This is a genomic window from Streptomyces sp. NBC_00207 (assembly GCF_045160965.1).
In the GTDB taxonomy this organism is placed as follows: Bacteria; Actinomycetota; Actinomycetes; order Streptomycetales; family Streptomycetaceae; genus Streptomyces.
Window position 1 is genome coordinate 2651247 of sequence record NZ_CP130715.1, and the last position, 56620, is coordinate 2707866.

Genomic DNA, 56620 nt, shown 5'->3' on the forward strand with positions numbered 1-56620 from the left:
CGTCATAGTTCGTGACGATCCGGGCGAACTGCCCGTGGTCTCCGCGAAGTGCCAGACACAGCCCGCACAGATGGGCCATCCACTCCGCCTTGAACCGCTCCCCCAGCCGGTGCGTGCAAGGTCTGACGATGCCGAACAAGCTGCTTCCCCCGTGTGTCGTACGCGTACCTGCCGGGCATCGTAGCGAGCCGCGTCCTTCACTCGAACGTCCCCATCGCTCACCCGCACGGCGGCAGTGGTCGTATTTTCACTCAGTCAGCAGTGGTAGCCACCAGGATCCTTGACCGTGCAACGGATGTTCTGCACCAGTACCGTCACGAAACCCCTGCGCGGCGGCTATCCACTTGGCGCGTTGTCAGCATCATGGACGAGCATAGGGGCAGCGGAGAGAAGACAGACTGACCGCGGTGAAAGGAGGCAGTCCATGGGTTCGGTGCGCAAGGCGAGTGCCTGGCTGGGTCTCGTGGAGGACAGCGACGACGAGCGCTACTACGACGACGACTACGCGGAGGCCGCCCAGGGTTCGGTGGCCGGCCCCGGTGAGCAGTGGGTCACCGACCCGCGGGTGAAGGTGGCCTCCGAGTCGGCCGTGGAGCACGGCCGCCGGATCGCGACGGTCACCCCGGACGGCTTCCGTGACGCGCGCGGCATCGGCGAGCTGTTCCGCGACGGGGTCCCGGTCATCGTGAACCTGTCCTCGATGGACCCGGGCGACGCGAAGCGCGTGGTCGACTTCGCGGCCGGCCTGACCTTCGGGCTGCGCGGATCGATCGAGCGGGTGGCGACCAGGGTCTTCCTGCTGACCCCGGCCGACACCCAGATCGTGAGCGGCGAGCCCGGCGGCCGCTCGCGCGACTTCTTCAACCAGAGCTGAGCAGGGCGATCACCGGAAGGCGTCGAGACCGGTGAGCGCCTTGCCCAGCACCAGCTGGTGCATCTCGACGGTGCCCTCGTAGGTGAGGACCGATTCGAGGTTCGTGGCGTGCCGCATGACGGGGTATTCGAGCGAGATCCCGTTGGCACCGAGGATGGTCCGCGCGGTACGGCAGATGTCGATGGCCTCGCGGACGTTGTTGAGCTTGCCGAAGCTGATCTGCTCCGGCCGCAGGGTGCCCGCGTCCATCCGCCGGCCCAGGTGGTGGGCGAGCAGGATGCCCTTGTGGAGTTCCAGGGCCATGTCCGCCAGCTTGGCCTGGGTGAGCTGGAAGCCGCCGATCGGCCGGCCGAACTGCTCCCGCGTCTTCGCGTAGTCGAGCGCCGCCTCGAAACTGGCGCGGGCCGCACCCATGGAGCCCCAGACGATCCCGTACCGCGCGTGGCTGAGACAGCCGAGCGGCCCCTTGAGCCCCTTCACCGACGGCAGCACGGCATCGGCGGGCAGCCTCACGTCGTCCATGACGAGTTCACTGGTCACGCTGGCCCGCAGGGACCACTTGTGCTTGATCTCCGGCGCGGAGAACCCGGCGGTGTCCGTCGGGACCGCGAATCCGCGGATCCCCTCGTCGGTCTGCGCCCACACCACGGCCACGGCGGCCACCGACCCGTTGGTGATCCACATCTTGCGCCCGTTGAGCACCCAGTCCGTGCCGTCGCGCTTGGCGTACGTGCGCATCGCGGCGGGGTCCGAGCCCACATCGGGCTCGGTCAGCCCGAAGCAGCCGATCAGCTCGCCGGCGGCCATCCCGGGCAGCCAGCGCTGCTTCTGCTCCTCGGAGCCGTACTTCCAGATCGCGTACATGGCCAGCGAGCCCTGCACGGAGACCAGCGAGCGGATGCCGGAGTCGGCGGCCTCCAGCTCCAGGCAGGCGAGGCCGTACTGCACGGCGGTGGCCCCGGCGCACCCGTAGCCTTCGAGGGACATCCCGAGCGCCCCGAGGGCCCCGAGCTCGCGGGCCAGCTCCCGGATCCCGGGCAGCTCGCCGTCCTCGTACCACTGGGCGATGTTCGGCAGCACCCGGTCGGCGGCCCAACTCCGGACGGTGTCCCGGACGGCGAGGTCCTCGGGCCCGAGGAGCTCGTCGAGCCCGAGCGGATCATGGGGCAGGAACGCGGACACGGGGCCTCCCGGCGGCCTGAGTACAGAACCTAGCAACGCAAGTTTTTGCGCCCGCCCGACGCTATTAGCCCTCGCCGCCCAAATCCAGCCCCGACCTTTGAGCCCGGCCGGTCAACTTCAGCCCCGCCGGCGTTTGAGGCGCGGGGGCTCGGGGGCAGCGCCCCCGCAACGGCGATCAGCCCGCGTGCTCGACCGACGCCGGAGCCGCGCACGGCTCGCCCTTGGCCTGCGCGGGCAACCGCACGGCATCCCCCGCCGCCCCGCCCTCCGCGGCCCCGCACTCCATGGCCCGCGGCAGCTTCAGCGCCATCACCGCCCCCGCGAACAACAGCGCCGCGCTCACCAGCAGCGTCACGTGCAGCCCGTGCACGAACGAGTGCCGCGCCGCCGCGTACAGCGAGGCCCCCGCCGGCCCCCCGAGGTGCGCGGCGATCTGATAGGCCTCGCCGAGGGAGTTCGCCGCGCCCGCCGCGTCCGCCTTCGAGACCCCCGGCACCCCCGCGAGCCCCGGCCGGTACGCCGCGTTCATCACGCTGCCCAGCAGCGCGATGCCGATGCCCGCGCCCAGCTGGTAGGAGGTCTCGCCGATCGAGGCCGCGCCGCCCGCGGTGGCCGCCGGGGCCTCGCTCAGCATCGACTCGTACGCGGCGAAGAGCGTGGTCTGCAGTCCGAAGCCGAGCAGGATGAAGCCGACGGTCAGCAGCAGCGGCCGGTCGTGCTGGCCCATCAGCGTCAGCAGCAGCACGGCGAAGGCCGTCAGCAGGAAGCCCAGCGAGACCATCGTGCGCGGCCCGACCCGGCCCAGCGTGTACGACCCGGTGGCGCCCGCGGCCATGGCGGCGAAGGTCAGCGGCAGCAGCCGCAGGCCCGTCTCCAGCGGGCTGAGTTCCAGCACCAGCTGGAGGTACTGGACGGCGATCAGCTCCAGGCCGACGAGGGCCAGCATGGCGAGCACGATGCAGGCCACGGAGGTGGAGAAGGCGGCGCGGGAGAACATCCGCATGTCGATCAGCGGGTGCGTCCGCCGCTTCTGCCGCCGTACGAACAGGACGAGCAGCACCGCGCCCAGCAGCAGCGGGACCACGGCATGTGCGTCCAGGAGGTGGCGTTCGGCGCCGAGCCGCTTGATGCCGAGCACCGAGCCGAGTACCCCGGCGGCGGCCATCAGCGCGCCGACCACGTCCCACGGCCCGTCCGCGGAGCCTCGCGATTCGGGCAGCAGCCAGCGTCCGAGCGGAAGGATCAGCGCCATCAGCGGGATGTTGATGAGGAAGACCGAGCCCCACCAGAAGTGCTGGACGAGGAAGCCGCCGAGCACCGGCCCGCTCGCGGCGCCGACCGCGGCGACGGCGGTCCAGATGCCGATGGCCAGGGCCCGCTCGCGCCGGTCGGGGAAGACCTGGCGCAGGATCGACAGGGTGGCGGGCATGATCATCGCGCCGCCGATGCCCAGCAGGGCGCGCGCGGCGATGAGGACCTGGGCGTTGTCGGCGAGGGCCGCTATCGCGGAGGCCACGCCGAAGAGCCCGTAGCCGAGGAGGAGGATGCGGCGGCGCCCGACCCGGTCGCCGAGGGTGCCGAAGAGGATGAGCAGCGAGGCGCAGACCAGCGGGTAGGCGTCGACGATCCAGAGGAGTTCGATCGAGCCGGGGCGCAGGTCCTCGGTGACGGAGGGGACGGCGACGTGCAGGATGGTCGCGTCGAGTGCGACGAGGACCAGGCTGACGCAGAGAACGGCCAGGACGACCCAGCGGTTGGCTCCGCCGGAGGCCGCGCTGAGCCGCTGCCAGGGCGAAGGGGTCCTGACCCCGGCCGCGTTCGTCCCCGACATGCATGTACCTCCCAGGTGATCCCTCGCGCTCGGCGGACCAGCGTCTTGTGGAGCCACGGGGGGTGGTGCGCTGTGCGGCGTCCAACGGGGTCCGGCATCGACACGCGAGTGAACGGTCAGCGTACGCGAGTTCGTCCGCCCGACACGTGGCCAAGCTCTCATCCCGGTGACGGCCCCGGTGTGGCGTGCGCCACTCGCCCCTCCCCCGATGCCTCCCCCCGCGTACACGCGCGCTCACGGCCCGTGGTTCTCGGAACCGGCAGGTCCCGGCGCCACCGATAATCATGCCCGTGAAAGATCTTGGATTTCGCCGGGCCGCGCCCGCGCTGGCCGTCTTCGCGGCGGTCCGGCTGCTGGGGCTGACCGTGCTCGCGGTGTGGGGCGCGGCGGCCGGCAGCAGCCCGCACACGCTGCTGTCGGCCCGCTGGGACTCGCTCTGGTACGCCCGCATCGCCGCGGAGGGGTACGGGTACGAGGTGGCCCTCCCGAACGGGGACGTCCACTCGAACCTGGCGTTCTTCCCGCTGCTGCCGTGGCTGGAGCGGCTGGTGTCGGCGGCGACCGGCCTGTCGTACGGCTCCGCGGGGCTGGTGGTGTCGGCGGTCGCGGGGCTCGCCGCGGCCTGGGGGATCTTCGCGGTGGCCGATCTGCTCCACGGCCGCCGGGCCGGGGTGTTCGCGGTCGGGGTCTGGGCGGCGCTGCCCGTCGGGATCGTGCAGTCGATGGCGTACAGCGAGTCGCTGTTCACCGCGCTGGCCGCCTGGGCCCTGTACGGGGCCCTGCGCGGCCGGTGGCTGACGGCGGGGCTGCTCGCGGCGGGTGCGGGGCTGACCCGCCCGGTCGGTGCGGCGGTGGTAGCGGCGGTATGGGTGGCGGCGGTCCTGGCCTGGCGTCGCGGTGAGCGGTCCTGGCGGATGGCGGCGGGCGCGCTGCTGGCTCCGCTGGGAGCGGCGGCGTACGTGCTGTGGGTCGGCGCGCACACCGGGGGCGGGCTGCTCGGGTACCTGGACGTGCAGGCCGGCTGGGGCAACGGCTTCGACGGGGGCTGGGCCTTCGCCCGGTTCGTCGGCGCGAAGCTGGCCTCGTCCGCTTTCCCCGCAGGGGTGGGGCTGATCGCGGGGGTGGTGCTGGTGCTGTGGCTGTACGCGACGGGCGTGCGGCAGCGGCAGCCGGCGCCGCTGCTCGTGTACTGCGGGATCGTCGTGGCCCTGGCGCTGTGCGCTTCCGGGTACTTCGGCTCCAAGCCCCGGCTGCTGCTCCCGGCCTTCCCGCTGATGCTGCCGCCGGCGCTGGCGCTGGCCGGGTGGCGGACCCGGCGGGCCGCCCTGGTGCTGGGCGCGGCGGCCCTGGTCTCGGCGCTCTACGGGGCGTTCTGGCTGAACGGGTCGGGGCCTCCCTAGAGCCCCCGCATAACGGAATGAATCGTTCCCATCCATCTTTCAGCAAAAGAAATGATCTGCGGCAATAAAGTTCGGGTAAGTGACCGAAACAATTTCCGGGACAGTGGATCACCCCGGTTCCAACCACTGCCGAAATACCGCGAATTAAGCACCGCGTGAGACCAACTCCACATCACATGGTCATCACAAAGCCCGCGATTCGCCCGGGCCGACCAGCGGCGCGCGGTAACGTCGATTGAGTGCGTACCGACCAAATCCTGACCCGTCTGGAGCGGGTGTTCGCCCGGCTGGACCGGGAACCAGAGCGACCGGCTCATCTGCAAACCCCGCAGATGAGCCGGCACCGCGTCGTACTCCTGGGATCGACCCTCGTCTTCTATCTCGCAATCGTGGTGGCCGTACTGACCACTTCGTGGCTGGTCCGCCTGGACTGGCAGATCATGTTCTTCCGGCCCTACGAACAGTGGCCGCAGGTACACGCCTTCCTCGACTACCTCGTCGTGCTCGGCCAGCGCGGACCCACCGCGGTCATGGTCGCCGCCTGGCTCGGCTGGCGCTGCTGGCGCCAGCACACCCTGCGCCCGCTGATCACCCTCGGCGTGGCGCTGCTCCTGCTCAACGTCACCGTCGGGTCCGTCAAGCTCGGCCTCGGTCGGCTCGGCCCGCACTACGCCACGGAGATCGGATCCGCCGAACTCTTCGCGGGCGGCGATATATTTCCTTCCGGCCACACCGCCAACGCCGTTGTGACCTGGGGGATCCTGGCCTACCTGGCCTCCACCGTGGTCACCCGGCGGGTGCTGTCCGTGGTGTCCGCGGTCGTCTCCCTGAGCGTCGGCGCCACCACCGTGTACCTCGGCACCCACTGGGTCAGCGACGTTCTGCTCGGCTGGTCCGCGGGGCTGCTGATCCTGCTGGCCCTGCCCTGGTTCGAGCCGCTCATCGCCCGGAGCGAGGCCTACGTCTTCGAACTGCGCGAGCTGCTGCGCCGCCGTGCCGAGACCGGACGGATGCCCGCACCGGTCGTCTCCGCACTCACTCCGCTGCTCTCCGCGGGCGGCAAGTGGCAGTTGCGGCGCGTCGACGGCCCCGTCGTCGAGGAGCCGGTTCCGGTTCCGGTTCCGGTCGCCGCCGCGGCCGGTGCCGGCGCGGCGCACTCCCCGGCCCCCCGGCCCGCCGCGCACCCTGCCGCGGCCCGGCCGCACCTGATCCGCTCCGAGCGGACCCCGGTCACCCCGGTCGGCAGCCGCCGCCCGGCCCACACCGAGCGGGCCGCCACCCGGGGGGCGGCCGCCCGCCCGATCGCCGGCGGCTGACGGATCCACCGCGGGGCGGTACGCACCACCTCACCCCGCGACACGAGGCGGGCCCGGTCTCACCGACCGGGCCCGCCTTCGTCGTTCGTCAGCGCCGCGCCCGGACGTTCGTCCGTCCCGGGTCACGCTTGTGTCACAGAATATCAACAGCCGCAAATTGTTTTCCGAACCGCGACACGCCCGACGTGCAAGGACTTTGGAATTTCCGCCGAGCGGCCCGGAATTCGCGGCGGACATTGCCACGGCCCTCATGGACCAGACCAGCTGAATCCCCCTCAGGTCCGCTACATTTCCTTCACTTCTCCTGGCTCCACGGCCCTCCCCAGGAGATCCCGCGCCGCCCTGATCCGGTCCGTCAGCTCCGGCGGCTCGACCACTTCGAACTCACAGCCGAGCAGCATGATGTGAATCACCAGAACGTCCAGGTTCACCCCTCCGGTCCGCAGCAGACAGCTCTGCCCGTCGACCGGTTCCAGGACTCCGTCGCTCGGCCCGACGATCCGTCCCGCCTCCTGTGCCGAAACCTTCAGCCGCACCACCGCGCGGGCGGCGTACACCCGCTGCGACACGCCCTCGGCAACGTACGCGGCAAGGTCCTCGGCGGGCGGCGGGCGCGGGGTGAACCGCGGTCCGTGCGGCGGTCTGGGCTCGATCCGGTCGGCGCGGAAGGTCCGCCACGCGTCCCGGTCCAGGTCCCAGGCGACCAGGTACCAGCGCCGCTCGGTGCAGACCAGCCGGTGCGGCTCGACGGTGCGGCGGCTGACGTTGCCGTCGTGGTCCCGGTAGCCGAAGCGCAGCCGCTCACCGTCACGGCACACGGAGGCCAGCTCGGTCAGCACCGAGGCGTCCACGGTGGACCGCTCGGCCCCGCGCAGCATCGGCACGGTGAACTCGTTGAGCGCGGACACCCGGCGCCGCAGCCGCGAAGGCAGCACCTGCTCCAGTTTCGCGAGGGCGCGTACGGAGGCCTCCCCGATCCCCTCGACCCCGTTCCCCGCGGCGGTCCGCAGCCCGACGGCGACGGCCACGGCCTCGTCGTCGTCCAGCAGCAGCGGTGGCAGCTCGGCTCCCGCCCCCAGCTGGTAGCCGCCGCCGGTCCCGGGGCTGGCGTTCACCGGGTACCCCAGCTCCCGCAAGCGGTCCACGTCCCGCCGGACGGTGCGCGCGGTGACCCCGAGGCGCTCCGCGAGACCGGCCCCGGTCCATTCGCGGTGGGCCTGCAACAGGGACAGGAGGCGCAGCAGTCGTGCGGAGGTGTCGGGCATTACCCGAGTCTGCCAGCGGAGTCCGGCGGCGCGGAGCCGCGGGACCCGGCCGGGCAGCGGGTGCTCAGCAGGGCGGCGCCGGCGCGTCGTGGCCGCTGAGCTCGATCAGCCCGCACAGGCTCTTCAGCGACACCTTCCAGACCCCGTCGTCGAGCACCGCGACCCCCTTGCTGTCCTCCAGCGCCGGGATGCCGCCGACCAGCAGGTCGTACGTCACCTTGGCCTCGGTGGGCGAGGTGAAGGTGATGTCCTTGATCTCCACGGAGGTCTCGGGGGTGTCGGCATCGGCGTCGGCCCCGAAGAGGCCCAGCAGTACGGCGAGCATCTCACCGTGCTGCAGCAGCTCGGCCTTCTCCTTGACGGGGGTGTCCGGGTCGAAGAAGGTGGCCCAGTTCTTCTCGATCTGTGCCTTGGCGGCCTCGGGGTCCGCCGGGCCGTCCACGGCCGGCACGGCCGGGGCCACGGCCGCCGGCGGGCCCGGAGCCGCCCGTTCTCCCGGCCCGGAGGCCGAGGACCATCCCACGACGGCCGGTACGGCCAGCAGGACTGCGGCCGCCGCGCAGGCCGCGGCCCGAGGGTGTCTGCTCTGGACCATCTGACTCACCACCGGAGTCCGGGCGAGCCGTTCGGCTCGGTCCTTCCAGGGTCAGCGCCTCCATGACATCCCGCAACGCGCGAGGCGTGCCGTACCGCGCCGCGGGGGTGTGGTGTGGTGCGGGGCTCAGCCGCGGGCCGGAGCCTTGGCGGGCGGCGGCGCAGGCACGGCGGGGGACGAGGCGGCCGGCCCGGCGGGAACCGGCCCGCCCACGGGCTCCGGCCTCGGCTTCGTCTGCGGCTCCTGCTCCGGCCCCGGCTTCAGCTCCGGCCTCGGTTTCGGCTCCGGCCGCGGTTTCGGCTCCGGCCTCGGCTGCGGTCCCGGCTCGGGGACCGCCAGCAGCATGCCCACCGCGATCGCCTCCGGCCGCGGCCCGATCAGCTCCCGGTTCGCCTCGTACAGCGTTTGCCACCCGCCCCGCACCCCGTGCTTGCGTGCGATCGACACCAGCGTGTCCCCGGCCCGCACCGCGTGCATCCGCCCCGCCAGCCCGTACCGCTTCGAGCACACCGGCCACGCGTTCCACCCCTGCGTGCCGAGGAGGTCCTCCGCGACCCTGATCTGCTGTCCGCGGGTCGCGAGGTCGGCCCGCAGGGCGAACGCCAGCCCCCCGTACTCCTCCCAGGTCGGCTGCCGGAACTGCAGCCCGCCGTAGAAGCCGTTGCCCGTGTTGACCGCCCACCGTCCGCCGCTCTCGCAGTCGGCCACGCAGTCCCAGGGCCACTCCCCGCCCGGTCCGCAGTCCCCCGGCCCGCTGCCGATCATCCCCGGCGAGCCGGGGTGCGCGGCTCCCGCCGGTCCGGGCGCGGGCGGTGGCGGAGCCGCGGCCGCCGGGCCGCAGGGAGGTACGAGCACCAGCACGGCGGCGGCAAGGGCGACGCAGAAGGCGGCGGCCCGGCGGATCCGGAGGTTGGGCATCGGGTCACGCTACGCAGCCCCCTGCGGCCCCCTCCGGCCCGCCACGCGGCGGTTCACCGCACCCCACCCGGTCGGCCGACCCGCCACCCCGGCGCCAAACGACCAGACCCGGCTGCCAACTGAGCACAACCAGAAAACAGTTGGCACGAAAACAACGCCCCGGTCGGACGGTTCACTCTTCCGGGGGCCCGGTTCGATTCCGTTCCCTCCAATGGCGTGACCCCGGCCGCCACTCGTCCGTTGAGCCCGGCGAGCCGGGAGTCCCCCGGCCCCGCACCTATGCCGAGGAGCCACCCCGTGCCGCGCATGCTCGACGTCAGTGATGAGGTACGTGCCGAGATCGGTGACGAAGAAGCCGACAGGCTGCTCGTCGGCGAGGACGCGCCGCGCAGTTACGACTGCACTTCCTGCCGCACCCCCGGCGACCCCGAGAACGACCGCACCAGCACGGTGCTGTTCGTCGGCGAGGAGACCGCCGTCCTCGCCTTCGCCCACGCCGCCTGCATCCCCTCGCAGGTCGTCTCCGTGTCGGAGGAGCAGCTCCAGGGCGCCGTCCGCAGCATCACCGGCGACAGCCCGGCGCCCGGCGCCGACGGCAACGCCCCGCAGAACGTGCCCGGCGGCCAGGCGGTCCTCGGCATCACCAGCGGCCTGATCCTGATCGGCGGCGAGCTGCACCCGGCCCTGGTCGTCGAGCCGACCGCCCCGATCGCCCGCCCCGGCAGCGACGGCCCCGGCGACGACTTCCTGCCGCTCCTCATCGAGCAGGGCTTCATCCCGGTCACCGACACCGCCGAGCTCCCCACCGTCCTGGGCGGCTGGTCGGTCCTGCTCGCCGCCGGCCAGCTGCACGCCGTGCTCCAGCCGGGCTCCGAGGGCGGCGGCCAGGTCGCGTGGTGGCAGGCGCACCAGGCGCTGTCGGTCACCGACGGCTGGCGCACCGCCGTCCAGAAGACCCAGCGCGTGCTCATCTACGCCGCCCCGGTCGGCTCCATCGGCCAGCAGCCCCGTGAGGACCTGCTCCGCGACGCGCTGGACAAGGCCGCCGCCGCGGGCAAGCTCGTGGCCGCCGCGATGCCCCTGGCGGGTACGCCCGGCGCCTGATCCAGCCGGGACCGGAACGGCCGCCAGCCCCCGCCGAGGGGGCCCGGCGGCGTGCGCCGGGGGTGTGCGGTCCGTCCCGCACACCCCCGGCGATCTGCGTTTCCTCCCCCGTCACCCCGCATCCGCAGGCCGTCGGTTTCGTTGGCTGATACGTGCATTCATACGACTCCTCCCGCGCCCCGTCCTATCCGAGCACCGTCCCCGCGATGCGCCCCGCACGCGACCGGGACAGCGCACCGGCCGTCTCGCACACCCCGATCTACGACACGCTGTACTCGGAGTACCTGCGTGCCTTCCGGGCACTGCCGGGCGACCGTTCGGGCGAGGAGGACCTCGGGTTCACGTCCTTCTCCTACGGGGGCTCCTACACCGTCGGCGCCGGCTCGTACGGCAGCGGCTGGAACGGTTCCGCGTGGCAGCGGGCCGACGACTGGCAGCCCTCGTACACCCCGCAGCCGCAGCCGCAGCCGGCGTACTCGTACGCGGGCAGCTCCGGATACACGAGCGGGCGGCAGCACCAGACCGGGATGACGCACATCCCGGCGGCCCTGCCGCCCGCTCCGCGCCGGGGCTACTGACCCCGGACAGCGCTTCCGCGCACCGCTGCCGGCGCTGCTACTTCTTCTTCTTGTACTGCGCGCCGCGCTTCTCGCGCACCCGCACCGAGATGTGGATCGGGGTGCCCTCGAAGCCGAACTCCTCGCGCAGACGGCGCTCGATGAAGCGCCGGTAGCCGTGCTCCAGGAAGCCGGAGGCGAAGAGGACGAACCGCGGCGGCTTGCTGCCCGCCTGGGTCCCGAACAGGATGCGGGGCTGCTTGCCGCCACGGATCGGGTGCGGGTGGGCGGCGACGACCTCACCGAGGAAGGCGTTCAGCCGGCCGGTGGGGACGCGCGTCTCCCAGCCCGCGAGGGCGGTCTCGATCGCCGGGACCAGCTTCTCCATGTGGCGGCCGGTGAGCGCCGAGACGTTCACCCGGGGCGCCCAGGCGACCTGCTGCATCTCGGTCTCGATCTCGCGCTCGAGGTAGTAGCGGCGCTCCTCGTCGAGCTCGTCCCACTTGTTGTACGCGACGACGATCGCGCGGCCGGCCTCGACGGCCATGGTGATGATGCGCTGGTCCTGGACGCTGATCGTCTCGGTGGTGTCGATCAGGATGACCGCCACCTCCGCCTTCTCGACGGCCGCGGCGGTGCGCAGGGAGGCGTAGTAGTCGGCGCCCTGCTGGAGGTGGACCTTCTTGCGGATGCCGGCGGTGTCGACGAACTTCCAGGTGATGCCACCGAGCTCGATCAGCTCGTCGACCGGGTCGCGGGTGGTGCCGGCCAGCTCGTTGACGACGACACGGTCCTCCTTCGCGACCTTGTTGAGCAGCGAGGACTTGCCGACGTTCGGACGGCCGATCAGCGCGATCCGGCGCGGGCCGCCGGGGGCGGCGCCGCCGAAGGTCTGCGCGGGCGCCTCGGGCAGGGCCTCGAGTACGGCGTCGAGCATGTCGCCGGTGCCGCGGCCGTGCAGCGAGGAGACCGGGTGCGGCATGCCGAGGCCCAGCGACCACAGGGAGGCCGCGTCGGACTCGCCGCTCTGGCCGTCGACCTTGTTGGCGCACAGGACGACGGGCTTGCCCGCCTTGCGCAGCAGGCGGACGACGGCCTCGTCGGTGTCGGTGGCGCCGACCTTGGCGTCGACGACGAAGACGACCGCGTCGGCGGCCTCGATGGCGTACTCGGCCTGGGCGGCGACGGAGGCGTCGATGCCGAGGACGTCCTGCTCCCAGCCGCCGGTGTCGACGACCTTGAAGCGCCGGCCGGCCCACTCGGCCTCGTACGTGACGCGGTCGCGGGTGACGCCGGGCTTGTCCTCGACGACCGCTTCGCGGCGGCCGATGATCCGGTTCACCAGGGTCGACTTGCCGACGTTCGGGCGGCCTACGACGGCGAGGACGGGCAGCGGGCCGTGGCCCGCCTCCTCGATGGCGCCTTCGACCTCCTCGATGTCGAAGCCCTCTTCCGCGGCGAGCTCCATGAACTCCGCGTACTCGGCATCGCCAAGTGCTCCGTGGTCGTGCTGGTCGTTCATGAAGTCCGTTCCTCGTCGTTCGTGGTGGTCGGTGGCACCCGCGCAGCGCGGTTCCACTACTAGGTCAAGTCTCGCTCAGCGCCCGGTGAGGCGCTTGGCATCGGCCAGGTGGGCGGTCAGCCGGTCCTGGATGCGTGTGGTGGCCTGGTCCAGCGCGGTACGGGTACGTCGGCCCGTGCCGTCGCCGGCGTCGAAGGCGGAGCCGAAGACGACGTCGACCCGGCTCTTGAAGGGCGGCAGCCCCGGGATCAGCTTTCCGCGGTTCTCGCTGCTGCCCAGGACGGCCACGGGCACGATGGGCGCTCCGCTGCGGACCGCGAAGTACGCGAGACCCGCGCGCAGCGAGGCGAAGTCCCCCTCGCCGCGGGTGCCCTCGGGGAAGATCCCCAGGGCCCCTCCGTTGTCGAGCACCTTCAGGGCGCGGCCTATCGCCGCCCGGTCGGCGCCGGTGCGGTCGACCTTGACCTGCCCGATCCCGTCGAGGAAGGGGCCGAGCGGGCCGACGTACGCTTCCTTCTTGATCAGGAAGTGCAGGGGCCGCGGCGCGGTGCCCATGACCATCGGGCCGTCTATGTTGTGCGAGTGGTTCACGGCGAGGATCACGGGACCGGAGGCGGGCACCTTCCAGGCGCCCAGTACGCGCGGCTTCCACAGCCCGTACATGAGCCCGATGCCGATGCGCCTGCCGACCGCCGCACCCGTGAGGGAGGGCGATTCGCTCACTTGCGGCCCACCCGCTTCTCTTCGACCAGGGTCACGACGCATTCGATCACCTGGTCGAGCGTGAGCTCGGTGGTGTCCACCTCGACGGCGTCGTCGGCCTTGGCCAGCGGGGAGGTCTTGCGGCCGGAGTCGGCCGCATCGCGCTTGATCAGCGCCTCCTTGGTGGCCGCCAGGTCGGTGGCCTCCTTGCCGCGGAGCTCTCCGCTGCGCCGGGCGGCGCGCGCCTCGGCGGAGGCGGTCAGGAAGACCTTGAGGTCGGCGTCGGGCAGGACGGTGGTGCCGATGTCCCGGCCCTCGACGACGATCCCGTCGGCCTCCAGGGCCGCCGTGGCGGCGATGGAGCGCTGCAGGTCGGTGATCAGGGTGCGCACCTCGGGGACCGCGCTGACGGCGCTGACCTTGGAGGTGACCTCCTGGGTCCGGATGGGCCCGGCGGCGTCCAGCCCGTCGACGGTGATCGTCGGGGCGGCCGGGTCGGTGCCGGACACGATGGTGGGCTTGCCGGCGGCGATCGCGACGGCCTGCGGGTCGTCGGTGTCGACACCGTTGGTGATCATCCACCAGGTGATGGCCCGGTACTGGGCACCGGTGTCCAGGTAGCGCAGCCCGAGCTTGGCGGCCACGGCCTTGGAGGTGCTGGACTTGCCCGTGCCGGAGGGACCGTCGATGGCGACGATCACGGCGGACGGAGCTGCGGTTTCCACGGTGCGGGCACCTTCCTGGTTGCGCGTACGTGTCCGGGCGCGGCAAAACGCCCCTCCCCAAGGTTACCGGCCCCCGACAGCTCCCGGCCCCGCCCGGTTTTCCGGCTTCGCCGGCACGATCCGGGCCGGCTGCGTTCGAGGCGCGGGGCGCGGGGCGGAGCCCGGTCTTCGAGCCCCGCCGGCGTGTGGAGCGCGGCTACTGCTGCCGCAGCGCCCAGCCCCGTTCCCGCAGCTCGGCCGTCAGGCCGGCCGCCGCCCGCGGCTCCACCATCAGCTGCACGAGCCCCGCCTGCTGCCCCGTCGCGTGCTCGATGCGCACGTCCTCGATGTTGACCCCCGCCCGCCCCGCATCGGCGAAGATCCGCGCCAGCTCGCCCGGCTGGTCGCTGATGAGCACAGCCACCGTCTCGTAGACCGTCGGCGCCGCGCCGTGCTTGCCCGGCACCCGCACACGGCCCGCGTTCCCGCGCCGCAGCACGTCCTCGATGCCCGCCGCGCCGCCGCGCCGCTTCTCCACGTCGGCCGACTGGAGGCCCCGCAGCGCCTCCACGGTCTCCTCCAGGTCCGCCGCGATCCCGGCGAGGACGTCGGCCACCGGTCCCGGGTTGGCCGAGAGGATCTCGACCCACATCCGGGGGTCGGAGGCCGCGATCCGGGTCACGTCCCTTATGCCCTGCCCGCAGAGGCGGACCGCCGTCTCGTCGGCCTCCTCCAGCCGGGCCGCGACCATGCTGGAGACCAGCTGCGGGGTGTGCGAGACGAGCGCCACCGCCCGGTCGTGCGCGTCCGCGTCCATCACCACGGGGACGGCCCGGCACAGGGCCACCAGCTCCAGCGCGAGGTTCAGCACCTCGTGTTCGGTGTCCCTGGTCGGGGTCAGCACCCACGGGCGGCCCTCGAAGAGGTCCGCGGTGGCGGCGAGCGGGCCCGACTGCTCCTTGCCCGCCATCGGGTGCGTCCCGATGTACGCGGTGAGGTCGACGCCGAGCGCCGCCAGCTCCCGCCGCGGTCCGCCCTTGACGCTGGCCACGTCCACGTACGCCCGCGCCGCCCTGCGTCCGATCAGGTCGGCCAGGGTCGCCGCCACGTGGGCCGGCGGCACGGCGACGATCGCGAGGTCGACCTGGCCCTGGGGCGCCTCGTCGGTGCCGGCCCCGAGGGCGGCCGCCGTGCGGGCCCGGTCCGGGTCGTGGTCGGCGAGGTGCACGGTGATCCCGCGCGCCGCCAGGGCGAGCGCCGCGGAGGTGCCGATCAGTCCGGTTCCGATGACGACGGCGGTTCTCACGGGCGCTCCAGGGTTGTGTACGGCACGGTGACGGGACTGCCTGGCCAGGGTAGCCAGAGCGGGCGCACGAGGGCCCGGCAGTCCGTCCGGTGGGACGGCGGCCGGGCCCTGACGGACCGTCGTCCGCGACGGTCAGATCGTCTGCGCCTTGATGATGTCCTCCAGCGAGCCGGACGGGACCTGCCCCTGCGGGGTCAGCTTGTCGACCGCCTGCGGCAGGACCTGCGCGATCTGGTCGGCGGCCTGATCCGGGGAGATGCCGGCCTGCTCCGCGGCCTTCTGCAGGGCCCCGTCCGGCAGCGCCTCCTTGATCTGGTCGGCGCTGACGGGCTTGTTCTCACCGGTGCCGATCCAGGACTGCGCCTGGTCGGCGAGGCCGGACCTGGTCAGCATGTCCAGCAGGCCGCCGAGCGGATCGTTCGCACCGTTGCCGCCGGCCGCCTGGCCGCCGGCGCCGCCGCTCATGAGCGCGCCGAGCAGTGAGCCGAGGATGCCGGCTCCGCCGCCGCTCCCGCCCGGGCCGCCACCGCTCCCGAGGAGGCCGCCGAGGAGAGAGCCGAGGTCGTTACCCGCCATGGTCCTGCCTTTCGACGAGGGACCGGGCCGCGCGGACAGCGCCGTACCCGGCTTCGGGACACGGACAATGTCACCCGGACCGCCTCAGGCCGCCACCTGGTGCGTGGGTCCCCCGGCCGCTGCGGTAGAACGATCGGCATGATCTTCCACATCGTCGCGCTCGCCGACTGGACAGCCGCGCCCGGACTCCCGTTCGCCCCGCCCTCGCTGGACTCGGAGGGTTTCGTGCACTGTTCGGCCGATCGCCCCACGGCGCTCGCGATCGCCGACGCGCACTACCGCGAGGTGCCGGGTACGTTGCTCGCGGTGGAGCTCGACGAGGACGCCCTGACCGCGGAGGTCCGCCGGGAGGGTGAATCGGGCGTCCGTTACCCACATGTTCACGGCCCGCTGAACCGGGAGGCCGTGATCCACGTGTGGGAGGTCGTACGCACTCCTGGCAGTCCTGCCTCACTGGCCCCATGGGAACCGGTCCGGTGAAACGGCGCGGCAAGCTTCACCTGAGGCTCGCCGCAGGCCAGGATGCTGCACGCCCTTCCCGGCCACAACGCGAGGAGAGACTCATGAGCGACCCCACGCACACCGCCCGGCGCACGGTACTGGCGGCGGGCGCGGCCGCCCTGGCCGGCGGTGCACTCACCGCCTGCGGCAGTGACGGTGAGAAGACCCCCCAGGGACAGTCGAACGGCTCGGCGCCCGCGCCCGCCGCCTCCACCGCCCCCACCGCCGCCACCCCGGAATCCGGTTCGGCGGGCACGGAGGTCCTCGTCAAGTCCGCGGACGTGCCCAAGGGGGGAGGCACGATCCTCAAGAAGGAGAAGCTCGTGGTCACCCAGCCCACGGCCGGATCCTTCCGCTGCTTCACGGCGGTCTGCCCGCACCAGGGCTGCCTGGTGAACAAGGTGGAGAACGGCACCATCGACTGCCCCTGCCACGGCAGCACGTTCGCGATCGCGGACGGCGCGGTGACCAAGGGCCCGGCCACCAAGGGACTGGCGGAGAAGAAGATCAAGGTCGCCCCGGACGGCAATATCTCGCTCGCATAGCGGCAGGTCAGGCGCCTACGCTCGCCGGATGGACGATCTGACCCTGGTACGGGACCACACGGTCTACCGATGCGTGATGGGCTCCCGGGCGTTCGGGCTGGCGACGGAGGCGAGCGACACCGACCGGCGCGGTGTCTACCTCGCCCCGACGCCGCTGTTCTGGCGGTTCGAGAAGCCCCCCACCCACGTGGAGGGCCCGCGGGACGAGGAGTTCTCCTGGGAGCTGGAGCGCTTCTGCGAACTCGCGCTGCGGGCCAACCCGAACATCCTGGAGTGCCTGCACTCCCCCCTGGTGGACGAGCTCACGCCGGTGGGCGAGGAGCTGCTCTCGCTGCGCGAGGCCTTCCTCTCCCGCCGGGCCCACACCAGCTTCAGCCGGTACGCGGCCTCCCAGCGCGGCAAACTCCTCGCCGACGTCCGCGTCCACGGCGCCCCGCGCTGGAAACACGCCATGCACCTGCTGCGCCTGCTGCTGTCCTGCCGCGACCTGCTGCGCACGGGCCGCCTGACCATCGACGCCGGCCCCTACCGCGACCGCCTCCTGGCCGTCCGCCGCGGGGAGCTCACCTGGGACGCGGTCGACGCCTGGATGGCCCGCCTCCAGGAGGAGACCGAGACCGCCCTCGCCGTCACTCCCCTGCCCGCGGAGCCGGACCGCGCCCGTGTCGAGGACTTCCTGGTCCGGGCCCGCCGCGCGTCAGCCGCCTAGCGCCCGGCGCCGTACGACGAACTCGTCGAGGGCGTCGTACGCCGACCCGTGCTCGGGCAGCGCGGAGGCGGACTGCGCCGCGTCCAGCACCGCGTGCAGCGCCTCGAAGTCCGCGCGCACCCCGCCGACGGCCGGGCCCTCGTAGCCCCCGTGTTCGGCGGCGACCTTCGCCTCGATCAGGGCGGCCAGGTACGGGGGCGCCTCGGGCACCTCTGCCAGCAGGGTCGGCAGGTGTGCCTGCACCGCGCCCGACCGCATCAGGTGGATGCCGGTCAGCAGCGCCCGGAACGCGTAGAGCAGCGGCTTGAGTTCGGCGGCCTTCCCGAAGAGCCGCCACTGCGTGTTGGCGAACCCCCGGTAGTGGTGGGCGTGATGGGAGGTCAGCACGCCCGGGGCCAGCGCGATCAGCTCCTCGTGCGCCGGTGTCGTGTGGACCACGAGCGGGGAGAGCAGCTGCTCCAGGACGTAGCCGTTGCGGTTCAGCATCAGGCGGACGAACTTGCGCAGGTCGTGCGTGACGAGGTCCATCTCCACGTCGTCCCGGTCCCACATGCGGGTGCGGGTCTCCTCCGGTTCGCGCAGGCCGAGGAGGGCCTGCGCCGGCAGGAGGTGGGCGCCCCGCAGGTCGATGTCGGAGTCCCGGGACGGGAAGCCGTACAGGTGGGCGCCCGACACCGTGGCGAAGAGCAGCGGATCGGGCTGCTCCGCCACGACGGGGGTCAGGTCGAGACTCAGTGCGTCCAGCATGGATCAAGCATCCCAGAGGGCGCCGAAGGCGAGGAGTTCGTCCCGGTACTCGATGCGGCCCTCCCAGTCCCGGGGCCAGACGTCGGCGCCGAGGTGCGCCCCGGCGAAGGCGCCGGCGAGGCAGGCGATGGAGTCCGAGTCGCCCCGCGTGCAGGCCGCCCGGCGCAGCGCCAGGAGGGGCTCGTCGGGGAAGAGGAGGAAGCACTGGAGGGCCGTGGCGAGGGCCTCCTCGGCGATCCAGCCGTCGCCGGTGGTCAGGCAGGGGTCGGTCTCCGGGGAGGGGGACCGCAGGGCGGCCGCCAGCCGGTCCAGGACCGCCAGGCACTCGTCCCAGCCCCGGGCGATGAAGGACTCCGGCGAGGCGTCGGAGGAGGTCCGCATCCAGAGGTCGCCGAGCCAGCGCTCGTGGTAGCGGGTGCGGTTCTCCAGGGCGTACGAGCGCAGCCGTCCGACCAGGCCCGTCACCTCGGTGCCCGAGGCCAGCAGGTGCACCGCCCGTGCCGTCAGGTCGGAGGCGGCGAGCGCCGTCGGGTGGCCGTGGGTGAGGGCCGACTGGAGCTGGGCGGCGCCCGCCCGCTCCTCGTCCGTCCAGCCCGGCACCAGTCCGACCGGGGCCACGCGCATGTTCGCGCCGCAGCCCTTGGAGCCGACCTGGCTGGCGTCCCGCCAGTCCCGTTCGGGCAGGTTCAGGAGGCTGCACGCCTTGAGGCAGGTGTTCCCGGGTGCCCGGTTGTTCTCCGGGGAGTGGTACCAGTCGACGAACTCCTCGCGGACCGGGCGGGCCAGGCGCAGCGGGCCGATCGGACCGCGCTCCGCGGCGGTGCGCATCCCGCGCGCGAGGGCGAGGGTCATCTGGGTGTCGTCCGTGACGATCGCCGGGCGCGGGAGCTTCATCTCCCGCCACGGTCCCGTCTTGGCCAGGATCGAGGGTACGTCGTTGAACTCGGTCGGGAAGCCGAGGGCGTCGCCCAGGGCCAGGCCTATCAGGGCGCCCGTCGCGGCTCGCTTCGTCATCGAGTGGGTCCTTCCGGTCGGAGCAGGGGGGGATGGAGGGAGGTCGCCGGGCCGGGCCGGTAGAGGGCGGCCGGTTTGCCGCGGCCTCCGGTCAGCCGGGCGGCGCCCGGCACGGCCTCCACGAACCCGGGCGTCGTGAGGACCTTGCGGCGGAAGTTGGGGCGGTCGAGGGTGGTGTCCCAGACGGTCTCGTAGACGGCTCGGAGCTCGCCCAGGGTGAACTCGGGCGGGCAGAAGGCGGTGGCCAGGCAGGTGTACTCCAGCTTCGAGCCGATCCGCTCCCGGGCGTCCGCCAGGATCACGGCGTGGTCGAAGGCCGGGTCGCAGACCTCCCCGACCGGCAGCCAGCGGGCCTGCGCCGCGTCCCCGCCGCCCTCCGCCGCCGGCTCGGGCATGTCCGGGACGAGGGCCGTGAAGGCCACCGAGACCACCCGCATCCGCGGGTCCCGGTCCGGTTCGCTGTACGTGCGCAGCTGTTCCAGGTGGAGCGCCGCCACCACCTGCTCCGGCAGGCCGGTCTCCTCGGCCAGTTCGCGCCGGGCGGCGGCCTCCGCGGACTCCCGCGGCAGGACGAACCCCCCGGGCAGCGCCCAGGCCCCTGCGTACGGCTCCTGGCCGCGCCGGATCAGCAGCACGTGCAGGGCCCCGTCGCGCACGGTGAACACGGCCAGGTCGACCGTCACCGCGAACGGCTCGAAGGCGTACGGGTCATAGCCGGGGGTCATCGGTTCTCCGGAAGGGGGTCGGTGAAGTGCCAGCCCTCGGCCAGCAGCTCGTCCACGGCCCGGGCGGCCGTTTCCAGCCGGGCCGCCCGGTTGCCGCGCACGACGAGGAAACGCCTCCCGGTGCGCTCCAGTTCCGCCCGGAGCCGCCCGGTCATCCAGGGTCTGAGCTGCGGTCCGTCCCGCAGTCCGTCGTCCTCGAAGGGCACGTCGGCATGGTCGGTGAGCAGGTACAGGTCCCGCCGGGTGAGGTCGGCGATCCGCTCGACCTCCTCGTTGCGGCCGCCCATGTACCGCTCGTGCCAGATCCCGGTCGCGAAGGAGTCGGTGTCGCAGAAGAGCACCGGGGAGCCGAGCCGGGCGGCCTGCTCCTCGTCCGCGTCCTGGCGGCGCGCGATGACCGGGAACTCCTCCGAGGTGAAGGACACGTCCGCCCAGGACGCCGCCGGGTCGGCCGCGCGGGCCGCCGCCAGCTTCTCCTCGCTGTACCGGCGGCCGTACTCGGCGACCCAGCCGGTCTTGGCCCAGACGCCGCCGCGCTGCCGGTAGTGGTCCGCCAGGGCGCGCGACAGCGTGGTGGTCCCGGTGGACTCCGCGCCGAGGACGACGACCCGCCGGGTCAGCGCGGCGCGCACGGCCGGCCCTAGGAACTCCCAGGAGCCGGCCGGGTCGCTGCGGACCGCCGTCCCGGACACCGGGAACAGCGTCCGCTCCCGGTCGACCAGGACCTCCTCGGCGCCGAACCGCCGGGCGAGCTCGCTCCCGTACTCCTCCGAGGTGAACACGGCGTCCACCCGCCCGGGGACCGCACTGCGGAAGACCGCCATGTGCGCCTCCCAGATCTCCGGGTCGTGCAGGTCGACCGGGATGTCGTCGACCGCTCCGACGACCCGGGCACCGGGGTGCGCCTCGCGCATCCAGGCGACCCGGTCGGCGAGCGGGACCGACTCCACCGAGGCCGCGCACACCAGCACGGTCAGCCGCTCGCACTGGTCCTGGGCGGTGCGCACGAGGTGGTGGTGGCCGGCGTGCGGCGGGTAGAACTTGCCGAGGACCAGGCCGTGCCCGTGGCGTCTCATGCCGTCGCCTCCGCCGTCGTACGGGCGTCCCGCGCCGGCAGCGTGCGCCGCCAGCCGAGGAGTCCGGCCACGCACAGGACGAGGAAGCCGACGTAGAGCGCGGAGGTCAGGTAGAGCCCCTTGTACGCGTAGAGCGGGATGTAGACGAGGTCGGCGGCGATCCACAGCCACCAGGACTCCACGAGCTTGCGGCACTGCCCGTACGTGGCGGCGAGCGAGAGCCCGGTGGTCAGCGCATCCCAGAACGGGACGGTGGAGTCGGTGGCCCGGCTCAGCAGCAGCGTGAGCCCGAGCACCGCCACCGCCCCCGCCGCGGCGAGCCCGGCCCATTCGGTGCGCGTGGTGCGGCGTACCGGCAGGGCCTCGGCGGATCCTGGTCCACCCCCGTGGGTCCAGGACCACCAGCCGTAGGCGGCGAGGGCGATGAAGACGATCTGGAGCCCGGCGTCGGCGTAGAGGCCGGCCTGGGCGAAGAGCACGATGAAGAAGACGTTGTTGGCGATGCCGATCGGCCAGTTGGCGACGTGCTGCCGGGCGACCAGCCAGACGCACAGGGCGCCGGTGGCGAAGCCGAGCACCTCGGTCCAGCTCATGGTCCAGCTCATGCCGACCCCCCTCACTCCGGTTAATGGTCAGTCTGACTATAAACAGGGAGAGGGGTCCCCGACAAGCAGAGAACCCGCGGCGCCCTGGGGCACCGCGGGTTCTCTGCGAACGGGGATCCTGCGAACGGGCCGGCCACCTGTGCGGTGACCGGGACCGCCTCCTACAGACCGACCTCGCGCATCAGCATGCCGACCTCGGTGTTGGTCAGGCGGCGCAGCCAGCCGGACTTCTGGTCGCCCAGCTCGATCGGCCCGAAGGAGGTCCGGACGAGCTTCTCGACCGGGAAGCCGGCCTCCGCCATCATGCGGCGGACGATGTGCTTGCGGCCCTCGTGGAGGGTGACCTCGACCAGGTAGTTCTTGCCGACCTGGTCCACGACGCGGAAGTGGTCGGCGCGGGCGTAGCCGTCCTCCAGCTCGATGCCGTCCTTGAGGCGCTTGCCGATCTCACGCGGCAGCGGGCCGGTGATGGCGGCGACGTAGGTCTTCTTCACGCCGTACTTCGGGTGCGTGAGGCGGTGGGCCAGCTCACCGTGGTTGGTGAGCAGGATGATGCCCTCGGTCTCGGTGTCGAGCCGGCCGACGTGGAAGAGACGCGTCTCACGGTTGGTGACGTAGTCGCCCAGGCACTGGCGGCCGTCGGGGTCCTCCATGGTGGAGACGACACCGGCGGGCTTGTTCAGCGCGAAGAACAGGTACGACTGGGTGGCGACGGTCAGGCCGTCCACCTTGATCTCGTCCTTCGGCAGGACGCGCTTGCCCTGCTCCAGCACGATCTCGCCGTTGACCTCGACGCGGGCCTGCTCGATGAGCTCCTCGCAGGCGCGGCGCGAACCCATGCCGGCGCGGGCGAGCACCTTCTGCAGACGCTCACCCTCCTCCTCGGCACCCGGGAAGGTCTTCGGGGTCTTGATCACGGGCTTGTCGGCGTACCGGTCGCGCACGCGCTCCTCGATGCGCGCGTCCAGCTCGCGCGGCCGGGACTGGCCGCTGCGGCTGCCCGGGCCGCTGCGCGGGCCGCCGGCCCCGCCGATGCCGGGGGTCCTGGAGGTCTTGGGGCCGCCCTTGGCGCCACCGCGTGCGGCCGCGCCACGGGCACCGCCGCCGCCGGCCTTGGGGCCGCTGCGACCGCTGCGCTCACCTTCGGGGCCCACGTCGTAGCGGCGCTCCTCGGGGCGCGGGTTGCGGATCCGCGGCGGCGGAGCCTGGTCGCGGTCGCGCGCGTCCGAGCCGCCGCCCTGGTAGCCGCCACCGCCCTGGTAGCCGCCGCCGGAGTTGCCGCCCTGGTAGCCGCCGGAGCTGCCGCCGCGGTAACCGCCGCCGCCTCCGGTGGAGCCGCCGCGCGAGCCGCCACCGCGGGAGGAGCCGCCGCCGGTGGAGCCACCGCGGGAGCTGCCACCGCCGGAGGAGCCACCGCGGGAGCTGCCACCGCCGGAGGAGCCACCGCCGCGGTAGTTGCCGCCGGAGGAGGAGCCGCCGCGGGGGTTACCGCCGCGTCCGCCACCACCGCCGCCGCCGCTGTTCCTGTTGCCGCCACCGTTGCCGTTGCCGCTGCTTCGCATCAAAGTTCCGTCGTCTTGTCGTCGTCTTCATCGGTATCCGGTGAGTCCGGATCGAACGACGGCACACCTTCTTGCGTCTCGGCTTCGATCGCGTCCGCCTCGGGGAGGAAGGGCGCGAGCTCCGGGAGCTCGTCCAGGCCTCGTAGGCCCATCCGCTCCAAAAAGTGGTTCGTCGTCCTGTACAGGATCGCACCTGTTTCGGGTTCCGTCCCCGCCTCCTCCACCAGACCCCGCTGGAGGAGGGTCCGCATGACCCCGTCGCAGTTGACTCCGCGCACCGCCGAGACCCGCGACCGGCTCACCGGCTGGCGGTACGCGACGACCGCCAGGGTCTCCAGAGCCGCCTGGGTGAGCCGGGCCTGCTGGCCGTCCAGTACGAAGCCCTCGACGGCCGGGGCGTACTCCGCCCGGCTGTAGAACCGCCAGCCGCCCGCGACCAGCCGCAGCTCGAAACCCCGGCGCGCGGCCGTGTACTCGTCGGCGAGCTCGCGCAGCGCGTGCGCGACCTCGCGGGGGGTCCGCTCCAGGACCTTCGCGAGGTGCGCCTCGGTGGCGGGCTCGTCCACGACCATGAGCACGGCTTCCAGGGCCGGCTTCAGCTCCAGCGCGGCCACCGCGCTCGCATCGCTTCTCAATCCTTCGCCTCCACGATCTGGTCGAACTCGTCGGTCACGGTCGGCATCCCGTCGCCGTCCCCGCCGCTCCAGCGCACGGTGAGGGTCTGCAGGGCCTCCTCCTGGTCGAGGACCACGGCCTTCTCCCGGTAGAGCTCCAGGAGGGCCAGGAAGCGCGCGACGACGGTGAGGGTGTCGCCGGCGTCCTCGGTGAGCTCCTGGAAGGTGGCCTCCCCGCGCGCCTTCAGCATCCGCACCACGAGCCCGGCCTGCTCGCGCACGCTGACGAGGGGCGCGTGGATGTGGTCCACGTACACCTGGGGCTTCGCCTTCGGCTGCATGGCCTTGACGGCGAGGCGGGCGAAGCCTTCGGCTCCGATGCTGATGACGACTTCGGGCAGCAGGTCCGCGTGGTGCGGCTCCAGGCCCACGGTCCTCGGGTACCGCCTCCCCTCGGCCTCGGCCCGCCTCTCGAAGATCTCGGCGATCTGCTTGTACGCGCGGTACTGCAGCAGGCGTGCGAAGAGCAGGTCCCGGGCCTCGAGGAGGGCGAGGTCCCCCTCGTCCTCGACCTCGGCGGCCGGCAGCAGCCGGGCGGCCTTCAGGTCGAGCAGGGTGGCGGCAACGACGAGGAACTCGGTCGTCTGGTCGAGGTCCCAGTCCGGCCCCATGGCCCGGATGTGGGCCATGAACTCATCGGTGACCTTGGACAGCGCCACCTCGGTGACGTCGAGCTTGTGCCGCGAGATCAGCTGGAGCAGCAGGTCGAAGGGCCCCTCGAAGTTGTCGAGCCGCAACGTGAACCGCCCATCGCCTCCGACGGGGCCGCCAGACACTCCCCCTTGGGCCAGGCCCGCGGCGACCTCGGCCTGGCCGCCGGCGGCAGGGGCTGCGGCGCCCCCGGCCGAGCCGCCTCCGGCGGGGAGCGCGGTGACGAGCCTGCCGGCCGGAGGCGCGGCGGCCTCGGCCTGGTAGCCGACGGCAAGGGCTGCGGCGCCCCCGCTGCCGCCTCCGGCAAGGCCGGCAGCGTCCACGGCCGGACCACCCGGAGCGGCATCATCCCCGCCGGAGTAGCCGCCTGCGGCGGGCAGCGCGGTGAGTGGCCTGTCGGCCGGGGCGCCGTCCGCCGACGTGTCGGCCACGGCCTCCCCCGGCCCGGGCTGCGCCTGCTGGGGGCCTGAGGGCCCCTCCGGGGGCCCGGAGAGCTCCAGGGGCTCCGCCCCGCCGCCCGCCGCCGCGGGGCGCGCAGCGGGCACGTCAGGCTCGGCCTTGCCGCCAACGGCGGGAGCTGCGGCGCCCCCGGCCGGGGCGGCATCGGCCTGGGCCACGGCCGGGGTGCCGTCCAGTGGCCCGGGGCGCTCCTGCTGGGGATCTGCGGGCCCGTCCGCCGGGCCGGGGGTCCGGCGGGGCTCCGGGCTGCCCTCCGCCGCCACGGGCCGCGCAGCGGGCGCGTCAGGGGCTTCGGGATCCGCTCCTCCGTCGGCCGCGTCGGGGTTGCCGGGGCCGCGCCCCAGCAGTCGCCGGGGCGGTCGGCCGGATTCGGCGGGGAAGGGCATCGCGGTCCAGGTGGTACGCAGGGGCAGCGGCGGCGGGCTGGATGACAGCCACGAGCAGCCTAGTCCTGCGGCCGGAAAGTCCCGCCGGGGCGCGGCGCGCGGTGCCGCGCATCACACAGCGGAGGACGGCCGCCCCCCGCACCGGGCCTACGACAGCACCTCGCCGTCCGCCAACGCCGCCAGCTTTGCGGCCTGAAGGTCCCGCCCGGCGCGGCGGCAGGTCCGGGGCGAAGCGGAGGGCTGGTGTCCGCACCGGGAACGGGGGCCGGTGCGGTGCAGCGCACTGCGGTGGGCCAGCGCCTGCACCGGACGTACGGCAGCACCTCGCCGCCCGGCAAAGCCGCCAACTCTGCGGCCTGAGAGTCCCGCCGGGCGCGGCGGCCAGCCCGAGGCGCGGCGGAAGGCCACGGCGCCCGCACCGGACGTACGACGGCACCTCGCGTCCGGCAAAGTCGCCAACTCTGCGGCCTGAGAGTCCCGCCGGGCGCGGCGGCCAGCCCGGGGCGCGGCGGGGGGAACGGTGTCCGCACCGGACTTACGAGAGCGCCTCGCCGTCCGGCAAAGCGGCCTGAAGGGCCCGCCGGGCACGGCAGCCAGCCCGGGGCGCGGCGGAGGGCCGGCGAGCGCACCGGGAGCGGGGGCCGGTGCAGTGCTCGCGCACTGCGGTGGGCCTGCGCCCGCACCGGACGTACAGCTGCACCTCGCCGTCCGGCAAAGCCGTCGGCTCTGCGGTCTGAGGGTCCCGCCAGGCGCGGGAACCGGTCCGGGGCGCGGCGGAAGGCCGGTGTGCGCACTGGACGTGTGGCCCGCAGGCGCTCCATGGCCGACGGGTCCCGCCCGGGCGCGGGAGCAGGTGCGGTGCATCGCGCACTGCGGTGGGCCGGCGCCCGCGCCGGAGGTACGGCAGCACCTCGCCGTCCGGCAAAGCCGCCATGGCCGGGGGGCCGCGGCGGGCTTGGGGGCGGGCCGTGCCGTCCCGCGACGCCGCGGTGGCCCGGGCCGGCGGGGTGGGGTGCCGGGCCTCGGCTTCCGGGTGGGGCCCGGAACCCGGAAGCCGGCCGCCAGGCGGTCAGCGACCGCGCAGGCGGCGGACCAGGATGCTGGCGTCGCCGCGGGACTCGAGATCGGCGAGGACGACCGCCACCGCCTCGCGGACGATGCGGCCGCGGTCGACTGCGAGCCCGTGCTCCCCGCGCAGCACCAGCCGCGCGTGTTCCAGGTCCATGAGCTCCTCCGCGGAGACGTAGACCGTGATCTTCTCGTCGTGCCGTTCGCGGCCGCTGGGCCGCCGGTTCGCACCGCGGCCCTGCCCCTTGCCCCGTCGGGTCGCGCCGGTCGGGGCGGCGACCGCCCCGCCGGCCGGGCCGGCGGGGCTGACAGAACCTTCCTGCGGTCGCCGCGGCTGCCCCACGACGGGCCCGCCGGACGCCGTACCGGCCTCAGCCTCCCGGCTGCGGCCCTCCCCCGCGGTGCCCTCGGCCGAACTGGCCGAGTGTTCCGCGACGGGTGCCTCCTCGACCCCGCGCCGCGGCGAGGACGACTGGAGCGCCATCCCCCCGGTCGTACGGAACAGTTCGTCGGCTCCGGGCAGACTCACTCGGCGTGACACCGGGCGAGCACCTCCCTGGCCAGCTGGCGGTAGGCGGCGGCGCCGACGGAGTTGGAGGCGTACGTGGTGATCGGCTCACCGGCGACCGTGGTCTCCGGGAAGCGCACCGTGCGGCCGATGACCGTGTGGTAGACGTGGTCGTCGAATGCCTCGACGACGCGCGCCAGCACCTCACGGCTGTGCACCGTACGGGAGTCGTACATCGTGGCGAGGATGCCGTCGAGCTCCAGCTCGGGGTTGAGCCGCTCCTGCACCTTCTCGATGGTCTCGGTCAGCAGCGCCACGCCGCGCAGTGCGAAGAACTCGCACTCCAGCGGGACGATGACCTTGTGAGCCGCCGTCAGGGCGTTCACGGTCAGCAGACCGAGCGAGGGCTGACAGTCGATCACGATGTAGTCGTAGTCGGCCAGCAGGGGCTTCAGGGCCCGCTGCAGGGTGGACTCGCGCGCGACCTCGCTGACCAACTGCACTTCCGCAGCGGACAGGTCGATGTTGCTCGGCAGCAGGTCCATGTTGGGGACCGCCGTCTTGAGCAGCACCTCGTCGGCCGACATGCCCCGCTCCATGAGCAGGTTGTAGACCGTCAGGTCGAGTTCCATCGGGTTCACGCCGAGACCCACGGACAGTGCGCCCTGCGGGTCGAAGTCGACGAGCAGCACGCGGCGCCCGTACTCGGCGAGCGCGGCACCCAGGTTGATGGTCGACGTGGTCTTGCCCACGCCGCCCTTCTGGTTGCACATCGCGATGATCTTCGCCGGACCGTGGTCGGTCAGCGGACCCGGGATCGGGAAGTACGGAAGCGGGCGTCCGGTCGGGCCGATCCGCTCACGACGCTGGCGGGCAGCGTCGGGGGCGAGGGTGGCCGCGTACTCGGGGTCCGGTTCGTACTCCGCGTCGGGGTCGTAGAAGTGCCCTTCGGGCACATTGTCGTAGTCGGCGAAACCAGTGGGCTTTTCGCCGCTCAGGTCGCCGGCCCTGGAGTTCACGTCTAGGCCGTCCATGCTCTTTTGGGGCGTCGTCATGTGCTGGTGGTTTGCGAAGGTGCGTACCGCGACGGAGCCGACGGCTTCGAGCCCGGTGGGGCCTTGGCCCCGCTCGGGCATCCCTGCTCGACCACCCCCAGGGGCAAATGTCGACTCATTCACAAGTCGTCTTACCTCCTCGGACGTGACCAGGACACTTATCGATAGGTCAGCGTGGCACCATGCCGACGGTTGGCGACTCTATGGCGTGTCACCACTCAGCGGCAACACAATCCGCCGGACCCGGCACGATGTGTCGGCAACCGAACACCACTCTGTCAAGGGCGTGCGAGCTGTCGCTGCGAAGTTTCGCGGGTGCGCGAAAGGGTTAAAGGGTTACGTTCGAGGCGAGTTGAGCGGGGTCCCGGGCCACGCCGCAAACGGGTCCGGCCGGACCTTGCGGGCAAGGTCCGGCCGGATACGTGAGATTGACGTCAGTCGTTGACGCGTCAGCCGAGCAGCGTGCTCAGCTCGAGGGTCTCGAGACCGTGGGCCTCGGCAACGGGACCGTAAACGACCTGTCCGTCATGGGTGTTGAGGCCCAGCGCGAGCGCGGGGTCGCGACGCAGCGCCTCGACCCAGCCGAGGTTCGCGAGCTGCACGATGTAGGGCAGCGTGGCGTTCGTCAGCGCGTAGGTGGAGGTGTTCGGCACCGCGCCCGGCATGTTGGCGACGCAGTAGAAGACCGAGTTGTGGACCTGGAAGGTCGGCTCGGCGTGGGTGGTCGGACGGGAGTCCTCGAAGCAGCCGCCCTGGTCGATCGCAATGTCGACAAGTACACTTCCGGGCTTCATCTTGGCGACGAGCTCGTTGGTGACCAGCTTCGGCGCCTTCGCACCCGGGATCAGGACCGCGCCGATGACGAGGTCGGCCTCGACGACGGCCTTCTCGAGCTCGAAGGCGTTGGAGACGATCGTCTTGATCTTCGTGCCGAAGATCTTGTCGGCCTCGCGGAGCTTGTTGATGTCGCGGTCGAGCAGGGTCACGTGGAAGCCCATGCCGATGGCGATCTGCGCGGCGTTCCAGCCGGAGACACCGCCGCCGATGACGACGCACTCGCCGGCGTGGGTGCCGGGGACACCGCCCGGGAGGACGCCGCGGCCGCCGGCCGAGCGCATCAGGTGGTAGGCGCCGACCTGCGGGGCCAGCCGGCCCGCGACCTCGGACATCGGGGCGAGCAGCGGCAGCGCGCGGTTGGCGAGCTCGACCGTCTCGTACGCGATGGCGGTGGTGCCGGACTCCAGCAGGGCGTCCGTGCACTCGCGGGAGGCCGCGAGGTGCAGGTAGGTGAAGAGCGTCTGGTCCTTGCGGAGGCGGTGGTACTCCTCCGCGATCGGCTCCTTGACCTTCAGCAGCAGGTCGGCCGTGGCCCAGACCTCGTCGGCGGTGCCGAGGATCTCCGCACCGGCCGAGACGTACTCGGCGTCCGTGATCGAGGAGCCGACACCGGCGTTCTGCTCGATGAAGACCTGGTGGCCGTTGCGGACCAGCTCATGCACGCCGGCGGGCGTGATGGCGACCCGGAACTCGTTGTTCTTGACCTCGCGGGGGATGCCGACCTTCATCGTCGATCACGGTCCTTGGCTCAGGGGATTTTTCGGGGCACTTCCATACATACCCGCCCACAAGAACGCGCAACGGGATGCACCACGGGATGTCGTGGTGAAGCCAGTCTAATGAAGGACGACGCGCTGTCTAGCCTTGCAAACAAATAATCTCAGTCGATATCACTGCGGATTTCGCAGGCGGCGGGGTCGTCTCCCAGCAATCTGTCGGCTGCGGAGCGGTGCAGCCTCGCCGCTGCGGGGTCGCCCAGCCGGTCGAGCGTGTCGGCCAGCCGGACCTGCAGCGCGGCCTGAAGCCGCTGGTCGCCGGCCCTGCGCGCGAGCTCCACCGCCTCCCGGCAGGTGTGCAGCGATTCCTCGGGCCGTCCCGCGTACTCCTGGACCCGCGCCATCTCGCTCAACGCCTTTGCCTGACCCGGCACATCGGCCAGCTTCCGGTAGCCCGCGGCGGCGGCCCGCCAGCTGCGCAGCGCGTCCCCGTACCGGCCCGCGTACGTGTGCACGTTCCCCAGCCGCCCGTACAGCCGGGCCTCGTCCGCGCGCTCCCCCCGCGCGAGGGCCTGGGAGAGCGCCCGGCCGAACCAGTCGGCGGCCCGGTGCCAGTCCGCCAGCTCCTGGTACGCACCGCCTACGGATTCCATCGCGCGGCCGGTCGCGTACGGGTCGTTCGCCGCCCTTCCGGCGTCCAGTGCGGCCCGGTAGCGCTCCAGGGCCTCCTGGGTCCGGCCGGTCTCGGCGTCCAGGTCGGCCAGGTTCAGCAGTGCGGCGGCCTGCTCCCGGTGCAGGTCCCGGCGCTCGGCCACGTCCAGGACCAGCCGGTGCAGCCCGTACAGCTCCGGGGCCGCCCCGGCGGTGCCCCGGTGCTCCGCCAGCGCTCGTACGAGGGCCGCGACCAGCCGGCGGGCCAGGGTGTCCAGCTCCCCGTCGGCCACGGCCAGGGAGGCCGCCGCGGCGAGCGCGGGCAGCCGGGTGTCCAGCCAGGTGGCGGCGGCCCGCCGGTCCGGGAACCGCAGGGCGCGCGGCAGGCCGTCCAGCACCTCCCGCACGTCCTCCTCGTCGGCCGCGGCCATGGCCCGGCAGGAGTGCAGCAGCCGTACGGTGCGCTCCAGCATCCGGGCCCGGGCCAGCTGGACCTCCGCCGGCCGCTCCTTGGCCTCCAGCAGGGCCTGCAGCAGGGGTGCGAGGCAGCCGGGCAGCAGGAACAGCCCGTCGTGGACCGGGTGTACGAGCCCCAGCCCGACGAAATCGTCCAGCGTGGCCTGGGCCGCGGCCACGGAGCAGCCGGCGAGGGCGGAGGCGGTGTGCGAGTCGACGAGGCCGGCAGGGGCCAGCGGGAGCAGCCGCAGGGTCCGCTGGGCGGGCTGCGGCAGGGACTCGTAGACGATCCGGAAGCACCGGGCGAGCGGGCCGCCGGTACTGGCCGGCATCTCGTGCAGCTGCTTGGCCACGTCGGAGACGGAGGCCTTGGGGTGGGCGGCGAGCCATCCGCCGACGAGGCCGAGCGCGGCGGGCTGGCCCCCGCACTCCTCGGCCAGGGTGTCGGCGGCCCGGGGGTCGGCGGTGACGCGGGTGTCGCCGATGTGCTGGGCGAGCAGCTCCACTGCGGAAGGCGTGTCGAGCCCGCCGAGGGTGCAGGGCCGCACGTCGGGGATCCCCGTGAGGGGCCCCTGGGCGGTGACCACGACGAGGCACTCGGGGGTGTCCGGGAGCAGGGCGTCGACCTGGTGCGGATCGGCGGCGTCGTCGACCAGGATGATCACCCGGCGGCCGTCGAGGGCGGTGCGCAGGGCGGAGCTCAGCTCGTCCTCGCCCGCGCCGGGCGGGGTGGGCTGACCCAGCCCCTCCAGCAGGCCCCTGACCGCCCGCTCGGTGGCCACGGTCTCCCCGTTGGGGCGGGTGAGGCGGGTCCGGAGCACCCCGTCGGGATACTCGTCGGCGACCTCGCGGACGAACTCCTCGGCGAGGGCCGTCCGGCCCGAGCCCGGCCGCCCGGCGACGAGCAGCACCCTCGCCCGGGGCGCCTTGGCCTTCCGGCCCGAGAGGGTGTCGAGCCCGGTCCGCGCGATGTCCTCGCGCAGCTCCTTGAGCTCACGCCGCCGCCCGACGAAATCCGTCACGGATCCGCTCCTCTCCCTGCCTTCGGATGGCGAGCGTAGTTCACGCAGAGCGACGACCCGTGTGGAGCGCGGCGGGCAAATCCCCCAATCGGATCAGCAGATGGTCCCATTTTTCGACGCAGCGCTCGCACGCCTCGGCCCCGGCGGCCCTCCCCGGCTTCCCGCCGCTGCGCCGGACTCCGTCCGCCGTGCCTCGGGCGGGGCTTCGGGGCGTGCCCCGGGCCCCACCCGGACCCGCGCCTCAAGCGCCGGCGGGGCTGGATTTTCCAGCCCCGCCGGCGTTTGAGGCGATCTTTCAGCGGGGCTCGGTGGGCGGTCCCGCGGGCTACGCCTCGTACGGGCGGGCCGGCCACGGGGCCAGGGCCGGGCGGAGGGCTTCGATGCCGCCCTCGGAGGCCAGCGCGGCGGACAGGGCCAGGACCCCGGTCACCAGACCCGGATTGCCCAGCTCGCCCGCGAGGATCCCGCGCACCAGGTCCCCGAGGGGAACACGCGCGAGTTCCATGTCCGCTTCCTCGTCGGAGACCGCGTACCGCGCCCCCTCCGCCTCCGCGAGGCCCCGCGCCAGGAAGACCCGTACCGCCTCGTCCGATCCTCCCGGGGAGGTGAAGAAGTCGGCCAGGACCCGCCAGTCCTCCGCCTTGACGTGCGCCTCCTCGTACAGCTCCCGCTGGGCCGCGTGCAGCGGGTTCTCGCCCGCCACGTCCAGGAGCCCGGCCGGCAGCTCCCACAGCCGGTGCCGTACCGGGTGCCGGAACTGCCGCAGGACCAGTACCCGCTGCTGCTCGTCGAGGGCCAGCACGCACACCGAGCCGGGGTGCACCTGGTAGTCGCGGCGCACCACCGAACGGTCCGGCATACGGACCTGGTCCGACTTGACGGACGTCTTCGCGCCCTCGAACGGGGTGCGCGAGGCGACGACCTCCCACGACTCCGGTGTGTCCACGATGTCGTTGCCGATGTCGTTGCCCATGGCCATGGCCGATACCTTCCCGAGAACGCGACAGCCGGGGCACGATCCGTGCCCCGGCTGTCTACGTTATGCGGTCAGGCGCTCACTTCGCGGACTGCTGCCGCTCCACGGCCGCCTTGACCAGGCCCGCGAACAGCGGGTGCGGGCGCGTGGGGCGCGAACGCAGCTCCGGGTGGGCCTGGGTGGCCACCAGGTACGGGTGCACCTCGCGCGGGTACTCGACGTACTCGACGAGCTTGTTGTCCGGGGAGGTGCCGGAGAAGACCAGACCGGCCTTCTTCTCCAGCTCGCCGCGGTAGGAGTTGTTGACCTCGTAGCGGTGGCGGTGGCGCTCGTCCACGTACGCCTGGTCGCCGTAGACCTCGCGCACGATGGAGCCCTCGGCGAGCTTCGCCGGGTACATGCCCAGACGCATGGTGCCGCCCAGGTCGCCCGCGCCCTCGACGAAGGCCAGCTGCTCCTCCATGGTCGAGATGACCGGGTGCGGGGTGGAGGCGTCGAACTCGGTGGAGTTCGCGTCCTCGATGCCCGCGAGGTTCCGCGCGGCCTCGATGACCACGCACTGCAGGCCCAGGCACAGGCCGAGCAGCGGGATCTTGTTCTCGCGGGCGTAGGTGATCGCGCCGACCTTGCCGTTGACACCGCGGTCGCCGAAGCCGCCGGGCACGCAGATCGCGTCCACGTCGGCCAGCTGCGCCGCGGCGCCCGCCGGGGTCTTGCAGTCGTCGGAGGTGACCCACTTGATCTGGACCCGGGCCTTGTTGGCGAAACCGCCGGCGCGCAGCGCCTCGGTCACCGACAGGTAGGCGTCGGGCAGGTCGATGTACTTGCCGACGAGCGCGACCTTGACCTCGTGGTCGGGGTTGTGGACGCGGTCCAGCAGGTCCTCCCACACCGTCCAGTCGACGTCGCGGAAGGGCAGGTCGAGCTTGCGCACGACGTACGCGTCGAGGCCCTCGGTGTGCAGCACCTTCGGGATGTCGTAGATCGACTTGGCGTCGATGGCCGCGACCACGGCCGCCTCGTCCACGTCGCACATCAGCGAGATCTTGCGCTTGATCGAGGTCGGGACCTCGCGGTCGGCGCGCAGCACGATCGCGTCGGGCTGGATGCCGATGTTGCGCAGGGCCGCGACCGAGTGCTGGGTCGGCTTGGTCTTGAGCTCGCCGGAGGGGCCGATGTAGGGCAGCAGCGAGATGTGCACGACGAAGACGTTGTCGCGGCCGACCTCGTGGCGGACCTGGCGGACGGTCTCCAGGAACGGCAGCGACTCGATGTCGCCGACGGTGCCGCCGACCTCGGTGATGACGACGTCGACGTCCTCGGTCGCCATGCGGCGGATGCGGTGCTTGATCTCGTTGGTGATGTGCGGGATGACCTGCACGGTGTCACCGAGGTACTCGCCGCGCCGCTCCTTGGCGATGACCTGCGAGTAGACCTGGCCGGTGGTGACGTTGGCCGAGCCGTCGAGGTCGACGTCGAGGAAGCGCTCGTAGTGGCCGATGTCCAGGTCGGTCTCGGCGCCGTCGTTGGTGACGAACACCTCGCCGTGCTGGAACGGGTTCATGGTGCCGGGGTCGACGTTCAGGTACGGGTCGAGCTTCTGCATCGTGACCCGAAGACCGCGCGCCTTCAGCAGCGCACCCAGGCTGGAGGCCGTCAGGCCCTTGCCGAGGGAGGAAGCGACACCCCCGGTGACGAAGATGTGCTTGGTCGTCATGGATTTGGGCGGCATCGCCAAGAGGGGGCTCCCGTGGTCGCGAGGTGAGGTGCGTCCGGCGCCGGCCACCGTCGATCCGGAAGGGTCTCAGGGGGCGCCGAAGCTGCGGTTTCGGGGCTCCTGATTCGCACAGGCAGACCACCGGTCCACGGGGTACCAGCCTATCAGCGCCCGGGCCGGTCCGCCTCCGGCCACGCGGCGTCAGCGGCTGGTAGCAGGGCGCCGAAGTGCGCCGGGGCCGCGCGGAGCCTCCTCACCCGTTCGGCCCATCCCCATTCTTCCGCGGCTTAAGGAGATCACTAGGGTGCCGTCATATCCTGCTCGGATATCGCACACATCACCGCCGGGCAGTCCGTCAGACGGCCTAACCGAGCCGATATACGGAATCATGGGCTCAACGCGGGGATCCCCACCCACAGGTGACCGCGCAACCGCGCAATGCAAGCGCCCTTCGGGGCGGACGTGGCCGTTCGACTGGAGATGCAACGTGTCCGGGCGCATCGAGGATTACGCACTGATCGGGGACATGCAGACCGCGGCGCTGGTCTGCCGGGACGGAGCGGTGGACTGGCTCTGCCTGCCCCGCTTCGACTCCCATGCCGTGTTCGCGAGCATTCTCGGCACCGAGGATCACGGGTTCTGGCGGATCGGCCCGGCGTATCCGGCCGGCTCCGAGGCCCCGCGTGCCGACCGCCGCCGCTACCGCGGTGACTCGCTGGTGCTGGAGTCGGAGTGGGACACGCCCCGCGGAAAGGTGCGCGTGATCGACTTCATGCCGCCCCGCGAGGACCACGCTCCGCAGCTCATCCGCATCGTGGAGGGCATCAGCGGCCGCGTCCCGATGCGCTCGGCGCTGCGGATGCGGTTCAGCTACGGGCGGGTCGTGCCCTGGGTGCACAAGGTCGACGGGCGCACCGTCGCCGTCGCCGGCCCCGACTCGGTGTGGCTGGACACCGAGGCCCAGACGTACGGCAAGGACCTGACGACGTACTCCGACTTCACCGTCGGACCCGGCGACCGGATGGCCTTCAGCATCAGCTGGCAGCCCTCGCACAAGGGCGCGCCGGAGCTCCCCGACGCCGGGGCGGCCCTGGAGTCGACCACCGACTTCTGGCGCGAGTGGGTCGACCAGTGCACGTACCACGGGCCCTACCGGGAGGCCGTGGTCCGCTCCCTGATCACCCTCAAGGCCCTCACGTACGCCCCCACGGGCGGGATCGTCGCCGCGCCGACCACTTCCCTGCCCGAGGAGATCGGCGGCGTCCGCAACTGGGACTACCGCTACACCTGGCTGCGCGACGCGGCCATCACCCTCTCCTCGCTGCTGCGCACCGGCTACCGCGAGGAGGCCCGCGCCTGGCGCGAGTGGCTGCTGCGCGCGGTGGCCGGCGACCCGGAGAACCTGCAGATCATGTACGGGATCGCGGGCGAGCGGGAGCTCGGTGAGACCGAGCTGGACTGGCTGCCCGGCTACGAGAACTCCCGCCCGGTCCGCGTCGGCAACGGCGCCGCGGGCCAGCTCCAGCTCGACGTCTACGGCGAGGTCACCGAGGCCCTGCACCTGGGCCACATGACGGGCCTCGCCCGCAGCGACTACGCCTCGCTGCTCCAGCTCAAGCTGATCCGCTACCTGGAGACCCACTGGGACCAGCCGGACGAGGGCATCTGGGAGGTGCGCGGCCCGCGCCGCCACTTCGTGCACTCGAAGGTGATGGCCTGGGTGGCCGTGGACCGCACGATCAAGCTGATCGAGAGCGGCGACGCGGACGGGCCGCTGGAGCGGTGGCGCGAGCTGCGCGACGAGATCCACCAGGACGTGTGCGAGAAGGGCTACGACAAGGAGCGCAACACCTTCACCCAGTCGTACGGGTCGAAGGAGCTGGACGCCTCCCTGCTGCTGATTCCGCAGATGGGCTTCCTGCCGCCGGACGACAAGCGGGTCATCGGCACCATCGAGGCGATCCAGCGCGAGCTGTCCACGCCCGACGGTTTCATCCTGCGCTACCCGACGGCGGGCGACGAGGCCGGCGTGGACGGCCTGGAGGGCGACGAGGGGGCCTTCCTGGCCTGCTCGTTCTGGATGGCCGACGACCTGGCGATGATCGGCCGGGTCGACGAGGCGCGCCGGCTGTTCGAGCGGCTGCTGTCGCTCCGCAACGACCTGGGTCTGCTGGCGGAGGAGTGGGATCCGCGACTCCAGCGGCAGGTGGGGAACTTCCCGCAGGCCTTCAGCCACGTTCCGCTGATCGACACGGCGCTGCGGCTGACGGCGAGCGGGGCCTACGGAGGCTAGCGCCCGGGCGACTCGCCGGGGGCGCGGATATTTCTCGCCGCGCCCCGGTGATCGTCCGCGCCTACGCTGGAAGGGTCCTATGCCCTCCTGTGGAAGGGGGCGGCCATGGCTCCCCTCTCGAAGGCGGGCGCGGCCCTGACCGCGCTCCGCGAGGATCTGTCCGGTGCGGTGTTCACCCCGGAGGACCCGGGGTACGACGAGGCCCGGACGGTCTTCAACGCGATGATCGACCGCAGGCCCGCCGTCATCGCCCAGTGCGAGAGCGCGGAGGACGTGGTGACCGCCGTGCGTTTCGCCAGGAGCCTGGACCTGAACGTCGCCGTGCGCGGCGGCGGGCACAGCGTGGCCGGCATGTCCCTCAACGACGGCGGTCTCGTCGTGGACCTGCGGCGGATGCACGAGGTGACGGTCCACCCGGCGGCCAGGGCCGCGCACGTCGAGGGCGGGGCCACGATGAGCCACCTGGACCGGGCCTGCCAGCCGTACGCGCTGGCGACCACCGGCGGCCGGGCCTCCACCACCGGCGTCGGCGGCTTCGTGCTGGGCGGCGGAACCGGCTGGCTGGACCGGAGGTTCGGCCTGGCGGTGGACAACCTGCTGGGCGTGGACCTGGTCACCGCGGACGGCGAGCTGCTGCACGCGACCGCCGAGGACCACCCCGAGCTGTTCTGGGGGCTGCACGGCGGCGGCGGGAACTTCGGCATCGCCACCTCGCTGACCCTGCGCCTGCACGAACTGCCGCACATGTCGATCGCGTTCGTGCTGTACCTGCCGGAGCGCGGGCCCGAGGTGGTCCGCGCGTTCCGTGAGGTCATCGAGGCCGGACCGCCGGAGGCCTCCGGCGCCGCCCTCTACGTGACCGGCCCGCCCGAGGAGTTCGTGCCCCCGCACCTGGTCGGCCTGCTGCTGGCCGGGGCGCTGCTGACGTACGCGGGCCCGGAGGAGGAGATGCGCGAGCTGGCGCGGCCGCTGCTGGCGATCCCCCACGAGTCCGAGATCGTCACGGCCATCCCGTACGCCGACCTCCAGTGCATGATCGACGACCCGCCGGGCATGCGGAACTACTGGTCGGCGGAGTACCTCACCGGCATCCCCGACGAGTTCGTCGACGTCTTCTGCGCCCGCGCCGAGTCCATGCCCGTGCCGACCGGCACCCAGCACCTGGTCTTCCCGCAGGGCGGCGCCATCGCCTCCGGCCCGGCCGACTACCCGGTGCCGTACCGCGACGCGCCCTGGGCGGTGCACCCGTTCGGGATCTGGGAGGACGCGGCCGACGACGAGAGGTGCCGGCAGTGGGTCAAGGACGTCCGGTCCGATTCCGAGCCCTGGAGCACCGGCGCGGTGTACCTGAACTTCATCGGGAACGAGGGCTCGGAACGGGTGGTGTCCGGTCTCGGCGGCGAGAGCATGCAGCGGCTGGGCGCTCTGAAGCGGCAGTACGATCCGGACAACGTCTTCCGCTTCAACCACAACATCCGGCCGGCCTGAGGCTCACGTGAGGGTGGCGATCACCTCCCGCGCCGCCCGCTCGCCCTCGGTGGCGCCGCCTTCCATGAAGCCCTGGAAGTCGTAGCTGCAGTGCTCGCCGCCGATGTGGATGTTTCCCTGTGCGGTGCCCTCGTACTTGGCGTAGCGGTGCAGGTACCCGGTGGGCCAGTACGAGTACGCGCCGAGCGCGTACGGGTTGCGGTGCCAGGCGGAGAGCTGGGCCTTGCCGGTCCAGACGGCCTTGGTGCCCGGGTAGAAGGCGTCGATGCCGGTCAGCATGCGGCCGGCGAGGTTGCGTACGTACGGGTCGGCCTCGGTGGCGAAGGGGGTCGCGGGGGTGAGCGACCCGGCGAGGGTGCCGCCGCCGTACTGGAGCAGGATGCCGCCGGTGCCGGGCTGGACCTTGGTGGTGTCCCAGGTCTGCTGGACGTCGGAGTCGGTGAAGCAGTCGCCGGCGGAGACGCCGGGCCAGGGGCCGGTGCCGCGCCAGGGGCGGGCGGTGAACTGCATGTTGAGCTTGGTGCAGTAGCCCATCCGGGCGTCGCGCAGGAGGTTGCGCATGAGCGGGTCGAAGCCGGCCTGCGAGGTGTCGATGCGCTGGAGGATCGGCAGGGGCAGGCACAGGACGGTGTGGTCGGCGACGGTGGTGCGCACGGATCCGGAGTCGTTGAAGGTCAGCGTCTGGGTGCCGTCGGCGTTGGCCCGTACGGCGACCAGCTCACGGCCCATCACGATCGAGCCGGCGGGCAGGGCGGCGGCGATGGCGTTCGGCAGCCGGTCGTTGCCGCCGGTGATGTGGTAGCGCTCGTTGGACAGGCCCCAGACGTTGAAGTTGCCCGGGTTGGGCTGGTAGCCCATCAGCAGGACGAGGGCGAGCGCGGACTGCTGATTGGTGTCGGCGCCGTACTCGACGTTGTAGGCCACGTCGATGAAGCGGCCGAGCTGCGAGCCGTGGCCGCCGGGGATCCGGCTCTCGATCCACTCGTACAGGGTCATGTTGTCGAGGGCGGTGCCGGCGGGGGTGCTGGAGTTCCAGGAGACCTCCCCGGCGTCGGAGAGGTCCCGGTGCAGGGCTTGGTAGACGGCCTTGAAGTCCTCGTCGGCCTGGGTGCGGGGTAGTACTCCCCGTTGAACCAGAGCACCTCCTCCGCCCCGTTGGGGCCGCCGCCGAGGAAGTCCTCGGTGGGCAGGTTGAAGCGGCGGCACAGCGCCAGGATCTTCTTGTGGCTGGTGTCGATCAGCTCGCCGCCGATCTCGGAGGTCTGTCCGTACGCCCAGTGGCCGCGCTGGGTCCACATCCGGCCGCCGACGCGGCTCGGGTCGGCCTCGTACACGGTGCAGTCGATGCCCGCGTCCCTGAGGGTGAGGGCGGCGGTCAGCCCGGAGATGCCGGCGCCGACGACGGCGACGCGGGCCGGGGAGACGGGCTTCTTGTCGGGGGTGGCCTCGGCGGCGTGGGCGGCCCCGGCCGCGGAGCCGGCGAGGGCGGCGCCGAGGCCGAGGGCGGCGGCGCGGCCGAGGAGTTCACGGCGGGTGGATCCGCGGACCTCGGCGGCGGGCATGCCGAGGCGCGCTGCTGCGGCGTGCTCGGCGGCGAGGCGGCGCAGGGCGTGCATGAGGGGCGTACGGGCCATGGCGGTGGCTCCTCAGATGTTCGCGGAAGCGGAGTGGGAGGAGGCGTCGCCCTGACCGGGCACGACGCTCGGGTTCGGCTGGCCGTCGGTGTCGCCGGGCACGTCTCCGGGGCGCTCGGCGGCGTCCTCCAGGACGATCCGGCCGATGATCTCGTAGCGCGCGGGGGCCTTCGCCTTGAGCCAGAAGCCGAGGCCGAGGCCGCCGAGGAAGACCGCGCCGACGATCCACGGGATCAGCTTGAAGAAGATCGATCCGGCGGCGCTGCCGGCCGCGGTCTCCATGTTGAGGACGAGCAGGACCACGACGGCCGTCATCCCGATCCCGCCGAGCAGCGGGGCGGTGAAGGTCTTGAACCAGTGCCGGTCCTCGGGGTGGTTCTTGCGGAAGTAGCCGATGACGGCGAAGGAGCACAGCGTCTGGACGATCAGGATCGCCATCGTGCCGAGGATCGCGAGCAGCGTGTAGAGGTGCAGGTACGGGTCCTGCCCGGTGGCCCAGAAGCCGGCGACGAGCGCGGTGGCGATGGCGGTCTGCACGACCGAGGCCACGTACGGGGAGCCGTGCTTGGGGTGGGTGTGGCCGAGCTTCGGCGACAGGAAGCCCTCGCGGCCGATGGCGTAGAGGTAGCGGGCGGCGCACTGGTGGAAGGCCATGCCGCAGGCGAAGGAGCCGGTGAGCAGCAGCCATTGGAAGGCGTCCACGGCCCAGGCGCCGATGAAGGTCCGGGTGGGGGCGAAGAACAGGTCGAGGGGGCTGGCGGAGGCGGACAGCTCGACGGACTCGGCCAGGCCGTTGCCCGCGATGGTCATCCAGGAGACGTAGATGTAGAAGAGGCCGACGCCGACGACGGAGATGAGGGTGGCCTTGGGGATGACCCGCTTGGGGTCGCGGGACTCCTCGCCGTACATGGCGGTGGACTCGAAGCCGACCCAGGACCAGAAGGCGAAGAAGAGGCCGAGGCCGGCGGAGGTGCCGGTGAAGGCGTTCTTCGGGTTGACGGGTTCGAGCGGGATCCCCTCCGGTCCGCCGCCGGCGATCAGCACGGCGGTGGCCACGGCGAAGAGCACGGCGATCTCGGCGACGAGCATCACGCCGAGCGCCTTGGCGGTGAGGTTGATGTCGAAGTGCGCGAGGGCGGCGGTGACGGCCAGCATGGCGGCCGCGTAGACGATCCAGGGCAGGTCCACGCCCAGCTGGTCGTGGACGGTGGTCTTCGTGAAGTAGGAGAACACGCCGACGATCGAGGCCTCGAAGACGATGTAGGCGAGGACGGCGAGCATGCCGGAGGCCATGCCCGCGATCCGGCCGAGGCCGTGCGAGATGTATCCGTAGAAGGCCCCTGCGGCGGTGATCCGCTTGGCCATGGCCACGTAGCCGACCGCGAAGACGGTCAGGACGAGGGTGGCGAAGAGGTATCCGGCCGGGGCTCCGGTGCCGTTGCCGAAGCCGACGGCGATGGGCAGGTTGCCCGTCATGGCGGTGATCGGGGCGGCGGTGGCGACGGCCATGAAGACGACGCCGACGAGGCCGACCGAGTTGGCCTTGAGTCGCTGCACCTGTGGAGCCGCGGGCGTCCGGGATGCCCCGCTGGTCGTGCCTCTGCTCATGGCGTCCTCTTCCTGTGTCGGGAGGCCGCAACTCTCCACTTGGGTGACGCAGACCACAATCGGCACGCGGTCCGATAATCGCCTTACGGAGAAGACGAGTTGTCGGTCCAGAAGAGGGGCAGATCGGGCTTTGTAACCGCCAGGTGATGTCCTCGGCACATGCGGCCGGGTAGCGTCCCGCGATATGGACAACCAGGGCGGGATCACGGTTCAGCGGGCACTGGAGCTGCCGGGACTGCGCAGCGGGCTGCCCGAGGTGGTCGCCTGCGCCGACCGGCTGGGCCGCACCGTCCGCTGGGTCCACGCGGGCGAGGTCCCGAACATCGCCTCCCTCCTCAAGGGCGGCGAGCTGCTGCTGACCACCGGTCTCGGCCTGGGCACCCGGCCCGCCGAGCAGCGTGCCTTCGTACGCCGCCTCGCGGACCGCGGGATCGCCGCGCTGGTGGTCGAGCTGGGACCCCGCTTCACCCGGCTGCCGGCGACGATCGTGGAGACCGCGCGCACGGCGGGGCTGCCCCTGGTCCAGCTCCACCGGGAGGTCCCCTTCGTCACCGTCACGGAGGAGGTCCACACCGAGATCGTCAACCACCACTACGCGCTCCTGCAGCGGGCCGAGGAGGTCCACCGGCGCTGCACGGAAGCCCTGTTGGGCGGCGGGGGCATCCCGCAGGTGCTGCGCATCCTGGCCGACTTCACCGGGAACCCGGTCTTCCTGGAGACCCCCGACGGGCAGCTGCTGTACGCGGCGGGCAGCGCGGCCGGGGACGCGGGCGCCGACCCGCTCCAGGTGTGGGAGGGCCTGCGGGGCCAGCGCGAGGCCGAGCCGTCGGCGAACACCGTGGTGGTCGACGTACCGGGCGGGGGCCACGGCACGGGATCGGTCCGGGCCCGCGTCGTCCTGGTCGGGGTCTCGGCGCCGCTGCTGCCGGTGCACCGGATGGCGGCCGAGCGCACGGCCGGCGTGCTCGCCGTCGTGCTGATGCAGGCACGGCAGGAGGAGGAACTGGCGGCGCGCGGCCGCGGCGACTTCCTGACGGACCTGGCCGAGGGCCGCATCTCCGCGGAGGACGCCCCGGCGCAGGCCCGTGTCCTGGGCTTCAAGCCGGGCGCGGGACCGCTGCTGCCGGTGGTCATGCGGCTCTCCTCGGACGTCGGCCCGTCCGGGAACTGGGCCGTCCTGGCCCGCGCGGTCCTCGAGGAGCTCTCGTCCGTCGGAGTACCGGTCCTGCTGGGCGTCCGACCGGTCGAGGGCCGGGTCCCCCTCCTCGTGTCCCTCCGGGCGGAGTCGGAGCGCACGGCGGTGGCGGACCGGGTCTCGGCCGCGCTGCGGGCGGGCGTCGAACGCGCGGGCCTGGACCGCGCCGCCGCGCCGCCGGCCGTGGTCGTCGGCGTCGCGGGCGGCTGGGCGGCCGCCTCGGCGGGGCTGCGCCATGCCGCGGAGACCGCCACCGCGGCCCACGGCCTGCCGGCCCGGCCCTGGTACGACGCGCAGCGGCTGGACATCGACCTGCTCCTGTGGCGGCTGCGCGAACACCCCGACCTGGCGGCCTTCGTGGACCGGGCGATCGGCCCGCTCCGCACCCACGACACCACGTCCCGGCCCCCGCTCCTCCCCACCCTGGAGACGTACCTGGCCCACGCGGGCCGCAAGGCGGAGACGGCCCGCGAGCTCCACCTCAACCGCCAGACCCTCTACAACCGCCTGGCCCGGATCTCGGAACTCCTGGGCACGGACCTGGACGACCCGGAGACGGTCCTCTCCCTGAGCCTGGCCCTCCGCGCCCGCCGCCACACCCCGACTCCTTCTTGACGCCCTCCTCGCACCGCTCGGCGCTGGCGCGCCTCCCGGGCTTCGGACGGCTGCGCCGGACTCCGTCCGCCGATGCCTGGGCGGCGCCTACAGGCGGCCCTGCGGGGCTGTCGCCTACCCGCCCTTCCACCGTTCCCCGGGCTCTGCCCGGACCCGGTCCTCAAACGCCGGACGGGCTGAAAGATCCAGCCCCGCCGGGCAATTCCAGCCCCGCCGACGCTTGAGGCGCGGGGTCCAGGGCTGAGCCCCGATCTTCCGGCCTCGCCGGGCAATTCCAGCCCCGCCGGCGTTTGAGGCGCGGGGTTCGGGGCGGAGCCCCGGTCTTTGAGCCTCGCCGGCGCTTGAGGCGCGGGGGCTCGGGGGCGGAGCCCCTGCAGGCCGCCCCCTGCGGCCCCGCCGGGAGGCTACCGGCGGCGTTCCATCAGTTCGTCGTAGACGGACAGGACCTGCGCGACGGTGTCGTCCTCGGACGGCCACGTCGCCGCCTGCACCCGCCCCGCCGCGGCCAGCGCATCCCGCCGCTCCGGATCCGCCAGCAGGCCGGTCACGGCCGACGCGAGCGCCGCCGCATCCCCCGGCGGGACCAGCACCGCGCCCTCCCCCACCAGTTCGGGCACGCCCCCCACCGCCGTGGCCACCAGCGGCACGCCCACCCGCAGCGCCTCCTGCGCCAGCAGGGCCCGCGCCTCGCGCCGGCTCGGCAGTACCGCCAGGTCCGCCGCCGCCAGCAGCTGCGCCGCGTCCCGGCGGCGCCCCAGCAGCCGTACCGGGAGCCCCTCGGCCTCGATCCGCCGCGACAGTTCGGCCCGTAGCGGCCCTTCGCCGGCGACGACCAGCAGCGGGGCCGGGTCCAGCGTCCGCCACTCCCGTGCCGCGTCGAGCAGCAGGGAGTATCCGCGGTGCGGGACCAGGCTTCCGACGGTGATCAGCAACGGCCGTCCGACCGCCCCCAGTTCCGCCCGCACCTTGCCCGGGTCCGCCGCGCCCCGGCCGTCCGGACCGTCCGGGTACGCCGGTACCGCCACCGGCGCCAGCCGCGCGTCCCGGGCGCCCCGCAGCCGTGCGAGGTCCACCAGGTCCGAGGAGGCGCCGAGGACCACGGCCGCGGCCCGTGCCACGTGCCGTTCCAGCATCCGGCTCAGCCGTCCCAGCGCGCCCGCGGCCGTCGGCCCGTCGCCGTGCCAGCTCACCACCAGCGGCACCCGGCGTCCCCGTATGGCCAGCGCGGCGCGCATCGCGGCGCGCACGCCGTGCGCGTGCACGACGTCCGCTCCGGCGCACGCGGCCCGCAGCACGCTCACCGCGTCGGGTGCGAACTGCGCTCCGGCGCCGGTGAAGTCGTACTCCCCCTCGGCCTGGACGGGCGCACACACCGTGACCCGTACGCCGCGCGCGGCGAGCCCGGTCGCGAGCGACCGTACGTGCGCACAGCTGCCCGCGCCCGCGCCGTCGCCGAGGACCTGGACGGTGCGGAGCGGCTGGCGCCCATAGGGCTGTGCCGGGAGGGAGGTGGAGACCGGGGAGCTGCTCACGGGCCGAAGCTCCAGGGTGTGGGAGTCAGAGACGTCGCCAAGGATGCCAGTCCGCACGCGCGTTCCGGGACCATACGGGTGCGGATCCCGTACGAGATACCGCCGGACACCCCCCAGCCTCACCCACACGGCCTAGCACCGCGTCACCCCGGCGCTGCCCGCGAAGGGGCCGCAACGGCCCGGAAACGGCCGCGGACACGGCGCAGGGCCCGCCGCGCGTGCGCGCCGGGCCTGCTGCATCCGTGTCGCCTGGAGCCGGTTCACGCGTCCGCGCGCGCCGCCGCCAGCAGTTCCTCGGCGTGTGCCCGGGCGGAGACCGAGTCCTCGTGCCCCGCCAGCATGCGCGACAGCTCGCGGATCCGGTCCTCGCCCTCGAGGATGGTGACCCCGCTCCTGGTGACGGACCCGTCGTTGGTCTTCTCGACGAGCAGCTGGCGGTCCGCGAAGGCCGCCACCTGCGGCAGGTGCGTGACGACCACGACCTGAGCCGTCTTGGCGAGCTTCGCGAGGCGCCGGCCCACCTCGACCGCCGCCTTGCCGCCGACTCCCGCGTCGACCTCGTCGAAGAGGTAGGTCGGCACGGGGTCGGAGCCGGCGAAGACGACCTCCACGGCGAGCATCACCCGGGACAGCTCACCGCCCGAGGCGCCCTTGGCGATCGGCCGCGGCTGGGCGCCGGGGTGCGGGGCCAGCAGCAGTTCGACCTCGTCCGCGCCGGAAGGGCCGTAGGCGACCGGGCGGCCGTCCACGTCCACTCCTTCGGGGTCCTCGGCCTGCCGGACGTCGATCGTCACCCGGGCGTGCGGCATCGCCAGCGAGGCCAGCTCCTCCGTCACGGCGGAGGCGAAGCGGGTCGCCGCCTCCACCCGGGCGTCCGTCAGCGCCTGGGCCAGCAGCGACAGTTCGGAGCGCAGCCCGTCGCGTTCGACGGTCAGCTCCGTGATCCGCTCGTCGTCGCCGTCCAGTTCGAGCAGCCGCGCCGCGCCCTGCTCGGCCCATTGCAGTACGGCGTCCACGGTGCCGTCGGAGCCGTACTTGCGGGTCAGCTGGGTCAGGGCCGCCCGTCGCTCCTCCACCGCGGCGAGCCGCAGCGGATCGGCATCCAGGTCGTCGGCGTAGCCCGCGAGCTCTCCGGCCACGTCGGACAGCAGGATGCCCAGCTCCCCGATCCGCTCGGCGAGCGCGCCGAGCGCCGGGTCGTGCGACCGTACGGATTCCAGGGCCCGGTGGGCGCCCGCGACGAGCATGTTCGCGTCGATGGCCTCCGGGTCCTCGGGATTGCCCGCGAGCGCGGCGTGCGCCTGCTGCGCCGCCGAGGCCAGCGATTCGGCGTGCCCGAGCCGCTCGGCCTCGGCCGCCAGCTCGGTGTCCTCGCCGGCCACCGGCTCCACGGCCGCGATCTCGTCCAGCCCGAAGCGCAGCAGGTCCGCCTCCTGGGCCCGTTCCCGGGCCCGGGTGGTGATCTCCTCCAGCTCGACGGCGACGGCGCGCAGCCTGCGGTAGGCGGAGCCGTACTTCTCCAGCGGGACGGCGACGGCGTCGCCGGCGTACCGGTCGAGCGCCTGCCGCTGCCGGGCCGGGCGCAGCAGCCCCTGCTGGTCGGTCTGCCCGTGTACGGCGACCAGGTCGTCCGCGAGCTCGCCGAGCAGGCCGACGGGCACGGAGCGGCCGCCGACGTGGGCGCGCGAGCGCCCCTCGGCGGACACGGTCCGGCTGATCAGCAGGGCGCCGTCGTCGAGCTCCGCCCCGGCCTCCTCGGCGCGTACGGCGGCGGGCGCGCCGGGGCGCATGACGATGCGGCCCTCGACGACCGCGGCCTTGGCCCCGATCCGCACCAGGGCCGGGTCGGCGCGACCGCCGAGCAGCAGCCCGAGGCTGGTGACGACCATCGTCTTGCCCGCGCCGGTCTCGCCGGTCACCGCGGTGAAACCGGGCGACAGCTCGACCACCGCGTCGTCGATGACCCCGAGCGACCGTATCCGCATCTCCTCAAGCACGGGACGACGATACCGAGGTTTCACCGGTGCCATGTGACGTCACCCGTCCCGAGTTCTCCGAACGGATGTGCTATTACGGGCGAAGGGCGACAGGCCGGGACACCCGCTAGTGGGGCGCCCCGCGCCAACCGGACACGGGCAGTGCGAACTTCGCGACGAGCCGGTCCGTGAAGGACGCGTGGTGCAGCCGGGCGAGCCGCACGGGCACCGCCCCGCGACGGACCTCCACACGGGCTCCGGACGGCAGCTCCAGCATGCGCCGGCCGTCGCACCACAGGACGCCGTGCGGGGTGCCGGCCTGCACCTCCACCGCCAGCACCGAGGTGGGCGAGGTCACCAGCGGCTTCGCGAACAGCGCGTGCGCGCTGATCGGCACCATCAGCAGCGCCTCCACCTCCGGCCAGACCACCGGCCCGCCCGCGGAGAAGGCGTAGGCCGTCGAGCCCGTCGGAGTCGCGCAGACGATCCCGTCACAGCCGAAGCCGGTCACCGGGCGCCCGTCGATCTCCAGGACCACCTCCAGCATCCGCTCCGGGGACACCTTCTGGACCGCGGCCTCGTTCAGCGCCCAGTCCCGGTGGACCACGTCCCCGTTCGTGCGCACGACCACGTCGAGGGTCATCCGCTCCTCGACCTCGTACGAGCGCGACACCACCCGGTCCACGACCTTGTCGAGGTCGTCGCGCTCGGCCTCGGCGAGGAACCCCACCCGGCCCAGGTTGACGCCCAGCATCGGCACCCCGGAGGCGCGCGCGAACTCCGCGCCCCGCAGCAGGGTCCCGTCGCCGCCCAGCACGATCAGCAGCTCACACCCGTCGAGCACCCCCGGGGTGGACTCGGTCACGAGCTCCACCTCGGGCGGCAGCGGCAGGTCCACCGCCTCGTGTGCGAAGACGCGTACGCCCAGACCGCAGCGCAGCAGCCCCTTCACGACCAGCTCGGCGCTGCGGATGGCCGCCGGCCGCCCGGTGTGCGCGAGCAGGAAGACGGTGCGTTCCCCCGTTGAATCTGTCACTGCGGCCCCTCCGCCACTGCACGGTCAACATCCGCCGGGTCGAGTGCCGGTGCCCCCGCCCGCAGCCACAGAAAGTACTCGACGTTGCCCGACGGCCCCGGCAGGGGACTCGCCGTCACGCCGACAACGCCCAGACCGAGCTTCGCCGCCTGCGCCGCGACCTCGCGCACGGCCTCCGCCCGGAGCTCCGGGCTGCGCACCACTCCGCCGCTGCCCAGCCGGTCCTTGCCGACCTCGAACTGCGGCTTGACCATCAGCACCAGGTCCGCGTCGGGCGCGCAGCACCGTACGAGCGCGGGCAGCACCAGCCCGATGGAGATGAAGGACAGGTCACCGACGACGAGGTCCACCGCGACTCCGTCGATCTGCTCGACCGTCAGCTCGCGCACGTTCGTCCGGTCCTTGACCGTCACCCGGTCGTCGCTCTGCAGCGACCAGGCGAGCTGCCCGTAGCCGACGTCGACGGCGACCACGTGGGCGACGCCCGCGCGCAGCAGCACGTCGGTGAACCCGCCCGTGGAGGCCCCGGCGTCCAGCGCGCGGCGGCCCTCCACGCGCAGCCCCTGCGGCTGGAAGGCCGCCAGGGCGCCCGCGAGCTTGTGGCCGCCCCGCGAGACGTAGTCGGGATCGCTGTCGTCCTTGAGGACGACCAGAGCCGCGCTCGTCTCGACCTGGGTGGCGGCCTTGGTCGCGGTGGTGCCGCCCACGGTCACCCGGCCCGCGGCGATCAGCTGCGCGGCGTGCTCGCGCGAGCGGGCCATGCTGCGGCGTACCAGTTCGGCGTCCAGGCGGCGGCGTGCCACTCCTGCCACGTTCGGTTCAGCTCCTGTTTTCGTACGGACCAGGGACGGGCGGTGCGTCCAGCGCGGTCAGCGCCTCGCGCAGCCCCCTGTGGACATCCTCGTACACCTCGACGTGTCCGTCCGCCGCGAGGTGGTCCGCGTCCGCCAGCCGCGCCAGGTGCGCGTCCACGCCGGCGTGTCCGGTGGGAGTGCGTACGACGCCCAGCGCCACGGGCCCCGCGGGCCCGGCGGAGGCTTCGCCGTCGGCTTCTGCTGCGCCCTGGGCTTCGTCGGTCATGCCCCGACGCTACCCCGAAGCGCCCCGCGACCACGCATGGCTCTGCGGTACGGTCGTGATCACGATGGCTACGATCCAGGAGTGCCGCGAAGCACTCGACACCCTCTCCGGCAATCTCGCCCGGGCCGACGGCGGCGTACGCGGCGCGGCCGCGCTCGACCGCTCCCTGAGCTGCCACATCACGGACCTCGACGAGACGTTCACGGGCCGCCTGGACGGAGGCCGCATCCGCGTGGACGCGGTCGCCCCCGGCCCGCCGGCCGCCAAGGCCGAGATCCGCCTCGCGATGACGGGCGACGACCTCCTCGCCATGGTCGCGGGCGAGCTCAAGTTCGCCAAGGCCTGGGCCTCCGGCCGGGTCAGACTGGAAGCCGGCTTCCGCGACCTCCTACGCCTCAAGAGCCTGCTCTAGGCAAGTTTCGAGGCGCGGGGCAGCGCCCCCGGCAACGGCGGGGGCACCCGCTACACCACGGCCTGAGCCCCCACACGGGACCGGCGCGCGGCGGGGATCACCAGCGGCGTCCCCGTCTCCGGGTCGTCGATGATCTGGCACTTCAGGCCGAACACCTGCTCCACCAGCTCCGCGGTGACCACCTCCGTCGGCGGCCCCTCCGCCACGACCTTCCCGCCCCGCATCGCGATCAGGTGCGTCGCGTAGCGGGCCGCGTGGTTCAGGTCGTGCAGCACCGCGACCAGCGTCCGCCCCTGGTTCTCGTGCAGCTCCGCGCACAGGTCCAGCACGTCGATCTGGTGCTGGATGTCCAGGTAGGTCGTCGGCTCGTCGAGCAGCAGCAGCGGCGTCTGCTGGGCCAGCGCCATCGCGATCCACACCCGCTGCCGCTGCCCGCCCGACAGCTCGTCGACGGCCCGGTCGGCGAGTTCGGCGACCCCGGTCGAGGCCATGGACTCGTTCACGACCCGCTCGTCCTCGGCCGACCACTGCCGCAGCAGCCCCTGGTGCGGGTACCGGCCGCGCGCGACCAGGTCGGCCACCGTGATGCCGTCCGGCGCGATCGAGGACTGCGGGAGCAGCCCGAGTGTCTTGGCGACCTTCTTCGCCGGCATCGACCCGATGACCTGCCCGTCCAGCAGCACCCGTCCGGCGGCCGGCTTCAGCATCCGCGACAGGGCCCGCAGCAGCGTGGACTTGCCGCAGGCGTTGGGGCCGACGATCACCGTGAAGGAGTTGTCGGGGATCTCCACCGACAGGTTCTCGGCGATGACCCGCTGGTCGTAGCCGAGCGTCACGTTCTCCGCGGTCAGCCGCTGCACTTGCGTACTCCTCATCAGGTTCATATACGTCCCGCCTTGCGCTCGGTGACGAGCAGCCAGAGCAGGTAGACACCGCCGACCAGCCCGGTCACCACGCCCACCGGCAACTGGTCGGCGCCGAAGGCGCGCTGCGAGGCCCAGTCGGACACCATCAGCAGCACCGAGCCCATCAGTGCGGCCGTCAGCAGGTTCCCGCCGGGCGAGCGGGTGAGCCGCCGGGCCAGCTGCGGCGCGGCCAGCGCGACGAAGCTGACGGGCCCGGCCGCCGCGCTCGCCGCGGTGGTGAGCAGGATCGCGGCGAGCATCAGCAGCAGCCGCGTCCGCTCGACCCGTACCCCGAGGGCGTACGCGGCGTCGTCGCCCATCTCCATCATCCGCAGGGCCCTGCCCTGCCCGAGGACGAGCGGGAAGAGCACCGCGCAGACCGCGAGCAGCGGCCACACCTGCGCCCAGTCGCGGCCGGCCAGCGAGCCGGTCAGCCAGACCGTGGCGCGGGTGGCCTCGATCATCTGGGCCTTCGTGATCAGGTACTGGATCACGGCGATGAGCATGGCGGAGGCGCCGATGCCGACCAGCACCAGCCGGTAGCCCTGGATGCCCTGCTTGTACGCCAGCAGGTAGACGGCGGCTCCGGCCAGCAGGCCGCCGGCCAGCGCGCCGACGGCCACCTCGTTGGCATCGCCCTTGAAGAGGATGATGACGACGAGCGCGCCGACCACGGAGCCGTAGCCGAAGCCGAGCAGGTCGGGCGAGCCGAGCGGATTGCGGGAGACCGACTGGAAGACCGCTCCGGCCATCCCGAGGGAGGCTCCGACGAGCAGGGCGACCAGGACCCGCGGCAGCCGCAGGTCGTTGACGATGAAGTCGTTGGCGGGGGTGCCGTTGCCCAGCAGGGTCTGGACGACGTCCCACGGTGCGATCTGGAAGTCGCCGGTGCCGATGAGCACGACGGCCAGCGCGAACGTCACGGCGGCGAGCAGGAGCCCGACGGCCAGCGCGCGCCCCTCGACGCGCAGCGAGATCCCGCCGGGCAGGTGCAGCGGACGGGGCCCGGACCGGCCCTTGCGAGAGGTGTCGTCCACGGTCGCGGTCACGGTCACAGCTGGGCCATCCTCTTGCGCCGAACCAGGTAGATGAAGACGGGTCCGCCGATGAGCGCGGTCACGACGCCGACCTGCAGTTCGGCGGGCCGGGTGACGACACGGCCGACGACGTCGGCGCCGAGCAGCAGGACGGGTGACAGGACGGCCGAGTACGCGAGCACCCAGCGCATGTCGGGACCGGTGAACGCCCGCACGAGGTGCGGGATCATCAGCCCGATGAAGACGATGGGCCCGCACGCGGCGGTCGCCGCACCGCACAGCAGGGTGATGGCGACCATGGCGCCGATCCGGGTCCGCGTCAGGTGCGCGCCGAGCGCCCGCGCCGTGTCGTCGCCCATGGCCATCGCGTTCAGCGGCCGGCCCAGCGACAGCGCGAGCACCGCGCCGACGAGCAGGAAGGGGGCCACCTGCCGGACGGTGTCCATGTTGGCCGAGGCCAGCGAACCCACCGTCCAGAAGCGGAGCTTGTCGAGCGCCTTGCTGTCCAAGAGCTGCACGGCGTTGATGTACCCGACCAGGGCCGCGCTGGCCGCCGTACCGGCGAGCGCGAGGCGTACCGGGGTCGCGCTGCGGCTGCCTCCGAGCACGTACACGACGACCGAGACGACGGCGGCGCCGAGGAAGGCCCACCACACGAACTCACGGATCGACGTCGCGCCGAAGAAGCTGATCGCGGAGACCACGGCGGCCGCGGCGCCGGCGTTGACGCCGAGGATGCCGGGCTCGGCCAGCGGGTTGCGGGTCAGCGCCTGCATCACCGCGCCGGACAGACCGAGGCCGAGGCCGACCAGCAGGCCGAGGAGCGTGCGCGGCACCCGCAGGTCCCGCACCACCACGTCGGAGGGCGTCCCCGCGTAGGCGAACAGGCCGTGCCAGACCTCGTCGAGCGGCATCTGCTTGGCGCCCACGGCGATGCTCACGACGGCGATCAGCGCCAGCACCGCGAGGGCGGCGAGCAGACCGGCGGCGCGCGCGGCATGGCGCGGGCGGGCGGCGGCGGCCCGTTCGGGCGCCGCGCTCGGTTCGGATTCGGGGGGACTCTCGACCAACACGCAGGTTAGGCTAACCTATCCTGCAGCCTGGCCGGATCCCCCCTTGCGCCCTAAAGACCCAGCCTGGCCAGGGCCTTGGCCGCGTCCAGCGTGCAGACCCCGTCCCCGGCCACCGTCCAGGCCGCCGCGCACAGCGCCCGCAGCCCGTCGACCGGATCCCCGCCGTCCCCCCGCAGCTCCAGCACACCGCGGTTCAGCGCGACCGCGGTCCAGCCGCCGCACTGGAAGCCCTCCGCGACGGGTTCCACCTCCGGCTGCCCGGTCAGCAGCCCCCGCAGGTCCCGGTCCACGTACGTCGGCCGGTGCCTCGGCTCGGCCCGCACCAGCTGCTCCGCGTCCGTCACTCCGGTCAGCACGAGCAGCGAGTCCACCTCCCCGTTGAAGGCACCCTCGATGTCGGTGTCCAGCCGGTCCCCGACCACCAGCGGCCGCTCCGCCCCGGTCCGCAGCACCGTCTCCCGGTGCATCGGGGGCAGCGGCTTGCCCGCCACCTGCGGCTCCGCGCCCGTGGCGATCCGTACGACCTCCACCGCGGCCCCGTTGCCCGGCCCGATCCCGCGCGCCCCGGGGATCGTCAGGTCGGTGTTCGACACGTACCACGGCACTCCGCGGTTGATCGCGTACGAGGCCTCCGCGAACCGCCCCCAGGGCAGTTCGGGCCCCCCGTACCCCTGCACCACCGCCGCCAGGCCCGCCTCCTCGGCCGAGTCCACCGGCACGAGGCCGCGCTCGCGCAGCGCGACCCGCAGTCCCTCCCCGCCGATCACCAGCACCTTCGACGCCGGCTCCACCTGCTCCGCGATCAGCCGGGCCACCGCCTGCGCCGAGGTGATCACCTCGGCCGCCTCGGTCGGGATGCCCAGCTCGCTCAGGTGCTCCGCGACGGCGTCCGGGGTCCGCAGCGCGTTGTTGGTGACGTAGGCGAGGTGCATCCCGTCGGCCCGGGCCGCGGCCAGGGATTCCACCGCGTACGCGATGGCCTCGCCGCCCGCGTACACCACGCCGTCGAGGTCCAGCAGCGCGGTGTCGTACGCCTGGTGCAGGCTCTGCTCACTCGCCGCGGGACTGGTCCTGCTCTGCCGGGTCATCGCGTCCGCTCCTCTGGGGGCCCTCCCAGCGCCGGCCGGGGGGGAGATCGATCTTGTCCGATTCTGCACTGCCCCGATCATCCCGCATGGCGAGACGCGACTTACCATGCACCAATGACCACACCTGGCACCGCGGACCAAGGGCTGCGACTGATCCCGTTCCATGGCCTGCGCTACGTCCCGGAGCGCGTCGGCAGCCTCGCGGCCGTCACCTCCCCGCCGTACGACGTGGTCGTGCGCCCCGACGGAGTCGACCACCTCGAATCCGCCGACCCGCACAACATCGTGCGCCTGATTCTCCCGCAGGCCGGCACCCCGGCCGCACGCAACGAACAGGCCGCCCGCACCCTGCACGACTGGCTCTCCGAGGGCATCCTCAGCGCCGACCCCGAACCCGCGCTCTACGTGTACGAGCAGCGCAAGGCCGGCCTGCTCCAGCGCGGCGTCATCGGTGCCCTCGCCCTGTCCACCGCGGACGCCGGCATCGTCCTCCCCCACGAGGACGTCATGCCCGACGTGGTCACCGACCGGGCCGGCCTGATGCGGGCCACTTCCGCCAATCTCGAACCGCTCCTGCTCACCTACCGGGGCGACGACCCCGGCACGGGCGCGGCCGCGGTCATCGAGCGGACCGCCCGGCGCGCACCGCTGCTGTCCACCACCACCGAGGACGGCTTCCAGCACCGCCTCTGGGCCATCACGGACCCGGCCGAGCTGGCCACCGTCACGGCGGATCTCAGCCACCGCCAGGCACTCATCGCCGACGGCCACCACCGCTGGGCGACCTACCTGCGCCTCCAGGAGGAGCACGGCTCCCCCACCGCGTGGGACTTCGGCCTGGTCCTCCTCGTGGACACCGCCCGCTACCCGCTCCAGGTCCGCGCCATCCACCGGATGCTGCGCCGGCTCCCGGTCGCCGACGCCCTCGCCGCCCTCGGCGGCCACTTCCGCGTCACTCCGGTCGACGGGCCGCTCCCGCTGGCCCTGGACGCCCTCGCGGACGCCTCGGAACGGGGCAACGCCTTCCTCCTCACCGGCGACGGCACCTTCCACCTGGTCACCGATCCAGACCTGGCGCTCCTCGACCGCACGGTCCGCCACGACCGCCCGGAGGCCTGGCGCCGGCTGGACGCCACCGTCCTGCACGCGACCCTCCTCGACGCCCTCTGGCACGTTCCGGACGCCCCCGAGGAGATCACGTACATCCACGACGCCGCGTCCACCGTGGCCATGGCCGAACGCCACGGGGGCACCGCCGTCCTGCTGCACCCCGTACGGGAGGAAGTCGTACGGGACCTGGCCCGCCAGGGCGTCACCATGCCCCGGAAGTCCACCTCCTTCGGACCGAAACCGGCCACCGGCCTGGTCCTGCGGGGCCTCGGCTGAACCACTCAGGACATGGGAAAGGGCGGTACCCCACCGGGGGTACCGCCCTTTCTCAGTCACTCACCGTGCTTCAGGCCTTGTCGCGGCCCGAGTCCTGCGCGTCGGCGTCGGTGTCGGCCGCGGACTGCTCCAGCGGCTCGTACTCCTCGTCGTCCTCGTCGTAGTACTCGGCGACATCGGAGGCGCGCTCGGCCGCGGCGATCTCCGCCTCGTCCTCGTCGTCCTCGTCGTCCTCGTCAACGATCTCGTCCTCGAGGTCGGCGTCACCGTCGGCATCGACGTCGACGTCGGACAGGTCGACCGCGGCGTCGACGAACTCGACACCGTCGAGCTCGGCGAGGCGGTCCGAGGCGTCGGTGGCCCCGTCCTTGTCCGCTTCGAGGGTCTTGCCGAACCACTCGCGCGCCTCGTCCTCACGACCGGCCGCCAGCAGGGCGTCGGCGTAGGCGTACCGCAGGCGCGCGGTCCACGGCTGGACGGAGCTGGAGGCCAGCTCCGGGCTCTGCAGCGTCACGATGGCCGCTTCGAGCTGCCCCTGGTCCCGCCGGGCACCGGCCGCGACCAGACGCATCTCGACCTGGCCGGCCTTGTCCAGCTTCTGCACCTCGGGCTCGCCGGCCATGGCCAGCGCCCGCTCCGGACGGCCGAGGCCTCGCTCGCAGTCGGCCATGACGGGCCACAGCTCGACCGAGCCGGTCATGCGCTTGGCGGCGCGGAACTCGGCGAGGGCCTCGCTGTACTTCTGCGTGGCGTACGCGGCGAAGCCGGCGGCCTCGCGGACGGCGGCGACACGGGAGGCCAGTCGCAGGGCGATGCGCGAGTACGCGTACGCCTGCTCGGGGTCTTCGTCGATCAGGCGCGCGACCATGACCAGGTTCTTCGAGACCTCTTCGGCCAGGCCCTTGGGCAGGCTCAGCAGCTCCTGACGCACATCGGCGTCGATCTCGAGGCCGGTGACGTCCTCGTCGATCGGAAGCCGCTTGACCGGGTCACGGTCGGAGCGGAAGTCGCGGTCGCCGCCACGGTCATCGCGACCACGGTAGCCACCACGGTCGCCGCCGCGATCGTCACGGCCACCACGGAACCCGCCACGGTCGCCACCGCGGTCGTCGCGGCGCGGGTAGGACGGGCGGTCGCCGCCGCGGTCGTCGCGACGGAAACCGCCGCCACCGCCACCGGCGGGACGCTCGCCCCGGTCATCGCGACGCGGGTACGACGGGCGGTCGCCACCGCGGTCGTCGCGACGGGGGTAGGACGGGCGGTCGCCGCCACGGTCGTCACGACCACCGCGGAAACCACCACGGTCGTCATCACGACGCGGGTACGACGGACGCTCGCCACCACGGTCATCACGGCGCGGGTAGGACGGGCGGTCGCCACCGCGGTCGTCACGACGGAAACCGCCGCCACCGCCACCGGTGGGACGCTCGCCCCGGTCGTCACGGCGCGGGTACGAGGGACGGTCGCCACCACGGTCGTCGCGACGGGGGTAGCTCGGGCGGTCGCCACCGCGGTCGTCACGACCACCGCGGAAACCACCACGGTCGTCATCACGACGCGGGTACGACGGACGCTCGCCACCGCGGTCGTCGCGGCGCGGGTAGGACGGGCGGTCGCCACCGCGGTCGTCGCGACGGAAACCGCCGCCACCGCCACCGGTGGGACGCTCGCCCCGGTCGTCACGACGCGGGTAGGACGGACGGTCCCCACCACGGTCGTCACGGCGCGGGAAGCTGGGACGGTCGTTGTC

At 72.9% G+C, this 56620-nt stretch carries 52 protein-coding genes (2 of these 52 only partly in view); 13 read left to right on the forward strand and 39 right to left on the reverse strand.

Annotated features, from left to right (window positions below; all coding sequences use genetic code 11):
- Positions 1-139 carry the 5' end (the start) of a DUF5685 family protein gene (locus OG472_RS12695; protein ID WP_405941428.1) on the reverse strand. The gene continues 1172 nt to the left of window position 1, outside the view, so only the first 139 of its 1311 coding nucleotides appear in the window; the start codon lies at positions 137-139; its stop codon lies beyond the left edge, outside the window.
- A 285-nt stretch (positions 140-424) separates the two neighbouring features.
- Here OG472_RS12695 and OG472_RS12700 point away from each other — a divergent pair, with 285 nt between their 5' ends.
- Positions 425-874, forward strand: a complete 450-nt coding sequence (locus OG472_RS12700) for a cell division protein SepF (protein WP_319731194.1) — start codon at positions 425-427, stop codon at positions 872-874.
- A 9-nt stretch (positions 875-883) separates the two neighbouring features.
- On the opposite strand, the gene OG472_RS12705 is transcribed toward OG472_RS12700, so the two are convergent.
- Both OG472_RS12705 and OG472_RS12710 read right to left on the reverse strand, forming a co-directional pair.
- Positions 884-2056: an acyl-CoA dehydrogenase family protein gene (locus OG472_RS12705; RefSeq protein WP_401608987.1), complete on the reverse strand. Its 1173-nt coding sequence runs from the start codon at positions 2054-2056 to the stop codon at positions 884-886.
- Positions 2057-2231: 175 nt separating this feature from the next.
- The gene (locus OG472_RS12710) at positions 2232-3887 is read right to left on the reverse strand and encodes an MFS transporter (RefSeq protein WP_405941429.1); all 1656 of its coding nucleotides are present in this window, start codon (positions 3885-3887) and stop codon (positions 2232-2234) included.
- 284 nt (positions 3888-4171) lie between these two features.
- Between OG472_RS12710 and OG472_RS12715 the strand changes: the two genes are divergently transcribed.
- Positions 4172-5287 (forward strand): hypothetical protein, encoded by a 1116-nt coding sequence (locus OG472_RS12715; protein WP_405941430.1) that lies wholly within the window; start codon positions 4172-4174, stop codon positions 5285-5287.
- Between the two features lie 239 nt (positions 5288-5526).
- A complete protein-coding gene (locus tag OG472_RS12720) occupies positions 5527-6603 on the forward strand; it encodes a phosphatase PAP2 family protein (protein WP_405829515.1) in 1077 nt (358 codons plus the stop codon).
- Positions 6604-6887: 284 nt separating this feature from the next.
- Here the strand turns inward: OG472_RS12720 and OG472_RS12725 are convergent, their stop codons facing one another.
- The 3 genes from OG472_RS12725 to OG472_RS12735 form a co-directional block, all read right to left on the reverse strand.
- Positions 6888-7868 (reverse strand): helix-turn-helix transcriptional regulator, encoded by a 981-nt coding sequence (locus tag OG472_RS12725; protein ID WP_401608976.1) that lies wholly within the window; start codon positions 7866-7868, stop codon positions 6888-6890.
- Between the two features lie 64 nt (positions 7869-7932).
- Entirely contained in the window at positions 7933-8463 is a 531-nt protein-coding gene (locus OG472_RS12730; RefSeq protein ID WP_401608973.1) for a hypothetical protein, read from the reverse strand.
- A 126-nt stretch (positions 8464-8589) separates the two neighbouring features.
- Complete coding sequence (locus tag OG472_RS12735) at positions 8590-9381, reverse strand: transglycosylase family protein (protein ID WP_405829517.1); 792 nt, start codon at positions 9379-9381, stop codon at positions 8590-8592.
- 306 nt (positions 9382-9687) lie between these two features.
- Here OG472_RS12735 and OG472_RS12740 point away from each other — a divergent pair, with 306 nt between their 5' ends.
- Positions 9688-10485, forward strand: a complete 798-nt coding sequence (locus OG472_RS12740) for a hypothetical protein (protein WP_383573524.1) — start codon at positions 9688-9690, stop codon at positions 10483-10485.
- 206 nt (positions 10486-10691) lie between these two features.
- Positions 10692-11063 carry a hypothetical protein gene (locus OG472_RS12745; RefSeq protein WP_405829519.1) on the forward strand — a complete coding sequence of 124 codons (372 nt, stop codon included), beginning with the start codon at positions 10692-10694 and terminating at the stop codon, positions 11061-11063.
- Positions 11064-11100: 37 nt separating this feature from the next.
- Here OG472_RS12745 and der read toward each other — a convergent pair whose 3' ends face one another.
- The 5 genes from der to OG472_RS12770 all read right to left on the reverse strand — a co-directional run bounded on the left by der (position 11101) and on the right by OG472_RS12770 (position 15852).
- Positions 11101-12564: a ribosome biogenesis GTPase Der gene (gene der / locus OG472_RS12750; protein WP_383573254.1), complete on the reverse strand. Its 1464-nt coding sequence runs from the start codon at positions 12562-12564 to the stop codon at positions 11101-11103.
- Positions 12565-12639: 75 nt separating this feature from the next.
- The gene (locus OG472_RS12755; protein ID WP_401608966.1) at positions 12640-13329 is read right to left on the reverse strand and encodes a lysophospholipid acyltransferase family protein; all 690 of its coding nucleotides are present in this window, start codon (positions 13327-13329) and stop codon (positions 12640-12642) included.
- Positions 13284-13991: a (d)CMP kinase gene (gene cmk, locus OG472_RS12760; RefSeq protein ID WP_405829521.1), complete on the reverse strand. Its 708-nt coding sequence runs from the start codon at positions 13989-13991 to the stop codon at positions 13284-13286. The genes OG472_RS12755 and cmk overlap by 46 nt, the downstream gene beginning before the upstream one ends.
- Positions 13992-14187: 196 nt before the next feature.
- Positions 14188-15276 (reverse strand): prephenate dehydrogenase, encoded by a 1089-nt coding sequence (locus OG472_RS12765; RefSeq protein WP_383573245.1) that lies wholly within the window; start codon positions 15274-15276, stop codon positions 14188-14190.
- A gap of 132 nt (positions 15277-15408) precedes the next feature.
- Entirely contained in the window at positions 15409-15852 is a 444-nt protein-coding gene (locus OG472_RS12770) for a YidB family protein (protein ID WP_405941431.1), read from the reverse strand.
- A gap of 138 nt (positions 15853-15990) precedes the next feature.
- Between OG472_RS12770 and OG472_RS12775 the strand changes: the two genes are divergently transcribed.
- The 3 genes from OG472_RS12775 to OG472_RS12785 all read left to right on the forward strand — a co-directional run bounded on the left by OG472_RS12775 (position 15991) and on the right by OG472_RS12785 (position 17607).
- Positions 15991-16332 (forward strand): DUF952 domain-containing protein, encoded by a 342-nt coding sequence (locus OG472_RS12775; RefSeq protein ID WP_401608958.1) that lies wholly within the window; start codon positions 15991-15993, stop codon positions 16330-16332.
- Positions 16333-16415: 83 nt separating this feature from the next.
- Positions 16416-16898 carry a Rieske (2Fe-2S) protein gene (locus tag OG472_RS12780; protein WP_405829524.1) on the forward strand — a complete coding sequence of 161 codons (483 nt, stop codon included), beginning with the start codon at positions 16416-16418 and terminating at the stop codon, positions 16896-16898.
- 28 nt (positions 16899-16926) lie between these two features.
- A complete protein-coding gene (locus OG472_RS12785) occupies positions 16927-17607 on the forward strand; it encodes a DNA polymerase beta superfamily protein (protein WP_401608954.1) in 681 nt (226 codons plus the stop codon).
- Here the strand turns inward: OG472_RS12785 and OG472_RS12790 are convergent.
- The 14 genes from OG472_RS12790 to OG472_RS12855 form a co-directional block, all read right to left on the reverse strand.
- Positions 17596-18354: a DNA polymerase beta superfamily protein gene (locus OG472_RS12790; protein ID WP_405941432.1), complete on the reverse strand. Its 759-nt coding sequence runs from the start codon at positions 18352-18354 to the stop codon at positions 17596-17598. The genes OG472_RS12785 and OG472_RS12790 overlap by 12 nt on opposite strands.
- Positions 18355-18357: 3 nt before the next feature.
- On the reverse strand, positions 18358-19368 hold the full coding sequence (locus tag OG472_RS12795; RefSeq protein WP_405941433.1) for an ADP-ribosylglycohydrolase family protein: 1011 nt from the start codon (positions 19366-19368) through the stop codon (positions 18358-18360).
- Complete coding sequence (locus OG472_RS12800; RefSeq protein ID WP_401608947.1) at positions 19365-20093, reverse strand: NUDIX hydrolase; 729 nt, start codon at positions 20091-20093, stop codon at positions 19365-19367. Before OG472_RS12800 ends, OG472_RS12795 begins: the two co-directional genes overlap by 4 nt.
- A complete protein-coding gene (locus OG472_RS12805; RefSeq protein WP_405941434.1) occupies positions 20090-21169 on the reverse strand; it encodes an AAA family ATPase in 1080 nt (359 codons plus the stop codon). Before OG472_RS12805 ends, OG472_RS12800 begins: the two co-directional genes overlap by 4 nt.
- Positions 21166-21774 (reverse strand): nicotinamide riboside transporter PnuC, encoded by a 609-nt coding sequence (pnuC, locus tag OG472_RS12810; RefSeq protein WP_401608945.1) that lies wholly within the window; start codon positions 21772-21774, stop codon positions 21166-21168. Before pnuC ends, OG472_RS12805 begins: the two co-directional genes overlap by 4 nt.
- A 161-nt stretch (positions 21775-21935) precedes the next feature.
- Positions 21936-23336: a pseudouridine synthase gene (locus tag OG472_RS12815; RefSeq protein ID WP_405829528.1), complete on the reverse strand. Its 1401-nt coding sequence runs from the start codon at positions 23334-23336 to the stop codon at positions 21936-21938.
- Complete coding sequence (scpB, locus tag OG472_RS12820; RefSeq protein WP_405829530.1) at positions 23336-23971, reverse strand: SMC-Scp complex subunit ScpB; 636 nt, start codon at positions 23969-23971, stop codon at positions 23336-23338. Before scpB ends, OG472_RS12815 begins: the two co-directional genes overlap by 1 nt.
- Positions 23968-25506 carry a segregation/condensation protein A gene (locus OG472_RS12825; RefSeq protein ID WP_405941435.1) on the reverse strand — a complete coding sequence of 513 codons (1539 nt, stop codon included), beginning with the start codon at positions 25504-25506 and terminating at the stop codon, positions 23968-23970. The genes scpB and OG472_RS12825 overlap by 4 nt, the downstream gene beginning before the upstream one ends.
- 1069 nt (positions 25507-26575) lie before the next feature.
- Entirely contained in the window at positions 26576-27115 is a 540-nt protein-coding gene (locus OG472_RS12830) for a hypothetical protein (RefSeq protein WP_383573207.1), read from the reverse strand.
- Entirely contained in the window at positions 27100-28218 is a 1119-nt protein-coding gene (locus tag OG472_RS12835) for a ParA family protein (RefSeq protein ID WP_361760339.1), read from the reverse strand. Before OG472_RS12835 ends, OG472_RS12830 begins: the two co-directional genes overlap by 16 nt.
- A gap of 368 nt (positions 28219-28586) precedes the next feature.
- A complete protein-coding gene (gene ald / locus OG472_RS12840) occupies positions 28587-29702 on the reverse strand; it encodes an alanine dehydrogenase (RefSeq protein ID WP_030720084.1) in 1116 nt (371 codons plus the stop codon).
- A gap of 152 nt (positions 29703-29854) precedes the next feature.
- The gene (locus OG472_RS12845) at positions 29855-31819 is read right to left on the reverse strand and encodes a tetratricopeptide repeat protein (protein WP_405941436.1); all 1965 of its coding nucleotides are present in this window, start codon (positions 31817-31819) and stop codon (positions 29855-29857) included.
- A 325-nt stretch (positions 31820-32144) separates the two neighbouring features.
- Entirely contained in the window at positions 32145-32798 is a 654-nt protein-coding gene (locus tag OG472_RS12850; RefSeq protein WP_401608934.1) for an NUDIX domain-containing protein, read from the reverse strand.
- A 76-nt stretch (positions 32799-32874) separates the two neighbouring features.
- Positions 32875-34527: a CTP synthase gene (locus tag OG472_RS12855; RefSeq protein WP_401608931.1), complete on the reverse strand. Its 1653-nt coding sequence runs from the start codon at positions 34525-34527 to the stop codon at positions 32875-32877.
- 472 nt (positions 34528-34999) lie between these two features.
- Here OG472_RS12855 and OG472_RS12860 point away from each other — a divergent pair, with 472 nt between their 5' ends.
- Positions 35000-36805, forward strand: a complete 1806-nt coding sequence (locus OG472_RS12860) for a glycoside hydrolase family 15 protein (RefSeq protein ID WP_401608929.1) — start codon at positions 35000-35002, stop codon at positions 36803-36805.
- Between the two features lie 105 nt (positions 36806-36910).
- On the forward strand, positions 36911-38293 hold the full coding sequence (locus OG472_RS12865; RefSeq protein WP_401608926.1) for an FAD-binding protein: 1383 nt from the start codon (positions 36911-36913) through the stop codon (positions 38291-38293).
- Positions 38294-38296: 3 nt separating this feature from the next.
- Here the strand turns inward: OG472_RS12865 and OG472_RS12870 are convergent, their stop codons facing one another.
- The 3 genes from OG472_RS12870 to OG472_RS12880 are packed head-to-tail and all read right to left on the reverse strand — an operon-like array spanning position 38297 to position 41535.
- Complete coding sequence (locus OG472_RS12870; RefSeq protein WP_405941437.1) at positions 38297-39289, reverse strand: flavin monoamine oxidase family protein; 993 nt, start codon at positions 39287-39289, stop codon at positions 38297-38299.
- Positions 39286-39927: a flavin monoamine oxidase family protein gene (locus OG472_RS12875; protein WP_405941438.1), complete on the reverse strand. Its 642-nt coding sequence runs from the start codon at positions 39925-39927 to the stop codon at positions 39286-39288. Before OG472_RS12875 ends, OG472_RS12870 begins: the two co-directional genes overlap by 4 nt.
- 12 nt (positions 39928-39939) lie before the next feature.
- Positions 39940-41535 carry an APC family permease gene (locus OG472_RS12880; RefSeq protein WP_405829538.1) on the reverse strand — a complete coding sequence of 532 codons (1596 nt, stop codon included), beginning with the start codon at positions 41533-41535 and terminating at the stop codon, positions 39940-39942.
- A 184-nt stretch (positions 41536-41719) separates the two neighbouring features.
- Between OG472_RS12880 and OG472_RS12885 the strand changes: the two genes are divergently transcribed.
- On the forward strand, positions 41720-43345 hold the full coding sequence (locus OG472_RS12885; RefSeq protein WP_401608919.1) for a PucR family transcriptional regulator: 1626 nt from the start codon (positions 41720-41722) through the stop codon (positions 43343-43345).
- 404 nt (positions 43346-43749) lie between these two features.
- Here the strand turns inward: OG472_RS12885 and OG472_RS12890 are convergent, their stop codons facing one another.
- From OG472_RS12890 to OG472_RS12910, 5 genes are all read right to left on the reverse strand, one after another.
- Positions 43750-44877, reverse strand: a complete 1128-nt coding sequence (locus OG472_RS12890; RefSeq protein ID WP_405941439.1) for a glycosyltransferase family 4 protein — start codon at positions 44875-44877, stop codon at positions 43750-43752.
- Between the two features lie 260 nt (positions 44878-45137).
- Positions 45138-46862 carry a DNA repair protein RecN gene (recN, locus tag OG472_RS12895; protein WP_401609659.1) on the reverse strand — a complete coding sequence of 575 codons (1725 nt, stop codon included), beginning with the start codon at positions 46860-46862 and terminating at the stop codon, positions 45138-45140.
- A gap of 118 nt (positions 46863-46980) precedes the next feature.
- Positions 46981-47889 (reverse strand): NAD kinase, encoded by a 909-nt coding sequence (locus tag OG472_RS12900; RefSeq protein WP_361769205.1) that lies wholly within the window; start codon positions 47887-47889, stop codon positions 46981-46983.
- Positions 47886-48701, reverse strand: a complete 816-nt coding sequence (locus tag OG472_RS12905) for a TlyA family RNA methyltransferase (RefSeq protein WP_361769203.1) — start codon at positions 48699-48701, stop codon at positions 47886-47888. Before OG472_RS12905 ends, OG472_RS12900 begins: the two co-directional genes overlap by 4 nt.
- 7 nt (positions 48702-48708) lie before the next feature.
- Entirely contained in the window at positions 48709-48969 is a 261-nt protein-coding gene (locus OG472_RS12910) for a hypothetical protein (RefSeq protein ID WP_351588206.1), read from the reverse strand.
- 64 nt (positions 48970-49033) lie between these two features.
- On the opposite strand from OG472_RS12910, the gene OG472_RS12915 reads away from it, so the two are divergent.
- Positions 49034-49381 carry an SCP2 sterol-binding domain-containing protein gene (locus OG472_RS12915; RefSeq protein WP_401608913.1) on the forward strand — a complete coding sequence of 116 codons (348 nt, stop codon included), beginning with the start codon at positions 49034-49036 and terminating at the stop codon, positions 49379-49381.
- Between the two features lie 50 nt (positions 49382-49431).
- Here the strand turns inward: OG472_RS12915 and OG472_RS12920 are convergent, their stop codons facing one another.
- Genes OG472_RS12920 through OG472_RS12935 form a run of 4 tightly spaced genes read right to left on the reverse strand, consistent with a single transcriptional unit; the run spans position 49432 to position 53484 of the window.
- Complete coding sequence (locus OG472_RS12920) at positions 49432-50265, reverse strand: ABC transporter ATP-binding protein (RefSeq protein ID WP_405941440.1); 834 nt, start codon at positions 50263-50265, stop codon at positions 49432-49434.
- On the reverse strand, positions 50262-51335 hold the full coding sequence (locus OG472_RS12925) for a FecCD family ABC transporter permease (protein WP_405834854.1): 1074 nt from the start codon (positions 51333-51335) through the stop codon (positions 50262-50264). The genes OG472_RS12920 and OG472_RS12925 overlap by 4 nt, the downstream gene beginning before the upstream one ends.
- 2 nt (positions 51336-51337) lie before the next feature.
- A complete protein-coding gene (locus OG472_RS12930; protein WP_405829544.1) occupies positions 51338-52396 on the reverse strand; it encodes a FecCD family ABC transporter permease in 1059 nt (352 codons plus the stop codon).
- 50 nt (positions 52397-52446) lie between these two features.
- Positions 52447-53484: an HAD hydrolase-like protein gene (locus tag OG472_RS12935; RefSeq protein ID WP_383573163.1), complete on the reverse strand. Its 1038-nt coding sequence runs from the start codon at positions 53482-53484 to the stop codon at positions 52447-52449.
- 114 nt (positions 53485-53598) lie between these two features.
- Between OG472_RS12935 and OG472_RS12940 the strand changes: the two genes are divergently transcribed.
- A complete protein-coding gene (locus tag OG472_RS12940; RefSeq protein WP_405941441.1) occupies positions 53599-54870 on the forward strand; it encodes a DUF1015 family protein in 1272 nt (423 codons plus the stop codon).
- Positions 54871-54940: 70 nt separating this feature from the next.
- Here OG472_RS12940 and OG472_RS12945 read toward each other — a convergent pair whose 3' ends face one another.
- Together OG472_RS12945 and OG472_RS12950 are read right to left on the reverse strand one after the other, a co-directional pair.
- The gene (locus OG472_RS12945) at positions 54941-55786 is read right to left on the reverse strand and encodes a hypothetical protein (RefSeq protein WP_401609656.1); all 846 of its coding nucleotides are present in this window, start codon (positions 55784-55786) and stop codon (positions 54941-54943) included.
- Positions 55783-56620, reverse strand: the 3' portion of a protein-coding gene (locus OG472_RS12950; RefSeq protein WP_405941442.1) for a hypothetical protein. The gene runs 629 nt beyond the window's last position; only the last 838 of its 1467 coding nucleotides appear in the window; its start codon lies beyond the right edge, outside the window; its stop codon occupies positions 55783-55785. Before OG472_RS12950 ends, OG472_RS12945 begins: the two co-directional genes overlap by 4 nt.

Excerpts from the sequence above, each read along its gene's own strand:
- OG472_RS12700 (WP_319731194.1), top strand. The coding sequence starts at position 425 with ATGGGTTCGGTGCGCAAGGCGAGTGCCTGGCTGGGTCTCGTGGAGGAC.
- OG472_RS12710 (WP_405941429.1), bottom strand. The coding sequence starts at position 3,887 with ATGTCGGGGACGAACGCGGCCGGGGTCAGGACCCCTTCGCCCTGGCAG.
- OG472_RS12715 (WP_405941430.1), top strand. The coding sequence starts at position 4,172 with ATGCCCGTGAAAGATCTTGGATTTCGCCGGGCCGCGCCCGCGCTGGCC.
- OG472_RS12725 (WP_401608976.1), bottom strand. The coding sequence starts at position 7,868 with ATGCCCGACACCTCCGCACGACTGCTGCGCCTCCTGTCCCTGTTGCAG.
- OG472_RS12730 (WP_401608973.1), bottom strand. The coding sequence starts at position 8,463 with ATGGTCCAGAGCAGACACCCTCGGGCCGCGGCCTGCGCGGCGGCCGCA.
- OG472_RS12735 (WP_405829517.1), bottom strand. The coding sequence starts at position 9,381 with ATGCCCAACCTCCGGATCCGCCGGGCCGCCGCCTTCTGCGTCGCCCTT.
- OG472_RS12740 (WP_383573524.1), top strand. The coding sequence starts at position 9,688 with ATGCTCGACGTCAGTGATGAGGTACGTGCCGAGATCGGTGACGAAGAA.
- OG472_RS12745 (WP_405829519.1), top strand. The coding sequence starts at position 10,692 with ATGCGCCCCGCACGCGACCGGGACAGCGCACCGGCCGTCTCGCACACC.
- der (WP_383573254.1), bottom strand. The coding sequence starts at position 12,564 with ATGAACGACCAGCACGACCACGGAGCACTTGGCGATGCCGAGTACGCG.
- OG472_RS12755 (WP_401608966.1), bottom strand. The coding sequence starts at position 13,329 with ATGCGTCGTGACCCTGGTCGAAGAGAAGCGGGTGGGCCGCAAGTGAGC.
- OG472_RS12770 (WP_405941431.1), bottom strand. The coding sequence starts at position 15,852 with ATGGCGGGTAACGACCTCGGCTCTCTCCTCGGCGGCCTCCTCGGGAGC.
- OG472_RS12775 (WP_401608958.1), top strand. The coding sequence starts at position 15,991 with ATGATCTTCCACATCGTCGCGCTCGCCGACTGGACAGCCGCGCCCGGA.
- OG472_RS12780 (WP_405829524.1), top strand. The coding sequence starts at position 16,416 with ATGAGCGACCCCACGCACACCGCCCGGCGCACGGTACTGGCGGCGGGC.
- OG472_RS12785 (WP_401608954.1), top strand. The coding sequence starts at position 16,927 with ATGGACGATCTGACCCTGGTACGGGACCACACGGTCTACCGATGCGTG.
- OG472_RS12790 (WP_405941432.1), bottom strand. The coding sequence starts at position 18,354 with ATGCTGGACGCACTGAGTCTCGACCTGACCCCCGTCGTGGCGGAGCAG.
- OG472_RS12795 (WP_405941433.1), bottom strand. The coding sequence starts at position 19,368 with ATGACGAAGCGAGCCGCGACGGGCGCCCTGATAGGCCTGGCCCTGGGC.
- OG472_RS12800 (WP_401608947.1), bottom strand. The coding sequence starts at position 20,093 with ATGACCCCCGGCTATGACCCGTACGCCTTCGAGCCGTTCGCGGTGACG.
- OG472_RS12805 (WP_405941434.1), bottom strand. The coding sequence starts at position 21,169 with ATGAGACGCCACGGGCACGGCCTGGTCCTCGGCAAGTTCTACCCGCCG.
- pnuC (WP_401608945.1), bottom strand. The coding sequence starts at position 21,774 with ATGAGCTGGACCATGAGCTGGACCGAGGTGCTCGGCTTCGCCACCGGC.
- OG472_RS12815 (WP_405829528.1), bottom strand. The coding sequence starts at position 23,336 with ATGCGAAGCAGCGGCAACGGCAACGGTGGCGGCAACAGGAACAGCGGC.
- OG472_RS12825 (WP_405941435.1), bottom strand. The coding sequence starts at position 25,506 with ATGCCCTTCCCCGCCGAATCCGGCCGACCGCCCCGGCGACTGCTGGGG.
- OG472_RS12835 (WP_361760339.1), bottom strand. The coding sequence starts at position 28,218 with ATGCCCGAGCGGGGCCAAGGCCCCACCGGGCTCGAAGCCGTCGGCTCC.
- ald (WP_030720084.1), bottom strand. The coding sequence starts at position 29,702 with ATGAAGGTCGGCATCCCCCGCGAGGTCAAGAACAACGAGTTCCGGGTC.
- OG472_RS12850 (WP_401608934.1), bottom strand. The coding sequence starts at position 32,798 with ATGGCCATGGGCAACGACATCGGCAACGACATCGTGGACACACCGGAG.
- OG472_RS12855 (WP_401608931.1), bottom strand. The coding sequence starts at position 34,527 with ATGCCGCCCAAATCCATGACGACCAAGCACATCTTCGTCACCGGGGGT.
- OG472_RS12865 (WP_401608926.1), top strand. The coding sequence starts at position 36,911 with ATGGCTCCCCTCTCGAAGGCGGGCGCGGCCCTGACCGCGCTCCGCGAG.
- OG472_RS12870 (WP_405941437.1), bottom strand. The coding sequence starts at position 39,289 with ATGACCCTGTACGAGTGGATCGAGAGCCGGATCCCCGGCGGCCACGGC.
- OG472_RS12875 (WP_405941438.1), bottom strand. The coding sequence starts at position 39,927 with ATGGCCCGTACGCCCCTCATGCACGCCCTGCGCCGCCTCGCCGCCGAG.
- OG472_RS12880 (WP_405829538.1), bottom strand. The coding sequence starts at position 41,535 with ATGAGCAGAGGCACGACCAGCGGGGCATCCCGGACGCCCGCGGCTCCA.
- OG472_RS12885 (WP_401608919.1), top strand. The coding sequence starts at position 41,720 with ATGGACAACCAGGGCGGGATCACGGTTCAGCGGGCACTGGAGCTGCCG.
- recN (WP_401609659.1), bottom strand. The coding sequence starts at position 46,862 with ATGCGGATACGGTCGCTCGGGGTCATCGACGACGCGGTGGTCGAGCTG.
- OG472_RS12910 (WP_351588206.1), bottom strand. The coding sequence starts at position 48,969 with ATGACCGACGAAGCCCAGGGCGCAGCAGAAGCCGACGGCGAAGCCTCC.
- OG472_RS12915 (WP_401608913.1), top strand. The coding sequence starts at position 49,034 with ATGGCTACGATCCAGGAGTGCCGCGAAGCACTCGACACCCTCTCCGGC.
- OG472_RS12920 (WP_405941440.1), bottom strand. The coding sequence starts at position 50,265 with ATGAACCTGATGAGGAGTACGCAAGTGCAGCGGCTGACCGCGGAGAAC.
- OG472_RS12935 (WP_383573163.1), bottom strand. The coding sequence starts at position 53,484 with ATGACCCGGCAGAGCAGGACCAGTCCCGCGGCGAGTGAGCAGAGCCTG.
- OG472_RS12940 (WP_405941441.1), top strand. The coding sequence starts at position 53,599 with ATGACCACACCTGGCACCGCGGACCAAGGGCTGCGACTGATCCCGTTC.